General features: G+C 45.9%; 47 protein-coding genes. 12 read left to right on the plus strand and 35 right to left on the minus strand.

What is annotated here, in order from left to right:
• The 7 genes from DW835_RS11435 to DW835_RS11465 form a co-directional block, all read right to left on the minus strand.
• The coding region (locus DW835_RS11435; protein ID WP_207665428.1) for a hypothetical protein at positions 1-7295 on the minus strand (7295 nt) is incomplete at its 3' end.
• A 273-nt stretch (positions 7296-7568) separates the two neighbouring features.
• A complete protein-coding gene (locus DW835_RS11440; RefSeq protein ID WP_118731146.1) occupies positions 7569-9308 on the minus strand; it encodes a DUF2264 domain-containing protein in 1740 nt (579 codons plus the stop codon).
• 288 nt (positions 9309-9596) lie between these two features.
• A complete protein-coding gene (locus DW835_RS11445) occupies positions 9597-10769 on the minus strand; it encodes a glycoside hydrolase family 88 protein (protein WP_118731147.1) in 1173 nt (390 codons plus the stop codon).
• 215 nt (positions 10770-10984) lie between these two features.
• A complete protein-coding gene (locus tag DW835_RS11450; protein WP_118504477.1) occupies positions 10985-11824 on the minus strand; it encodes a carbohydrate ABC transporter permease in 840 nt (279 codons plus the stop codon).
• Between the two features lie 14 nt (positions 11825-11838).
• Positions 11839-12630 carry a hypothetical protein gene (locus DW835_RS11455; RefSeq protein WP_022312009.1) on the minus strand — a complete coding sequence of 264 codons (792 nt, stop codon included), beginning with the start codon at positions 12628-12630 and terminating at the stop codon, positions 11839-11841.
• The gene (locus DW835_RS11460; protein ID WP_243037148.1) at positions 12630-13529 is read right to left on the minus strand and encodes a sugar ABC transporter permease; all 900 of its coding nucleotides are present in this window, start codon (positions 13527-13529) and stop codon (positions 12630-12632) included. Before DW835_RS11460 ends, DW835_RS11455 begins: the two co-directional genes overlap by 1 nt.
• 135 nt (positions 13530-13664) lie before the next feature.
• Positions 13665-15023, minus strand: a complete 1359-nt coding sequence (locus DW835_RS11465; RefSeq protein ID WP_118731149.1) for a sugar ABC transporter substrate-binding protein — start codon at positions 15021-15023, stop codon at positions 13665-13667.
• Positions 15024-15287: 264 nt separating this feature from the next.
• Here DW835_RS11465 and DW835_RS11470 point away from each other — a divergent pair, with 264 nt between their 5' ends.
• From DW835_RS11470 to DW835_RS11480, 3 genes are all read left to right on the plus strand, one after another.
• Positions 15288-17138, plus strand: coding sequence for a sensor histidine kinase (locus DW835_RS11470; RefSeq protein ID WP_118731150.1), 1851 nt, complete (start codon positions 15288-15290; stop codon positions 17136-17138).
• A 33-nt stretch (positions 17139-17171) separates the two neighbouring features.
• Positions 17172-18770: a response regulator gene (locus tag DW835_RS11475; RefSeq protein ID WP_118731151.1), complete on the plus strand. Its 1599-nt coding sequence runs from the start codon at positions 17172-17174 to the stop codon at positions 18768-18770.
• A 249-nt stretch (positions 18771-19019) separates the two neighbouring features.
• Positions 19020-20852 carry a heparinase II/III family protein gene (locus tag DW835_RS11480; RefSeq protein WP_243037150.1) on the plus strand — a complete coding sequence of 611 codons (1833 nt, stop codon included), beginning with the start codon at positions 19020-19022 and terminating at the stop codon, positions 20850-20852.
• Between the two features lie 11 nt (positions 20853-20863).
• On the opposite strand, the gene DW835_RS11485 is transcribed toward DW835_RS11480, so the two are convergent.
• Both DW835_RS11485 and DW835_RS11490 read right to left on the minus strand, forming a co-directional pair.
• Positions 20864-22144: a GGDEF domain-containing protein gene (locus DW835_RS11485; RefSeq protein ID WP_118731153.1), complete on the minus strand. Its 1281-nt coding sequence runs from the start codon at positions 22142-22144 to the stop codon at positions 20864-20866.
• A 16-nt stretch (positions 22145-22160) separates the two neighbouring features.
• Positions 22161-23186: an ABC transporter substrate-binding protein gene (locus DW835_RS11490; RefSeq protein ID WP_118731154.1), complete on the minus strand. Its 1026-nt coding sequence runs from the start codon at positions 23184-23186 to the stop codon at positions 22161-22163.
• A 205-nt stretch (positions 23187-23391) separates the two neighbouring features.
• On the opposite strand from DW835_RS11490, the gene DW835_RS18025 reads away from it, so the two are divergent.
• Positions 23392-23826 (plus strand): hypothetical protein, encoded by a 435-nt coding sequence (locus DW835_RS18025; protein ID WP_182430310.1) that lies wholly within the window; start codon positions 23392-23394, stop codon positions 23824-23826.
• Here DW835_RS18025 and DW835_RS11500 read toward each other — a convergent pair.
• The 10 genes from DW835_RS11500 to DW835_RS11545 form a co-directional block, all read right to left on the minus strand.
• Positions 23800-25152, minus strand: a complete 1353-nt coding sequence (locus tag DW835_RS11500; RefSeq protein WP_117466506.1) for an AAA family ATPase — start codon at positions 25150-25152, stop codon at positions 23800-23802. The two genes, DW835_RS18025 and DW835_RS11500, sit on opposite strands and share 27 nt — an antisense overlap.
• Before the next feature lie 194 nt (positions 25153-25346).
• Positions 25347-25808, minus strand: coding sequence for a YhcH/YjgK/YiaL family protein (locus DW835_RS11505; protein ID WP_118502922.1), 462 nt, complete (start codon positions 25806-25808; stop codon positions 25347-25349).
• A 20-nt stretch (positions 25809-25828) separates the two neighbouring features.
• A complete protein-coding gene (locus tag DW835_RS11510) occupies positions 25829-27625 on the minus strand; it encodes an L-fucose isomerase (protein ID WP_118502924.1) in 1797 nt (598 codons plus the stop codon).
• Between the two features lie 98 nt (positions 27626-27723).
• On the minus strand, positions 27724-28650 hold the full coding sequence (locus DW835_RS11515; RefSeq protein WP_118731164.1) for a dihydrodipicolinate synthase family protein: 927 nt from the start codon (positions 28648-28650) through the stop codon (positions 27724-27726).
• 44 nt (positions 28651-28694) lie between these two features.
• The gene (locus DW835_RS11520) at positions 28695-31832 is read right to left on the minus strand and encodes a glycosyl hydrolase (RefSeq protein ID WP_118731155.1); all 3138 of its coding nucleotides are present in this window, start codon (positions 31830-31832) and stop codon (positions 28695-28697) included.
• A gap of 2 nt (positions 31833-31834) precedes the next feature.
• A complete protein-coding gene (locus tag DW835_RS11525; RefSeq protein WP_207665429.1) occupies positions 31835-32878 on the minus strand; it encodes a sialidase family protein in 1044 nt (347 codons plus the stop codon).
• Positions 32879-32987: 109 nt separating this feature from the next.
• Complete coding sequence (locus tag DW835_RS11530) at positions 32988-34670, minus strand: extracellular solute-binding protein (protein ID WP_118731156.1); 1683 nt, start codon at positions 34668-34670, stop codon at positions 32988-32990.
• Positions 34671-34718: 48 nt separating this feature from the next.
• The gene (locus DW835_RS11535) at positions 34719-35606 is read right to left on the minus strand and encodes a carbohydrate ABC transporter permease (protein ID WP_118502930.1); all 888 of its coding nucleotides are present in this window, start codon (positions 35604-35606) and stop codon (positions 34719-34721) included.
• A 10-nt stretch (positions 35607-35616) separates the two neighbouring features.
• Positions 35617-36522: an ABC transporter permease subunit gene (locus tag DW835_RS11540; protein WP_118502932.1), complete on the minus strand. Its 906-nt coding sequence runs from the start codon at positions 36520-36522 to the stop codon at positions 35617-35619.
• A 117-nt stretch (positions 36523-36639) separates the two neighbouring features.
• Positions 36640-37401: an IclR family transcriptional regulator gene (locus DW835_RS11545; protein ID WP_118502934.1), complete on the minus strand. Its 762-nt coding sequence runs from the start codon at positions 37399-37401 to the stop codon at positions 36640-36642.
• A gap of 253 nt (positions 37402-37654) precedes the next feature.
• Between DW835_RS11545 and DW835_RS11550 the strand changes: the two genes are divergently transcribed.
• Positions 37655-39022 carry a putative ABC transporter permease gene (locus tag DW835_RS11550; RefSeq protein WP_118731157.1) on the plus strand — a complete coding sequence of 456 codons (1368 nt, stop codon included), beginning with the start codon at positions 37655-37657 and terminating at the stop codon, positions 39020-39022.
• Positions 39023-39055: 33 nt separating this feature from the next.
• On the plus strand, positions 39056-39718 hold the full coding sequence (locus tag DW835_RS11555; protein WP_118731158.1) for a PilZ domain-containing protein: 663 nt from the start codon (positions 39056-39058) through the stop codon (positions 39716-39718).
• A 109-nt stretch (positions 39719-39827) separates the two neighbouring features.
• Here DW835_RS11555 and DW835_RS11560 read toward each other — a convergent pair whose 3' ends face one another.
• The 3 genes from DW835_RS11560 to DW835_RS11570 form a co-directional block, all read right to left on the minus strand.
• The gene (locus DW835_RS11560; protein ID WP_022311998.1) at positions 39828-40292 is read right to left on the minus strand and encodes an Hsp20/alpha crystallin family protein; all 465 of its coding nucleotides are present in this window, start codon (positions 40290-40292) and stop codon (positions 39828-39830) included.
• Positions 40293-40597: 305 nt separating this feature from the next.
• Positions 40598-41179, minus strand: a complete 582-nt coding sequence (locus DW835_RS11565) for a DUF4352 domain-containing protein (protein WP_172594826.1) — start codon at positions 41177-41179, stop codon at positions 40598-40600.
• A 118-nt stretch (positions 41180-41297) separates the two neighbouring features.
• Positions 41298-41762 (minus strand): cupin domain-containing protein, encoded by a 465-nt coding sequence (locus DW835_RS11570; RefSeq protein WP_117466495.1) that lies wholly within the window; start codon positions 41760-41762, stop codon positions 41298-41300.
• 104 nt (positions 41763-41866) lie between these two features.
• Between DW835_RS11570 and DW835_RS11575 the strand changes: the two genes are divergently transcribed.
• From DW835_RS11575 to DW835_RS11585, 3 genes are all read left to right on the plus strand, one after another.
• Positions 41867-42346 (plus strand): S-ribosylhomocysteine lyase, encoded by a 480-nt coding sequence (locus DW835_RS11575; RefSeq protein WP_022311995.1) that lies wholly within the window; start codon positions 41867-41869, stop codon positions 42344-42346.
• Between the two features lie 33 nt (positions 42347-42379).
• The gene (locus DW835_RS11580) at positions 42380-43078 is read left to right on the plus strand and encodes a 5'-methylthioadenosine/adenosylhomocysteine nucleosidase (RefSeq protein ID WP_117466494.1); all 699 of its coding nucleotides are present in this window, start codon (positions 42380-42382) and stop codon (positions 43076-43078) included.
• A 79-nt stretch (positions 43079-43157) separates the two neighbouring features.
• The gene (locus tag DW835_RS11585; RefSeq protein ID WP_118503080.1) at positions 43158-44192 is read left to right on the plus strand and encodes a M42 family metallopeptidase; all 1035 of its coding nucleotides are present in this window, start codon (positions 43158-43160) and stop codon (positions 44190-44192) included.
• A gap of 104 nt (positions 44193-44296) precedes the next feature.
• Here DW835_RS11585 and DW835_RS11590 read toward each other — a convergent pair whose 3' ends face one another.
• The 4 genes from DW835_RS11590 to DW835_RS11605 form a co-directional block, all read right to left on the minus strand.
• A complete protein-coding gene (locus DW835_RS11590) occupies positions 44297-44749 on the minus strand; it encodes a GtrA family protein (protein ID WP_118502939.1) in 453 nt (150 codons plus the stop codon).
• 223 nt (positions 44750-44972) lie between these two features.
• Complete coding sequence (locus DW835_RS11595; protein ID WP_118731159.1) at positions 44973-45935, minus strand: NAD(P)-dependent oxidoreductase; 963 nt, start codon at positions 45933-45935, stop codon at positions 44973-44975.
• A gap of 194 nt (positions 45936-46129) precedes the next feature.
• Complete coding sequence (locus tag DW835_RS11600; protein ID WP_022153088.1) at positions 46130-47479, minus strand: glucose-6-phosphate isomerase; 1350 nt, start codon at positions 47477-47479, stop codon at positions 46130-46132.
• Between the two features lie 158 nt (positions 47480-47637).
• The gene (locus tag DW835_RS11605) at positions 47638-48459 is read right to left on the minus strand and encodes a hypothetical protein (protein WP_118731160.1); all 822 of its coding nucleotides are present in this window, start codon (positions 48457-48459) and stop codon (positions 47638-47640) included.
• A 216-nt stretch (positions 48460-48675) separates the two neighbouring features.
• Here DW835_RS11605 and DW835_RS11610 point away from each other — a divergent pair, with 216 nt between their 5' ends.
• The 3 genes from DW835_RS11610 to DW835_RS11620 are packed head-to-tail and all read left to right on the plus strand — an operon-like array spanning position 48676 to position 50797.
• Complete coding sequence (locus DW835_RS11610; RefSeq protein ID WP_022311989.1) at positions 48676-48918, plus strand: TIGR03905 family TSCPD domain-containing protein; 243 nt, start codon at positions 48676-48678, stop codon at positions 48916-48918.
• Positions 48919-48943: 25 nt separating this feature from the next.
• Positions 48944-50023, plus strand: a complete 1080-nt coding sequence (locus DW835_RS11615; protein WP_022311988.1) for an undecaprenyldiphospho-muramoylpentapeptide beta-N-acetylglucosaminyltransferase — start codon at positions 48944-48946, stop codon at positions 50021-50023.
• Between the two features lie 27 nt (positions 50024-50050).
• Positions 50051-50797 carry a copper homeostasis protein CutC gene (locus DW835_RS11620; protein WP_243037151.1) on the plus strand — a complete coding sequence of 249 codons (747 nt, stop codon included), beginning with the start codon at positions 50051-50053 and terminating at the stop codon, positions 50795-50797.
• Here the strand turns inward: DW835_RS11620 and DW835_RS11625 are convergent.
• The 9 genes from DW835_RS11625 to DW835_RS11660 form a co-directional block, all read right to left on the minus strand.
• Positions 50787-51563: an HAD family hydrolase gene (locus tag DW835_RS11625; protein ID WP_118731161.1), complete on the minus strand. Its 777-nt coding sequence runs from the start codon at positions 51561-51563 to the stop codon at positions 50787-50789. The two genes, DW835_RS11620 and DW835_RS11625, sit on opposite strands and share 11 nt — an antisense overlap.
• A 20-nt stretch (positions 51564-51583) precedes the next feature.
• Positions 51584-52054 carry a GNAT family N-acetyltransferase gene (locus tag DW835_RS11630; protein WP_118502947.1) on the minus strand — a complete coding sequence of 157 codons (471 nt, stop codon included), beginning with the start codon at positions 52052-52054 and terminating at the stop codon, positions 51584-51586.
• Between the two features lie 52 nt (positions 52055-52106).
• Positions 52107-53453 carry an AAA family ATPase gene (locus DW835_RS11635; protein WP_117466490.1) on the minus strand — a complete coding sequence of 449 codons (1347 nt, stop codon included), beginning with the start codon at positions 53451-53453 and terminating at the stop codon, positions 52107-52109.
• A gap of 173 nt (positions 53454-53626) precedes the next feature.
• Entirely contained in the window at positions 53627-53791 is a 165-nt protein-coding gene (locus tag DW835_RS18030) for a hypothetical protein (protein ID WP_006857209.1), read from the minus strand.
• 141 nt (positions 53792-53932) lie between these two features.
• On the minus strand, positions 53933-54535 hold the full coding sequence (locus DW835_RS11640; RefSeq protein WP_117466489.1) for an alpha/beta hydrolase: 603 nt from the start codon (positions 54533-54535) through the stop codon (positions 53933-53935).
• A 229-nt stretch (positions 54536-54764) separates the two neighbouring features.
• A complete protein-coding gene (locus DW835_RS18445) occupies positions 54765-55154 on the minus strand; it encodes a hypothetical protein (protein WP_118502949.1) in 390 nt (129 codons plus the stop codon).
• Positions 55155-55205: 51 nt separating this feature from the next.
• Positions 55206-55553, minus strand: coding sequence for a hypothetical protein (locus tag DW835_RS11650; RefSeq protein WP_118540118.1), 348 nt, complete (start codon positions 55551-55553; stop codon positions 55206-55208).
• A 64-nt stretch (positions 55554-55617) separates the two neighbouring features.
• Positions 55618-56145 (minus strand): hypothetical protein, encoded by a 528-nt coding sequence (locus tag DW835_RS11655; protein ID WP_118731162.1) that lies wholly within the window; start codon positions 56143-56145, stop codon positions 55618-55620.
• A 110-nt stretch (positions 56146-56255) separates the two neighbouring features.
• Entirely contained in the window at positions 56256-56633 is a 378-nt protein-coding gene (locus tag DW835_RS11660) for an SdpI family protein (RefSeq protein WP_003864540.1), read from the minus strand.
• Positions 56634-56679: the final 46 nt, after the last annotated feature.

Genomic DNA, 56679 nt, shown 5'->3' on the forward strand with positions numbered 1-56679 from the left:
GGACTTGCCGTAGGTGCTGCCGTAGGCTTTGGACTTGCCGTAGGTGCTGCCGTAGGCTTTGGACTTGCCGTAGGCTCCGGAGTCGGGGTAACTTCTGCATCCTTCTGCGCTTTTGCCACTACAATAAAGCTGACTTGAACGGCACTGGATGTAGCTGCATTCGGCGAAATAGTTATCGTCAGAGTTCCTTCTTCGCCTACCTCTACATTTTCATACGTAAGAGTATCGTTTACATTATTCTGGTAATTGTATTTCTCTGTTACTACCTTATCATTCAGACTGATATCCGCATAGCGTTTTCCATCCCACCAGCTGGAGGGGTCAAACATACCCACATAAACATTATATTTTCCGGCTTCCAGATCAAACCGATAACTGATGCTCTGGGTCTTGTCTGTTGCATAACGCATACTTTGATAAATGTCATCTGTGCTGTTACGCAACTTTCCTTCTGCTCCTACATATCCAAATCCTGTTTCTGTACTGTAGGCGCCATCATATACATCCACTGTATGTAACAATGTATTGCCGAGCTGTTTCATGATGGAAGTATAATCTGCACTTACCGGTGCTTTCGATGCATTTGCAAAATAAACTGCATTTTTCGGACATACCAGCATTTCTGTTGAGATCTCCGCGTTCCGGCAATCGATGAGTTTACCGGTGACAGTGGTTCTGCCGATGACCTGATAAGAACTCTTGTCCCAGGCAACCTTACTCTCCACAGTCTGTCCCTTATAGCTTACCGTGACTTTCTCCGGCAAATTACTGCCGTCCGTCCATGTGATCTTGGGAAGTGCAGTCTGTATGCCAACCGGGATCAGATCTTCCAGTTCTTCTGTCTTCCAGTTGGTGCGATTCAGAATCGCAATAGTATGGGAAGTGGCATCTACCTGTAAGGGCAGCCAGACAGTACGGCTGTCGGACAATTTGTTGCCATTCCAACGGTCTCCCATATAAATGAACTTTCCTGCAGCTGCATCAATCGGAATAATATATGTCACCTGTGTATCAAAACATTTTCCGGTATCATTCTTTGCCGGGTTTCCTACTTTTTCCCAGCCGCTTAGAATGTTCTGACTGCGATAGTAGGTATGTGCGGTGCTGTTCCAGCCATCCGTTCCGCTCGTAATCATGTAATACCAACCATCGTATTTCATGACAGCGGGTGCTTCTCTGCTATTGTCAGATACCAGACGGGCTGCCATCTGTTGATTGTCCGCTGTATTACCCTTGGCAGCGAGCCCGGTATAATCACTGTTCAATAGAGATGCATACAGCTTTGCATTCATCTCACTGGAGTAGATTACATAAGCATCCTTTGCTCCGTCTGCATTTGCATCCACATCATCGACAAACACAGTCATGTCTCTGGCTTCGCCCAACCGCTGTGCATTCAGGCTCTCATCATAATTCATACGGGTCATATTTACCACTTTGAAAGGTCCGAATGGTGTATCACTTGTTGCAAAACCAACCATAGCGCGGCTGTATCTGCTGGCTTCACAGTTGCCCTGCATACCGTTCTTCACCCAGTTGTACAGCTTTTCATTATTGTACAAAGGTCCATCTGCATGGAAAATAATGACAAATTTCTTTGTCTTTTCATTATAGACCATCTTAGGTCGCTCAGTAATGCAATAATTACCATACATTCCCTCGAAAGCAAGCTGTAATCTGGATACGGTCTGGGTTCCATTGGTCTTGCTGTCAGGGTACAGGAAGCTACCTGCCTCTACCTTTGTCTCATCATAACTCTTTGCAATCCAGGATATATCCTCAGCGCTCGTTGGCTCTTTCTCAAACTCTGTGACATAGGCTCTTAAGAACAGCTTGACATCACGGAATTCCGCTTCGGTGACACCCTCTGGTGCTGCGGACAGCTTTCCCCATGCCTTCAGAGTCTCGAAATTGGTATTACTGAGCTGCATTGCAGGATAACTCTGGGTCGTTCCTGTTCCATTTGCTCCTGCGGAGGAAGTGATTGCTTTCTCTGCGGATTCTTCAATCGGCAGGATGCTGCTCTGAAGATACAGTACTGTTCCCTTGTCGGTCCAGTTGTAAAGATCGGTAGAAACATAACATTTTACACCATCTACCGGTCTGGTGTTGTTGGTCTTATCTTCTCCATACCACAGATATACGGTCTTACCCTCTGTGATCTGTCCGTCACCATCGAGGTCAATATTGACGCATCCCTCTCCGGTTCCTTCTTTCATGGCTGCTGCGGAACCGCCGTGTGCCTGCATCGCCTTTCCGTTCGTATCACGGATGACACTGCCTGATGTACCGGGAATACTGTCATTCGGCTGAATTTCCTCGGCATCTCCGGTCCGGCTGACAACGAGCCAGCTGATGACAGGAGCCTGTGTTCCGGTTGCAGTGATCGTATAGGTTACGGTCTGTTTGGTTCTTACGTCAAAAGAATAAGTATTTACAGCATTCGGATTGCTGCCGTCTACCTGAATCGTTCCGGCATCCAGTGTAATATTATCCACTGTTACTGTCAGGTTCATCGGTCTGGTCATTCCCCACCACTCTCTGTGTGCAGAGGTAATGGTGTATTTACCGGGATCTAAAGTCAGCGCGTAGGTCAGAGTTTCGCCTGATTTGTTATTGTTCCCGTAAATACCGGTTGCTGTCTTATCTGTAGTATCGGTGTAACTCTTGGTTCCCGCGTCAGTATCTACCAGCCCCCAGCTATTGCCGGAGGTCTTTAACTGATCCGCAGTCTGGTTCAACAGCGCACTTCCTCTGAGTTCCTTCACTGCTGCAAAGGCTTCCGTTTTTGCATCTGCATCCGGAGTTCCCTTTACCATATCAATAAAATATACCGTATTCTCCGGCACCACTTCTACCGGAATCGTCACTCCGAGACTTGCTCCGAAGCTGTTGACACCGTCCTGCACCACACCGGTGACACTGGTCGTCGCATAAGCTTCCGAGAAATGTTCCGCCGTATTATTGCTCCATACGATAGGCTTTGTCACTACAGTTCCATTTCCTGTTTTTACTTCTACCGTAGCCGGCAAATTCTTGAGGGTCTGATTCTGCTCAACTGCATAAGCTGCAGGAAATTTTGTTTCTACGCTGACAAGCACATCATCACCGATCTGGGTTGTCTCACCCAACGCATACAGTGCATCTATTTTCAGGGTACCACTCTTTACTACTACTTTGATATTATGATCTGCAAGGCCCAGACCACTATAGCTGTAAGACTCATAACGACTTGCAGCTGCTGTGGTCGAAACATTCTCCGCTACAAGGTTGTTATCTACATAGACATCCAGCTTCGTCCCGGCGTTGTTAGGTCCAATAATTGCAAATCCCGCACCATGGATAGGGAAACTCACTGTTGCACCGCTTCCGCCTGATACAGACAAGGTACGATACCAGTTGTCCGCACTGCCGCTTCCGGGATTGTCGATTGTCCAACTTCCCTCATAGCTTACGCTATCATCCTGTCCATCCACCATAGACAACGCATAAGCACATCCTCCTGCAATCTTCTCAATGAGAAGGTTATCATAATATACCTGATGCCAGTTGTTGCTGATCTTGACGCGACCGGACAGCATCGGAGATGCGTCCTGATAGCTTGTGACCTGTTCTCCGTTGATAAACGCGGTAATCATGTCGCCAAGGGCTGCCAGCTTTAATTCATATTTGCCATCTGTTGTGGCTGTTACCGTTCCATTTGCTACAGCACTGCCTACGCGGTACAGTTTCCAGGATCCGGCACCGTTAATCTCCAACGTATAGCCGCTCTGGTTCCAGTTCATGCCTGTCTGGGTACGGATACCCAGTCTCGCATAGGTCGATGCAGATGTCTCCGGAATCTGGACATCAATTTTTGTCACATAATCCATCCAGCGGAAATCGCCGACGATCGTTGAAGGTTCTCCACCGTTCCACTGTCCCACACTGGTCGTCAGTTCCGATTTTAATCTGCCGTTCTCTACAATGTAAGCGCCATGCGTATCCAACATGTAACGTGGCTCATTGCCTCTTGCTGTCAGATAATCTACACTGGTGGTTTTCCCGGTTTTGGCATTATACTGTTCCATTTCCGGTTCTTCTGTATACTCGAAATCATCCGCATAAAGTACATTATCCGTTGTATTCTGATTGCGTCCGGTACTGTCAGTATCCAAAACCGTTCTGTCCTCGTTATGGATTTCTTGTTCCGGTGTTCTTGCAGGTGTCGTATTCAGTGTAGTTGCTGTTACCATCCCATAAGCCGGAACTGTTACATACCAGCAACCGTTCTGCTGTTCTGCATCTGTATCACTCTTTTGTAAATAGCTATCTGTTGTGGTTGTCCATATTTTTAAGGTTGCATCGGAGGCTACTGCCATATCCTTTGCAGTAATCTTAAAGGTTTTTTGATTTCTTGTGTTATTTACAAAAATTACAGAAAAGTCTTTTTTATCCGGAGATACCAGTGTCATATAGCTGGCTTTCCCATCCATCCCTGCTGTCTGATGCTCATTGTCACTGGAGCCGAAGGATCCGGAGGTTGCACCGGTGATAACACGCCAGATTTCATTCTGGGAAGGGTCGGTATCCTCCCATCCGGTGACTGCAAACTGAGAGAAATGTGCAATCATGTACAGTGCCGGATCATAATGGATATAACCGCTCCAGGGATCTCTGGCACTTAACAGCTCTTTATGGCCATACTGGATGCCTTCATAGAAGGAACCGATAGCCGGCTGGAAAATGTAGTGGGTTCTGCGAGATCCGGTAAACGCATTGATAAAGCTGTCTGCCAGAGCCAACGGACTCTGATATCCTCCGATCGTTCCACCACCGTATTCACTCGTCTTGTTTTCCTGTAACTCTGTATAACCAAAGGTTGCACAACCCTCGCTGTACCATACCTCCTTGTCGTCCACATCCGCCATTTTGATGTAATCCTCCGTGGCACTGGTACGATAATGGAAACCAATGATATCTACTGCATTGTAGAGATCATTGTCGCTTCTCATGGAAGGTACGATTTGCAGGGTCTTATTCTCGTCAGAAGCAATAATTCTGATATTGTGATAAGCGCCAATCGCTGCCTGATCCATATAGTCCGGGAAATCTGTTTCTTTTTTTACCCGGTTGGAAAACCATTTGATAAAGTCCTCATTAGGGTCTGTTGTCTCGTTCTTATCAGGATCTACGAAATCTACGACATAACCATATTTTTCATAGGCATCAAAAATGGTCTCCTTGTACCATTTATAAACTGCTTCATATCCTGCACCGGTACGGTCACTGCTCCATTTGGAAGCAACCCATGCCGGCATCTCCCAACGCAAAATACTGATCTTGACATTCGGGTTGATCTTCTTCGCATCAGCTGCCATGACAAATCCCGGAGAGCGGGAAGCATCCGCTTCTTCGTTCTCATAACGCATGGTACAGGCTTCTGCTCCGGTAGAATTATTTCCGTCATTTCCCATTTCCATCTTGATATGGGTAAACAAAGGATATTCTCCACCGAAAAGATACTGCATCATGTCCCAGTATTGATCAGGATGCTCTGCCTTGTAATCCAGCAGCAGGTTACTGGTACTGTTACCATTTAACATACCAAAGCCCTTATAAGTCAGACCATTGATATTAGCTGTTGCCTTGTCAACATCTGCACCTGATATCACTATGTTTCCGTCTGTCTGGACAGCGCCTTTGATGGCATCCAGTCTTGCCTGTGTTTCCGTAATGGCTTCTTCCTCTGTTGCAGCTGCTGCCTTGACAACAATATTGTCATAAGTACCGTTGCACAAATAGCTGGTTCCATAAGCTGCACCGATTCCGGCAGCCAGATTGGTAGTATTACTTAATCTAAACCCTATTCCAGTGGCATTCAGTACCTTTGCTCCGTCACAGTATAATGCCACATAGCCTTGCTGTTCATCCTCGGTATACACAATAGAAAGCGCATGCCAGTCCCCTGCAGTAAGAGCCGTTGTCAGAGGATAATCCTTTGCTCCTGCATTGGTACCCACTCTCAGCACAGACTGATTCTGGGACCTTGCCGGAATTACACGGAAAGCAGTGGGATCGGAATTACCAAGGAAAACAGCAGCACGGCTCCCCGTTCCTTCTTGTATGTAATTGTATTTTAAGTTGAGATTATATGTAAACTGCTTTCTCTGGAAAAAATCAGGTGCATTTTTTATGGTTGCGCCTGCCGTAGAGATACCACCGCTAGTCCAGCCACCTGTCACAGAAAGCTGCTTTCCTGTGCCGCTGTCTGCTTCTAAGGAAGCATCAGAAAGAACAGTGAGCTGATTATTGTCTTCCAGAGCCTGTCCAAAATATTCCGATTCCTTTGTGATATATTTTGATACTCCAAGCCAGCTTAAAACAGGAGCTTGCTTTGCCGTACTCTTTAAGGTATAAGTAACCGTCTGGGCAGTATCCAGCGTAAAAGTATAAGAAAATTGTGCTGTTTTTACACTGTTGCTAACAGATACACTTCCAATGGTTGTTTCTCCTGCGTCTGTTTTTAACAGCACATCCATAGGACGGGTCTTGCTCCACCATTCTCTATGTCCTGAAGTAATAGTATAGGTGCCTGCCTCCAGATACAGATCATAAGACAACGTTTCTCCAATGGCATTATTTCCATAAATACCGGTGGCTGTTTTATCTGTAGTCGTATTGTTATATCCTTTGGTTTTCGCATCCGTATCTACCAGACCCCATGCAGTATCCGCCGTCTTTTGCTGGTCATAGACTTTATTTATCAGCTGGTCACCTGCCAATGTCTTTACTGCTTCATAAGGCTCTGTTGTAGTTTCCGAAAAGTCTTTTGTTACATTATCGATAAAATATACAATTCCTTCCGGTACAACCTCAACCGTATAGCTGGTTCCATCCGCCGCCTTTGCCGTAACCGCGCTGTACGACTCGCTGAAAGTATCTACCGTCACATCTGCAGCCCATGTGATTCCTTCCGGAATTTTTCCTGTATAAGTTGCAATATGTGTATTGGAAGCTTCCAGGCTTATTAATGCGATTCCGTCTCCTTCTGATACGGAATCCGCCTGTGGGGCACCACACTCCGTTCCTGTTTCTTCTCTCTCCTTTATAACTACGTTTCCATCAGATACAGAACCTGTGGATTGCGTATTGCCTTCTGTTCCGGCTTCTGTATCAGTCTCTGTGCCCCCAACAGGCTGTTCTGACTGTACATCCGCTGCCAATGCATCTATCGGCACCGAACCTGCCGTCAGACCTGCACAAAGCAACAGAGTCAATACTGTTTTCGCTACTTTACATGTTTTTTGCTTCATACAATCCTCCCATAATTATTTACAACAATACATCTTTATTATAAAAAATAAGACAGATTGTACAAAATGCAATAAATTACTTTTTACTTCCTTTTTTCTCTATGATTTTTATGATTATTTTTGTAAGTGTTTACATATAATGTAAAAAATTATGCAACTATATACTTTTTTAATATTTATGTTTCAACAATTTACAGTATACATAATACTTTTATTTCATATAAAAACAATGGAGCCTGCAAATAGCAAAACTCCACTGCAATTTCTATATATTCAGATTACTTCTGCATCCACTCTGGTCACGATTTCCTGTTCCCCTTTGCAGATATGGTATTTCACTGCCGGGATCTTGGTCTTGGTGTACAACAGGTTGGTATTGGGATCTGCGGTGATCATGTAGCCCACGGGCGGCTTTTCCGCCACTTCGTTGGTCCGGGTATTATCGTCAAGTATCGCGCTGACGGTACAGCTGCAGAATTCATTACTTGCCTGGGCGGATACGCCATCCACCTTTTCCACAAAGCCGACTTCTTCAAAATCCCCTCTGCTGACGGCGAATCCACAGTCATATGCTACGCACTCGATCTCACTGGTGATTTTGTGCACTCTGGTATGTCCGCCTGCATCCGGGGTGATCGTGGTCTCTACCGTAATGCCGGGATAGGGACTCCACTTCGACCATACTCCGTTCTCCGTGATCTTTGACTCCTCGCAGATCCGGCGCACATAGACATAACCATCGATCCAGAACGCCAGCATATTGTCCGGGGCATTCTCATGCAGCTCGTAGCAGGACTTTGCCACGCTGATACTGAACCGGGTATCATAAGCAAACTTTCCATATTTTGCCACGATCTGGCCGTGTCCGTTAGGGCTGTAGACGCCTGGTGCAAATGCTGTGGTGTGATTGCCGTAATGGTAGACAAACAGATCGGCATACTTCTGGGGACAGGCCGGTGCCAGCTTCGGCAATGGTGCCTCTTCCACACTCCAGAAGGGATGATCATCGGGAAGCAACAAAAAGGCAAACACCTTCATGCCCCAGTAAGGAGATCCGGGGGCATTGTACCGCTCCGCCATGGTCAGATTCGGATATCCATAGCCGATGGTCAGCACATGATCTCTGTCGAAGATCGGACGCTTCAGCCAGGTGCGCAGATGCCTTGCGATCAGACCTTTCATCACGGGAAGCGGGAACGGCTCCAGTCCTGCCAGCAGGCAGACACTGAAAAAGCTTACCTGAGAGAAACGATAGGTCAGGGATCTGCCGAAAGGAATGGCCTCGCCCTCTTCATCGAACCAGTAAATGAACTGCTTTGCGAATTTCATGGCTCTCGCCTTGTATTTTTTTGCCCGCTCCGGGTCATCTTTCTCCATAATCACGGCGTAGATCAGGCTGTAAAAATGAATGGCAAAGGAAATATAGTAATCCTTCTGACCGGAATCTCCGTCCTGATACCAGCCTTCACCCAGATAGAAGGTCTCCAGCCCTTCCAGATATTCTTCCAGCATCTCGGGGCTATACCGGTGTCCCACCTTTTTCATTGCAATGTTCACCAGTACGGCGAACAGGATCCAGTTGCACACCGGCAGAGGATGCTCATTGATCTTGTTTAAGTAGTTGCAGAGATTCTCTTTCTGCTCTTCTGTGAGAGGATCCCATACCACCTGAGGTGCGAACATGATGCCGTAGGAAATGGCCGCCATTTCCACGAATCTCTGGTCAAAAGAGGTGCACTCTCCCCAGTATTCCGGGTTCTTCTCATCGGTTCCGGCCGTCAGGCCCTTGCGATAGATCTCTTCGAATTCCGGCTCTTTTCCGCCGCCTGCCCAGAAAGGCACCAGTCCCCATAAGGGGCGGGAAAATGCCTCCATCCATGTGGCACCGATGTCATAATGTGCCATGGTAACGCCCAGGGTCAGTCTCGCCTTTTCTTCACTGTAATAAGGTTTTAACGGATTTAATATCGATAACATACAGTCCTGAAAATCTTTTTTGCTATGTAAGTTCATGCAGTTAGTCCCTCCAAATTCTCCATTCTACAAAAGCTCAGTCAAAATACACATGCCTTGATGTAAGGTCTCCGAGTGTGGATTTTCTAAAGAAAAGTGGCTCACTTTTTCTCATCATGACGGGCCCGCCTACAGTCGACATCCATGTCGACGATCGGCTGACGCGAACATCGTGTTCGCTTTCGCCCTGTTGCCAGACCACTTTTCAAGGAAATCTCACACTCTACGACAAACATCTTCGGCATGGCATTTTTGTCTGAGCTTTCACCGATATTCCAATTTAAAATACTACCAATATTCTCTCCAGTCTTTCAGCAACCGGGTCAGTGCCTCCATGTAGAAGTAGTCTCCCCAGGAATTGCACTCATCCACGCCGTAATGATTACAGGTATTGTAAGGAGAATGATTTGAGTAAGTGCTGTGCAGCACCAGTCCATTGGATTCCTTCGGATCCTTTACGGCATAGCCCACATAGACAGACCGCATGATCTGTTTTGCCAGTGTAATGTAATGCTCTGCTTCTTCCGGCTCCAGATATTTCGCCATTTCCAGCATACCACAAGCCGCGATGGAAGCGGAAGAAGAATCTCTCGGTTGGTCATCTCCATCAGTGAATTCCAAATCCCAGTACGGTACCAGATCCTTGGGCAGATGTGCCAGAAAATACTCTGTTACATGCCGAAACAGATCAATATATTCTTTTCTTCCGGTATAACGGTAAGCCAATGCCATACCGTAGACGCCCCATGCCTGGCCTCTCGCCCAGGCGGAACCGTCACGGTATCCCTGACAGGTGGCACCATGATCCGGTGCTCCCGTCTTCATATCAAAAAAGAAGGTATGCCAGGTAGAATAATCCTCACGGATCACATTGGCAACAGCGGTATGAATATGTTTCTCCGCAATGTCACGGTATTTCGGATCTCCGGTCTCATCGGATGCCCAGTACAACAGAGGCAGATTCAGTAAACAGTCAATGATCAGGCGGTAATTCTCCGGTGCATCCATGGGTCCCCATGCCTGAATAAACTCCCCTACCGGATGATATCTGGTGATGAGCTGGTCTGCTGCCTTGATGGCTGCTTCTCTGCCCTCTTTGCTGCCGGTCAGCTTATAAGCTGCCACGCAGGAAGGGGAATACAGAAATCCCATATCGTGATGATCCACTTCGATTTTCTTGTCTATACGATCCAAAAAGCTCTTTACCTGAACTTCCCCGGCTTTTTTCAGCCTTTCATCCTGAGAATATTCATAAGCCAGCCAGATCTCTCCGGTCCAGAACCCACAGGTCCAGTAGTTGTTCGGAATCGGCTGATAAAAACCGTTCTCACTGTAAGCTTTCTGGAACTGCTCTGTAAACTCCGGCAGACCCCGGATCACCTGCTCCGTGGAAAACTGCAGCGCATCTTTGATCTCTTTTTCTGTTATCTGAGAATATTTTTTCTCGTCAAACGTAATCATTTTCTATTGTCCTCCTGATTTTTTATCGTTCTGACATTTATTTTCAGTAACTATTCAGAACTCCATTTGCAAAACCGCATCTTCGATGCTTGCTTTTTACTCTGAACAGTTACTATTTTCATATAAAAACAGCCCAGGTGCAGGTCTCTTCCATGTCAAAAGCCAGTGCGCAAAAGCGTGTCTGGATGGAATATTGCCTGCGCCTGAGCGTAACACTAACCCTTCAGTCCCGTAGAGGCAACACCCTCTACAAAGTATTTCTGCAATACCAGGAATACGATCAGTACCGGGATCAGTGACAATACCGATCCTGCCATGATCAGACCGTAATCGGAAGAGTACTGGCTGATGAACATTTTTAATCCCAGCTGAATGGTCTTCTTCTCCTGACTCTTTAAGTAGATCAGAGGTCCCAGATAGTCGTTCCATGTCGCCACGAAGGTGAAAATCGTCAGTGTGGACAGTGCCGGCTTCGACAGCGGCAGCATAATGCTGGCATAGATTCTATACTCGCTCATGCCATCGATTCTGGCGGCTTCACACAGATCATCGGGAATGCCTTCATAGAACTGCTTCATCATGAATACACCGAAAGCGGAGAATGCCTGCAGGCAGATCATAGCCAGCAGCTTATCGTTCAATCCCATTCTTCTCATCATGATAAACTGAGGTACCATATATACCTGCCAGGGCATTGCGATGGTTGCGATGTATGCCAGGAACAGTCCGTTCTTATGACGGAAGTCCAGTTTTGCAAAAGAGTATGCTGCAAAACTACTGGTCAGTAACTGTAAGAAAGTAACGATCAATGTCAAGTATACCGTATTTCCCACGAATCTGCCAAAGGGAATCTTCGTCCAGATCTTCACGTAATTGTCCCACCTGGGGTTCGCAGGGATCCATACAAAAGGATTCATCTGAAATACTTCTCTGTCACTCTTGATGGATGCGGAAAGCATCCACAGGAAAGGAATGATCATGACCACTGCGATCAGAATTAGAATCGCATATACGATCACTTTGCCAAAAACGGCTTTTTTATGTGCTGATTTCATAATCTGTGCGCCTCCTAACGTTTTACCCTGCCGTACACTTCAATCTGACTCAGTGCCGGGAAGGGGGATGGATCTTCTGCTTTGATCAGGTTGCAAAGCTCCAGCCAGGTGATCTCCTTCTCGGGGATTGGCAGTACATGTGCCCTGCTGCTCTTCTCTAAGGGAAATTCCTGTTCACTGCCATCGGAAAACCGGATTGTTACCTGCTGCCACCAGTTGTCATGCGGGAAATCGGATCTGGTGTACAACACGATCCTGTCTGCCAGTACCGGTCTGCCGAAGTCCAGCTTCATAGCTGCATCATCCTGCATGTTGATTCCCCAGGATTCGTAGGGCCATTCTCCGTGGGAGCGGTTCGCCCGGACACCGTCAATGGCGTTTTTCGCTGCGAATACACTCTCGCCTCTGGTCTCCACATTGGCTGTCGCATGAGGATAACAGGGAACATCCATATGCTGATCCGCAGGATTCAGTGCCAGGTTTCTATAGACTGTGATCTCATCTTCTCTTGCGACTTCCGCATAGAGATAATGTTTATTTCCGGAAAATACCTTAGGGGACATGCTGATCCTTTTCTCCCCGAAGGGAACATAATAGGATACATTGTCGGTTATGTATACGAAAGCATCCCCAAGAGCATCATCCACCTGTAAATGTACATGTATATTTTTCTCATCGGTCTCCAGCACGATCCGGTCACCCTCTTCATAGGTATGGGTGCAGACCAGATCCACAAAATCCTCACCGCTGCTGACGCAGATGGTGTTGCTGTCCTTATCGAGAACCTTCAAAGCTAAGATTGCCATTATGCTTTCTCCCTCTTTGCCTGACCGCGGAACTGGATGATCGTTACGAACAGTACCATTAGGAACAGTACCATTGCTACAGAGCTGGAGTAGCCCAGATCCCAGTCAATAAATGCTTTCTGATAGATGTAGTATACAAGAACGGTTGCGGATGTGGTCAGCTCGCCGCTTCCGCCACCTGCCAGCATGATAGCAATGTCGTATACCTTAAAGCAGTTGATGGTCAGCATGACGACTACGAAGAAAGTCGTGGAGGACAACTGCGGCCAGGTCACATAACGGAATTTCTGCCAGGTATTTGCACCGTCCAGGCTGGCTGCCTCATACAGTTCAGAGGAGATTCCCTGTAAGCCTGCCAGGTAGATTACCATATAATAACCCATATATTTCCATACACTGAACAGAATCATGGAGAACAGTACCAGTCCGCCGGTGAACCACTGGGGAAGCTGGCCCTGCGGTACATTGAAAACATTCAGCAGAATGTTGTTCACAGGTCCTTTCGAGGGGTGGAACAGCATTTTCCATACTGCGGTGATTGCTACCAGAGAAGCTACATATGGGAAAAAGGAAAGGGTTCTGAAAATACCTCTTCCTATTACTTTCTGATTTAACACGATGGCCAGTGCCAGAGATGCGATCATGGTCAGAGGCACGGTACCGATACAATAAATAATGGTGTTTTTAAATGCTGCGATAAAGAAAGTATCTTTCCACAGTCTTGTAAAATTACTGATGCCTGCCCACTGGATCGGGTTACTCCCGTCCCACTTCATGAAAGCAAGGGCAAAGGCAAAAATAATGGGGATCAAGGTAAATACGCAGAAACCGATAAAGTTAGGTGCAATAAAGGAGTAGGCCACCAGATCTCTTTTGGTTTGACGGCTTAATTTCCGCATAACAATTCTCCTTTCAAACGCTTTTTGTGTCATCTTTTGCGTCTTTTTCTGATAAGAAAGGGGCCGTAGGTACGACCCCTTAAGTCTTATTCAACATTCAACAAACATTCAATACTTTTATAGAGAAGATCTTCATTACTGAGCCTGAAGGTCAGCTACCGCTTTATTCATTGCTGCAATACCATCATCAATGCTCATCTCACCGGTCATGATACTTCCATGATAGGAATCCAGAGCGGAGTTGATCTCAGATACATTGGGAGCGTAGGGAACTTCCAGGTACAGGTTGGATACGGTCAGAGCCTCCTTGCTGGCTTCATCGGTGGGGAATCCTTCCAGACCGGAGATCATGTCTACTACTTCGTCAGTCATCATTGCAGGGAAGTTACCGCTGGAAGCCATAACTGCTGCGCCTTCTTCACCGCTGACCCATTTAACGAAATCCCAGGACGCATCGGGAGTATCACTTGCAGTGGTTACAGCCAGACCGGTGATGGTACCCAGAGTAGAACCGGGCTCTACGCCTTCTGCATGGGGATACTTAACGATACCCCAGTTACCGCACAGGCTGGAATCATATTCGCCGGACTTCAAGTTGGACATCATGGTTGCGATGAACCAGGAACCCATGTTCATCATTGCTACGTCTCCACCGGAGAATGCTGCGGAATAATGTAAGCCTTCGGTCTTCAGATCTGTGTACTTTCTGCATACGCCGTCAGCTTCCTGATTCAGAACCATCTCATAGTAAGGTTTGAAGAAATCATAGTTACCGTCTAAGATGGTATGTTTTCCATCCAGTACACCGAAGAGCTGTACCGCACTTCTCCAGGTGTGGTAATGAGCACCGTATACCTGAGAACCAAAGGTAGTATCGGTCATTTCTCTTGCCAGAGCATCGTACTCATCAAAAGTCATATCGTTGGTAGGATAAGCAACACCCTTGGCATCAAACAGATCCTTGTTATAGAACAATACCCAGAAGTCATTTCTGAAGGGCAGCTCATACAGGCTTCCGTCTACAGTTACCTGATCGGTAACACCTGCGTATTTGCTTAAATCCACGCCATCTTTGGAGATGTAATCATCCAGGGAAAGGATAGATCCCTTCTGTACCAGAGTTGCATATCCGGGTACATCCTTGACGGTTACTACATCGAAATCGGATCCGCTACCGGAAAGCTCCGTTGCCAGAACGGTCATGTAATCGGTAGAACCAAGGTCTACCATCTCAATGGTTACACCGGGATGAGATGCTTCATACGCGTCCTTAATGTCACCCCAGTACTGTGTGGTCTCCTGATCCCAGATAGCCCACTTTAAGGTAACTTCTTCTGCAGGTGCTGCTTCGGTGGAAGCTGCTGCCTCTGTGCTCGCTGCGGGCGCTTCCCCTGTGGAAGCTGTCTGGCTGCCGTTGTCGGAGCTGCCGCAGCCTGCAAGCATGGTAGTCATCATTGCTGCTGTCAGTACTAAACTTAATACTTTCTTTTTCATGTAAACCCTCCTGTTAATTTGATACTATGTTACGTCTGTTACGGATCCGTTGTTACCGGTTCCTTGACTGTAACTAAAGTATAACGAAAAAGATCTTTCCGTAACATGGAAAAATTTATAATATAATTCACATTCTTTTATAATTTTTTTATCTTTTTTCTAAAAGTGCTTTCGGAAGATGTAATATTTTATTTTAATATGCACTTTTTTTAGCATCTTGTTTTTTCAACTACCGTTTTTCTTTCGTTATGTTATACTGAAAGCATGAAAAAGACTGTTTATCACTCAAAAAGCATACGAAATCGCATATTGCTCTTCACTCTGAGCGCCATTTTGGGAATGTGTCTGTTGATCAGCCTGTTCAGTTATTACATATTCCGGCACTATCTGCAGAACACCCTGATCCAGTCCACGGAGACCAGCCTGCGCCTGTTGTCGGAGTCTATGGACAACAGTATTGATGAAGTCTACCGGTTGGTCAGATATTGCCAGACAGATTCCAATATTGCCAATTATATTGAACATAACCCCAATCCCGGCTCTGTCCTGTCCGTATCTACTTATGATTCCTTTTATGAGGAATGCAGCCGGAATTCTTCCTATAATTATATGCCCAGAATTGCTATTGTCTCGCAGGAGCATTATCTGCAGGTAGTCACTGCAACGTATTCCTCTACCGCAGATCTGGCATCACTGATTTCGGAGCTTCCTTATTATGAAAAATTACTGACTGCCGATGATTATGATTTTTCTCCCGGAATTGTATCCGATCCATTTCACCGTGCGGGACGTAAAGTATTGCCTGTGATCCGTCCCATTACCTACCAATACAATAACAGACAGGCCGGATACCTTTTTATCGAAATATCCTCTGATCTTTTCACCATGCCTTTGAAGGATTACAGCTGCCCGGAAGACAGCTTCCTCTATCTGACGATTGCCGGTCATACCTATCTGTTTGAAAACGGAGGATTACAGGAATTTATACCGGAATATAGTATTTTGGATGACCTGAGCACATATTCTCTCACGGGCACTACACAGATTTCCAAAATCCACAGTGCTACCATGGGAGAACAGATTCTGGTCACCACTCCGTTAAATATGCCGGACTGCTACTTAAGTCAGAGTATTTCATATGCGGAGCGGACCAATCAGGCGGTTTTGTTCATGGGAATCCTTGCCTGTATCCTGATTGGTATTCTGTCCATCGGCATTCTTCTGATGATATTGATGAATCGTATGATCACGGTTCCTGTCTCTAAGCTGCAGACACGGATGGTACGCATCGCCGGCGGAGACTTCTCCAGAGACCCTTCTGTGGAATGGGATCACGAACTGGGGGATATCGGACGGGGAATCAATGATCTGTCGGAAAATGTATCGGAACTTATGGAGAAACGACTGGAAGATGAGAAACAGAAACAGGATCTGGAATACAAGATGCTGCAAAGCCAGATCAATCCTCATTTCCTGTATAATACACTGAACTCTATCAAATGGATGGCGACCATACAGGGAGCAACCGGTATCTCCGAGATGACCACCTCTCTGTCCCGACTGTTGAAAAGTATTTCCAAAGGCACGAGCCTGTTGATCGATATCAGAGAGGAATTGTCTCTGCTGGAGAATTATTTCACGATCCAGAGCTACCGCTACGGCGGCACCATCACTATGAATATTCAGGTGGACGATGAGTCTCTGTACAATAGCGAGATCATTAAATTCACGTTACAGCCACTGGTGGAAAACGCGATTTTCCACGGTATCGAGCCGAAAGGCTGTGCCGGGCATATTCAGATCCATGTAGGATATGAGACACCGGACAGCACGGAAAATATCCGGATTGATGTCACGGATGACGGTGTGGGAATGACAGCACAAAAGGCTGCGCAGGTGCTCCTCTCCAACGACGACAGTTCCGCGGACTTTTTCCGGGAGATTGGTGTCAGCAATGTACATAAACGCTTACAATATCAATTCGGTACAGAATACGGCATTACCATAGAAAGCAAAGAAGGGGAATATACGACGATGTCCATACACATACCGAATATTCCTCTGCATAACAATGAAACTGTTTCATCCGAAACTATTTCATCTGAAAACACTTAATCCGGACAGACATCTGTCCAGAACGGAGTTACTATGTATCAGCTTTTAATCGTAGATGATGAGCCTTTGGTTCAGGCGGGTATCCGCTCCATGCTGAACTGGAATGAATTAAATATCGAGATCTGCGGCACTGCCATGAACGGTCAGGCAGCTCTCAAGATCATCGAGGAAAAATCTCCTGAGATTGTGATCACGGATATCAAAATGCCCGTAATGAGCGGTCTGGATCTCGCAAAAGTATGTAGGGAACGCTATGGTGAAAACTGTCCGTACTTTATCATCCTTACCAGCTATGAGGATTTCCAGATGGCAAGAGATGCTCTGTCCTATCAGGTATCCAATTACCTGGTGAAGCTGGAGCTGACGCCGGAAGTATTGAAAGGTGCCATAGACCGGGTACTCACACAGATCTCCCGTTCCCGGAAAAAGCAGATGTCCGCCGTAAATATTCATCCTTTTTATGACAAATTCCTGATCAGTCTCCTTCATGACCTGTTCGAATCCGAAGAACAGTTCCGGCTGCAGAGCCTGGATCTGAACCTGAACTTTGACTATGGTGCTTATGTCTGCTGTTACGGAGAGATTCTCAGTCCCCAGGCCGATCAGATGTCCGCCGAAAAACAGATGCCTCTGTTTACCAGTTCGTTACAGATGATCCGGGAACTGGGCGGTAAATATCTGCCGCTGTATGCATTATCCCTGGATCTGCGCCATTTTGCACTGATTTTCTGCTTTGCGGATGCCGTAGGTACCGATGATTATGTAGAAAATCTGACGGAGATTCTGCACAATATCAGTGGAACTCTGCAAAACTACTATAATGTGTCGCTACGCTGCGGCATCGGCATCCCGGTTCAGACGCCTGGTACCATCTGTGATTCCTACCAGTACGCGAGACAGATTTTTCAAAATACGGAATCCCATGACGCGATAGTAGCATTTGATACCGGTCATTCACAGGAAAAGGCTAAGAATTCCTTCAATATCAGCCTGTTTAAGAATGATCTCACCAGAGCTTTTGAAGAATATGATCCTGATATTTTACATAACACGATTCAGTCGATCTGCGATCTGTTCCGGGATCACCCGGGGCACTATGTGCAGGCTCTGGACGCTGCCAGCAATATTCTCTATCTGTCGATTTCGCTTTTACAGGACGGGGAATCTATTGTGTCCGGCTTTTTTGCGGAAGATCCGGATGGCTACCGTTCCCTCTATAAGCAGTCCAATGTGGATCACGTGATCCAGTGGCTGCAATTCTTCTGCGGACAACTGTGCGAATTGTTCCAATCCCGTCGAAAGGATTATAAAAACCACATCGTAACTAATGTTCGGAAATATATTAATGAACACGTTAGCGAGCGGTTGTCCCTGAATGAGGTGGCCGCGGTCTTTGGCATCAGCCCGAATTACTTAAGCCAGCTGTTCAGCAAATACAACGATACCGGCTTCAGTGAATATATCAACATCTGCAAGATCACGGAAGCCAAACGGCTGCTGGAAGAAGAAAATATGAAGGTCTACGAGGCCGCAGAGGCTCTGGGCTTCGAGAGTGCCTTCTATTTCAGCAAGGTATTTAAACGGGTGGAGGGTGTCTCCCCCACGGAATATGTGAATGGGAAATTTAATTAACATATTAACAATAAGAGGTAATTCACATGTCCGACACTTTATCAAATCATAATGTGTCCGAAAATAGACTATTATTAACTATAACCTATCTTTCTGTAACACAGACAACATTCATAACGGAGCATAACGATGAACAATCAGAACAATAAAACAGCTTATGCCAATCATAATATAGAAAAACGCTTTTTGGAAACAGCCGAAACTTTTCATGGTACTTTTCAGTCTTTCCGGCCTTTTCCGAAAGCTTCTATGCAGACATCCTATGAGACTCTCCCTGAGTCATTAAAAGAAAAACTCATTCAGGCAGGTGAGGAAAAACTGAATTACTCTTTTCCGGTGATCCGTGCCACGGATTACATGCGTTTTAAAAGAGACGGTGACCGGGCTGCTTTTGAAGCCCTCTATTTTGCCAAACGCAATGCCCTGAATGATCTGATCCAGGCCGAATGTGTGGAACATCAGGGACGTTTTCTGGACGATATTCTCAATGGTATCTATTCCATCTGTGAAGAGACTGCCTGGCAGCTTCCCGCACACAACTCCTATATCCGCGATACCCCGCAGTTGATCCTGCCGGATGTGACCAGGCCCGTCATGGATCTGTTCGCCTGCGAGACCGGAGCACTGCTGGCCTGTGCGGCTTATCTGCTGGAAGAAGAATTCAACGCTGTCAGCCCCTATATCCTGACCTGCATAGAGGACAATCTGAAGCGCCGGATCCTGCTGCCCTACCTGACCGCACATTTCTGGTGGATGGGACATGACGATGAGCCTATGTGCAACTGGACCGTATGGTGTACACAGAATGTACTGCTGACCACGTTCCTGATGCCCTGGAGTGTGGAAATGTCCTCTCGGTTGTCCTCTCCGGTGCGCACATTCTGCGGAAATGCTCCGTTGTTCCTGCCGGAGAATACGTCTGACACAGTTGTCACATTGCAGGCGATTCTGCATAAGGCCGCTGAAAGCTGTGATTATTTTCTCAAGGATTACGGCAATGACGGCTGTTGCGAGGAGGGTGCCCAATATTATCGCCATGCGGGACTATGTCTATACGGTGCCATGACTGTGCTGAACACGGTTACCGACGGTCATTTCGACACTCTGTTCCGGTGGGATAAGGTGAAAAATATTGCATCCTATATTCTGAACGTGCATGTGAATGATAAATACTATTTTAATTTTGCTGACTGCTCTCCTATAGCCGGCCGTGCCGGAGTACGGGAATATCTCTTTGGCAAGGCCACCGGGCAGGAGGATCTCTGCCTGTTCGCCGCAAAAGATTTCCAGGCGGGACAGGGTCAGCTTGTCACAGATGAAGTGAACGGTGGGAATCTGTTCTATCGTATGCAGACCGTATTTCATTATGAGGAATTGATGAAACAGGACACTTCCGGAACGCTTTCCCACCGGGATGTCTATTATCCCAGCGTGGGGCTGTTCCTCGTGCATTCCGATACTCTGGATCTGGCAGTCAAAGCCGGAGACAATGCTGACAGTCACAACCATAATGATACCGGCAGCATCACCTTATACAAAAATGGACTGCCCGTTCTGGCGGATATCGGTGTGGAGACCTACACCCGGAAGACCTTCTCTCCAAGACGTTACGAGATCTGGACCATGCAGTCCGGCTATCATAATCTGCCTACGATCTGCGGCACGGATCAGAAGGACGGTGTGGAATACCGTGCGGAAAATGTGATGACAGTTCTGACCGGAGCCGAACCTTCTATTTCCATGGAACTGGCTGCCGCCTATCCTGCCGCACAGGCTATTGTGCCGGATCTGACTTATGTCCGCAGGGTGACATTAAAAAAGTCTTCCAACACTGTCGTATTGGAAGACCACACAAATGCGCAAGATGTTATTCTTAATTTTATTACTTATGAAAAACCGGTTATTCTTTCTGACGGTAAACTCTCCATCGGAGAAGCATCTGCCTCCTTCGAAGGGGCTGATCTGCTTGCCATAGAAACTTTACCGATCACGGACGCACGCCTGAAAACGGCATGGGATCATGATCTGTACCGGATCCGGCTGAAGGGCAGCGATGCCGGCTTCCGGCTGACTATTCAATAAAGCCTGAAATTTCAGGCTTTTCTCACGGAATGTTTATTCTTGTACATTTCATCATCTGCCCGTTTTATGGTTTCTTCCAGAGTTTCCCCCGTCTTGCGAAAAGCTCCGCCGATTGCAAGACGGCAGTAAAACTCTGCTGTTACATCCGATAAATTTCCCTTTTCATCTCCACGCATGGTACTTACCAGTTCCTGTACTTTTTCTTCCGTACAATCTCTGATCAGCATTACAAATTCATCTCCACCGATACGGAATCCGCTTGCCTGCTCCGTGAGATATCTCCGGATAAATTCCGCTGCTTTCAGGATCACAGCATCGCCTTTTTCATGTCCGAAGGTATCATTCATGCGTTTCAAATTGTCAATGTCGAAATAAATTACACCGATGGTACTGTCATTCTGCAGTTCTTTTAACTGTTCTTTATAGTGTCTCTTGTTGTAGAGCTGCGTCATGCTGTCATGATTGCTGTTCCAATCAGCAATAGCCAGCTGGGAACTGGACGCAATGATATCATGCTCCATTTTCTTCATGGATTCACACAGTCGTTCCAGTTCATCTCCGGTTCTGATGTTCATCCGGCCGATGGGAGATTCCTTACCATCCCTCAAAATGTCAATAGAATAGCTGGAAGCCGCCTTGGACATGGCATTTAACGGTCGCAGTACATTGTGCTGCATAAACCAGATCATAAAGACTCCGAAAAGTACCGTAATCGATGTAACAATGATGGTAATATACCCTAAATAAGTCAATTGCTCCCATCTGACATTTTCTGTGGAAATTCCTACGATAATATAAGCCACCGGAATATTGTATGAGGAATTCAGCGGAATGTAGTAATCGCTTCTTCCGTTATACTCCAACGGTTCTATTTTCTCACATGCGATCAACTCGTCTTTTATAGCATTCTGTACCTCATCATAGGGGAGGATATCTCCTAAAAAGGCTCCGTTTTCTGTCAGATCTGTGTCATACACATAACATCCTCCGCCATCCCTGAAATTGACCACGCTGATCTGCAATACATTTTCACTGGTGTTGCGATAGTCAATGAGTTTATTCCATACCTCGTAATAAGCCGTATTTCTCCGTCTGTTGTCCAGATAGTCCGTTACGCTGTCTCCGTCTACCACCAGCCTGCAGGTATTCGCCACAGTCTGCGCCAGAGAATCTGTGTAATTCCGATTGACATTCATATAATTGACGTAGTTTACAAATATGAAGCTCACGTCCATAATGCATACGATGATAACAATAGCCAGAACGATTTTATATTTTAATGATTTTTTCATTCGTAATCCTCGGAAATCAATACTTTCTCTGATCTATATAGTCGGCTGCATTTTCATAGGTATAGATGTTTTCCTCAGTGTTATAGATCTTATCCACCTCTCTGCCGGCTTCCAGTTCTTCTATGACCGTCTCCACCGTGGATGCCAACAGCGGATTACACTCCACGGTGGCATGTAATTTTCCCGCCATCATATTTTCAAAGCTTTCGTGCAAAGCGTCAAAGGAGATCATAATGATGTCTCCCTCAGGCCCATAGCTCTTGCCGTTCCGGTCCAGTGCTTTCATGGCACCAAAGATCATGTTATCATTTTCCGATATGATAACATCAATATCCTTTACTGTTCCTTCGCTGAGCAGATTTTCCATATAGGTCTGGCCTTCTCCCTGAGTGAAATTGGCACATCCCCTGTCTACGATAGTCCAGTTCGGATGTTCCTCCACTCCATGTAAAATACCGTTCGTTCTTCCGATGGCAGCGGTAGCTCCTTCAGTTCCTTCCAGCAGGACAATGTGGATTGTCTCGTTTTCCCGTCCCTGCTCTGTTAAATACTGATCCAGCCACGTTACAGCTTTCCGGCCTTCCTCTTCAAAATCCGAACCGATCCAGGACACGTATTCCGTTTCATCCACAGCGATTTTACGATCCGCTACGATGACCGGTATCCCAGCTTCCTTTGCGGCATGTATGGCATCCTCCCATCCGGTCTCCACGATGGGCTGCAGGATAATATAATCTACTTTCTGCTGGATCAGATCGTACATGGCTTTTACCTGGCGCTCCGAACTGGAATTGCCGTCGATATAGATCAGATCGTAGCCTCTTTCTTTGGTGAACGTATTCAGATAATCATTGGTATTGGCATCTCTCCAGTCAGACTCTTTTCCCGTCTGGATCATTCCCACCCGGATGAGACCGTCATTATACCCCGGTGCCGCACCCCGGATCAGTTGCTGCGTTTTGTTGGCTCGTTCAGTCCCACATCCGATCAACCCCAGACAAAACATCAGCACACAAGTCACGGCAACTATTCTTTTTTTCATGTAACCACCCCTGGTTCTTTATTTATCTTTATTTATCGTTATTTTTACCGTTATCTTCTCTTTTCCGAATCATGCCTCTTACGTTTTATAGTACCATCTTCCTGTATAGGGTGCAAGCAATCACCGGTGGTTCTCAAAATAATTTTACGCTTTTTTTATATTTTTAACAAGGTCTACCTATCGGATACTGATCATCAGTATCGTCATGATGATCCTGTTCGTGGGATCCAATCTATATCTGAGCCGGATCAATTCTCAACAGCTGGAAGCTACCATGTATATGAACCTATATCGTCTGGGTTCCAAAACGCCGACCGCTGCCGTACAGCCTTATGCCGTCACCGGAGATAAGACCTATTACAACAATATGAAGGAATTACACGAGGACAAGAATTGTGACATTGCCTGGGAAAGTCTGCAGCAGGACGGTCTAACAAGCAATGAATGGGATGAGTTAAATCATATCGCCGAGATTTCCGATATCTTAAGAGCCTACCGAAGAATATGTCGATGGCTTGTACAGATCAAAGATTCCATGGTGAAGATCATTACGGATAGTGAAAGCCTGAATGATTCTGAAAAAGAAGCCTCAGGCTTTTGTTGTTTTCCTATTCTATTGAAGTGCACTCAGATCAATTGAGTAAATATATTCTTCTATTTTCTCTTTTTCCAGAAATCCAAGCATGTAAATCGGCAGATATGTGATCTTATCCCTGCAGGTAATATTCTCGTTACAGAATACAAAAGCCTGTGGAATTGCATATCTTTCATCTTTCAGGACATTGTCCAAAGCATTATGCCTTGTGTACGCTTTTCCCGACTTTATCTCCAGCGGTAGTACATTCCCCTGATATTCTATAACAAAATCTAATTCTCCCTGTTTCTTGCTGTTAAAATAATACAGTTCAAATCCATGCGCCTTTAACTCCTGTGCCGCAGCATTTTCATAAATGGCGCCAAAATTAATGTCTTTTTCCCTGTTTAATATCTTAAGCTGTAACCCATCCACATACATGGATGCCAGTAAGCCGACATCTGATAAAAACAGTTTAAACAGGTTCGTAGATTTCGATAAAAGCAACGGTATCTCCGGCTCCTGCACACAATATACGGGAAGCGCAACGCCAGCTTCTTTCAGCCAGATAAAGCTGTTTTCATAACGTGAGAATCGGAAGCTCTCATTGAGATCCTTCATAATGAACCGTTTATTCTTATTATTCAGCTCACTGGGAATCAAAGTAAATATTTCATCCAGATACAGCTTATTGTCTTTATCATATTTGGCAATATCCTTGTAATACAGCTGTACAATTCCCTGCTGGATCCGCAACACTTCCTTTAAATTATTCGTGTGTATATAAGCATCCACCACAGCCGGCATTCCGCCTACGATCAGATACAGCCGAAACAATTCCATCATTTTTTCATGGATCAGTTCATCCACCGGCTGCTTTTTTTCAAAGCATTCTTTCAGCTTATCCATGACTGTCTGTGACACTCTGTTCGCTCTACAAAATTCCCGGAAATCCAAGGGATACATTTCCAAAATTGACAAATAGCCCACCGGCATCGAACGAATGTCCTTTAATTCCACGCCAAGCAATGAACCGCTTAATATATAACGATATTGTCCGTCTTCTACCAGAAATTTTATCGCCGTTACGATCTCCGGGCATTCCTGTACTTCATCGAAAAAAATCAATGTCTCTCCCGGAATCATCGGTACATCCGTCAATGCAGAAAGCCGCAGCAGAATATCCTTACTTCCCGTGATATTTTCAAACAGCTTTACTGCCTGCTGATTCTCCACAAAATTGATCTCTACAATATTCTTATAAATCTCTTTGGCACATTCCCGGATAATATAGGTCTTCCCTACCTGTCTTGCTCCGGTTACCATCAGGGCTTCCTTTCGATCACTTTTCAAAAAATCCCTGATTTCCTGCTCTATACGCCTCTCCAGCATCAGCCTTCACCTCTTTACCCTTACTCTTTGAAGCTTTGATAATATCAGTATGCCACGTTTTTCGCTTTTCCACAATATTTTAATCAGTTTTTATACACTTTTCCAACATAATTTCATCAATTTCTGTACACTTTTCTATCACAATTTAAAACAGAACAGGCAAATGCCTGTCCTGTTTCTGTTTTCCGTCCTTGTTATAATGCAATCTTGAATACCGCTTTCTTCACTTTACCGACACCGCCCGACCGGACACAGGGCTTGTGTGCCTCTCCCGGAAGGAGTATGACCAGTTCTCCTGCGTGCAGATCCAACAGAGATGCTTTGCCATCCTTCCAGAACCGGATATCTGCCTTAGGATCGTACTTGGTGTCCGGTGTGGGAAGTGGCTGCTCTGTTACCCAGATCTGTTCCTTTCCCTGCAGAATACACTGGATATCCGCATATCTTTTATGTGTTTCAAAGCGGCAGTCCATGTAGGACTTTGTCTCGTACTCCTGGATGCTGACATAGATCTGTTCCCCGTCGATCTCATATTTTCCGCAGGGCTGCGCCGCCAGATCCCGGGAGTTTACATATTCGCTTACCTTCTCTATGCACTCTGCCGGTATTCCGACCTGGGAATACTGCGGCAGAGCGTCCATATATCCTTTGACCATTGTGTATCCTTCCGGCGGTATTATTTGTACATGGGACCGTATGCGGCACAGGCACGATAATCCTGTCCCTCTTTGTCCATTCCGAAGGCATTCCAGGATGCCGGGCGGAAAATTTTCTCCTCCGGTACATTGTGCATGCTGACCGGAATACGCAGCATGGAACACAAGGTAATCAGATCGGCACCCACATGTCCATAGCTGATGGCTCCATGGTTGGCTCCCCAGTTGTTCATAACATCATAGGCACTCTTGAAGGGTCCCTCTTTTCCGTTGCATCTGGGTGCAAACCAGGTGCAGGGCCAGGTGTAATCGGTACGCTTCCATAAGATATCTGTCACTTCTTCCGGCAGCTTCACCGTCCAGCCTTCTGCGATCTGTAAGGTGGGGCCGATGCCTTTGACCAGATTCAGACGGATCATGGTCACAGGCATCTGTGCCTCTGTCACGAAGCGGGAGGAATAACCGCCTCCGCGGAAATAGCCGAAGTCTGCCTCACTCCAAGTCGTTGCCTCCAGCATTGCCTTCTGATCTTCTTCCGTCACCTCGTACCAGGGCTTCATGACAGAGTTACCCTCTGCATCCCTGGCTTGTCCGCTGGCATCCAGACATGCCGCACCGGAATTGATCAGATGGATAAAGCCGCCTGCTTCCTTCGCCACTCCTTCGACTTCGTAGCCGGCTGCCTTCTTCACAGCCTCCGGGCTCCAGTAAGTACGGACATCCGCAAAGATCTGTGCACGGTTGGTCAGAAGCTTCAAAAACAGCATTCCCAATCCGTTTAATACATCGTTTTCCGTTGCGAGAATATAAGACTCTCTTGCGCCGTTCCAGTCAAAAGTAGTATTCAGCATTGCCTCGGCAAAATCCGTATTGGGATAGTAATCCGTCCACTGTCTCTGTCCCTGGAAGCCTGCAGCAATGGCATTGTGTCCCACCATTTCCTCTTCTCTTCCGGCGGGTAATCTGTCATTACCGTTCATCAGATCCTTGATGATGCACATGGTCTTTACAACGAATTTCCAGTCCTCTTCCTTCTCTTCGGGAGACTTCCGGATCTCCACAGGATTCTTGTCCAGTCCGTCCGGACAATGCTCCCTCGTCCACTTATAAGCCTTCTCAAATTCATCCTTGTCATAAATATCCTGCTGGATACGGCGCAGAATCTCCACTTCATCCACGGATTCCACACGCATTCCCAGATATTCCTCAATGAATGCAGGATCAATAATGGATCCACCGATACCCATACAGATAGAACCGATCTGCAGATAGGATTTGCCTCTCATGGTAGCTACGGCCACGGCTGCCCGGCCGAAGCGCAGCAGCTTCTCCTGCACATCTTCCGGAATCTCTGTAGCATCCGCTTCCTGCACATCATGTCCATAGATGCCGAACGCAGGCAGTCCCTTCTGGGCATGGGTTGCCAATACGGATGCAAGGTATACGGCACCGGGTCTCTCCGTACCGTTAAATCCCCAGACACCCTTAATCGTATTGGGAGACATATCCATGGTCTCCGCTCCGTAACACCAGCAGGGGGTCACGGTCAGGGTAATGGCAACGCCTTCCGATTCAAAAAAGTCCGCACATTCTGCCGCTTCTGCCACGCGTCCGATGGTGGTAGGTGAGATCACTACCTTTACCGGCTCTCCGTTGCTGTAACGAAGATTTTCTTCGAACAGCTTTTTGGCAGAAGAAGCCATATTCATGGTCTGTTCTTCCAGTGAGCCTCTTACATTCAGATAACCACGTCTCGCATCGATCACGGGACGGATTCCGATCACCGGGTATTTTCCTATGTATCTGTTTTCAGCCATATTGTCCTCTTTTCTGCGCTGCCTCTTTCTTTTTCATTTCGTTGTTCTGCCTCTGCCATGGGACTGCGGTAGCAGCGCCGGTGCAGTCCTGAGATCTCCTAGCGGGCAATTCCCAGTTCAATCTCTACCTCTGCGGACAGACGAATGAGCTGCTCTGCTTCCATCCGCTGTGCGACCGTCAGTTTCTTCCAGTCTAATCTTCTGCTGTGCAGCGTCATGGGAACTCCCATCTTCTGTAATGCATATTTGGCGTTCACGGGATAGCTGCTGTTCTCGATCAGGGAGCACATGGTCAGCAGATCTGTCACTTTCCGGGCTTTCTCAGGCTGTGCGGCATAGTTTTTGCATAACCAGCTGTACAGTCTCGGATGGAAATTTGCCATGACTCCACTGTAGCCGGCGGCTCCCTCCTGCAATGATTCCAGTAAGGTCGCAGTATTGGCATTGTAAAGCTTCAGATTGCTTCCCTGGATCAGCTGCAATTTTTCGCTCATGCTTGCCATATCACAGCTGGTATCCTTCAGAAAATAGAATCTCTCACTGTCTACCAGAAACTTCACCACTTCTCTGCTCAGTACTCTCTTGTAGGGATAAGGACATTCATAAAATCCAAGCGGCAGATCCTTCGGAAGCTGTTCCATCAATGTCTGCAGCCTTTCGATCATCACCTGATCGGATTCCTGCTGTGCAGCAGGCCTGTTAGAGATCAGGATCAGCGCGTCGATTCCGGTATCTGCCATGCGTTTCAGTTCTTCCGCCTGATCCTCCATGGAATCAGAAATATGCCCGGATGCAATCACCGGTTTCCCGTTGGCATACTTCTTTACTGCTGCTGCGATTTTACAGCGTTCTTCCAGTGTCAGCTGGAACATTTCACTGGATTGGCATACCGCAAACAGTCCGTCACAGTCATTTTCAAAATACCATTCGGTCAGTTTCTCCAACGCCGGATAGTCAATTTTATTATCCTCCGTATAAGGAGTCAGCATCACCGGCCATACTCCATTAGGAAATTCGTTTTTCATTATTGCTCCCATCTGCCCGCCCTGCGGACTTTTTTATTTGTATCTTACCTTTCCATCAGTACTGGTGCCTTAAGGATTCCGTAGGGTTCCACCTTATATTCCGGTGTATATTTTTCACCGCTGGTACGAAATACAGAATCGTTCGTCACTTCCGGTCTGCCTCCCGCGAGATGAAAAGGACCGAATACATTCCGCAAAGAACTGTAAATTTCTATCTCAAGGTGATTGTCACCTTCTTCTAATGCCTCTGTAATGTCGATCATTCCCGCTGCTCTCCAGGGAACTTCATAGGAAGCCATTCCCAGTCTGACCGTAGCGCAAGTACCCTTGAAATCTTTCAATTTCAAATAGATCCGGCTGTCCGCTCTCCTTTTACAGCGTGGATTCCATCGAAAATCATACAGATATTTGACGCTGCCTGCATAATGGTACAATCCCTGAGCCGTCCAGTCTCCGATCAGCAGTGCTGTCGGCTGTTCTGTAATCTTCCGTTCCGTATTTACGCCGAACTCTCCGCAGAGATAACAGTTTTCCAGTTCCATGGAATTACGATAACGGCAGATCAGCCGCAGCCTGTTCTCTCCTTCTGCCCAGCCCGGAAGCGGAATCCTCTTGATCCCTCTGTCATACAGGCATCCCGTGATCCGCTGTTCCACCGGCTGTCCGTTCAGATAGATCTGAAAATTTTCCGGATGTTCGATTGCAAGTTCCGTGTAGCCTGTAATTTTTTTCACCGTCTCAAATGTAAATTCCAGTGAGACTTCCGTTCCGTCCGCAGGATGAGGTTCTCTTACCCAACGGTAACGCTGTTCTTTTCCAAGGGCTGCTATGGAGCACATTTCCAATCCGGTGCGGATCTGTTCCTGTGCTTCCCAGACCTGCATAGGTTCTGACCAGTGCCCCTCCTGTATGCGGTATCTGCAGCTATCCAGAGTATACAGGTTGGGATCGGTCAGACGGATCACTGTCCGTTCCGGCAGCACCTGAAGTTCTGTTTCGTCAGCCTCTGCAGGCACTACGCTTGCGCCAGCTGATTTTTCGGCGTTTTTCTCCATTTTCTCCAGGAAAAACAGGCGCGAAGTCTGTGCTTCCAACCGTGTCGGAAAAACAGTCTGCCCCTGTCCGGTGACAGCTTCCACCGTATTATGAGTTCCGGTGAGTGCGTCCCACTCTTCTACAGAAGCTTCCAAGGGTACGTGAATCTCTACCTCACAGTCTTCCGTCCGGTGATAGTTTGTCACGAACAGAAGCTGTCCCTTTTCCAGAAATTTCTGCAAGGCGATACAGTGGGTTTCTTCCCTGTCTCCGTTCCGGATGCTTACTGTCCGCACTCCTGCGTCTTCCAGTGCTTTTATAAGTTCTTCATCACTGTGTACCGCCACACAATTTTTAGCGGTAAACAGTTCTGTCGGAAGGTCGCTTTCCATGGCATCCAGCAGGACCGATTCCGGATCGGTCACGATCAACTGACCGCCCTGTTCCACAAATTCTTTCAGAAGCCGGCAGGTACTGCCCAGCATAGTACGGATTTTCGGCAGAACCACTGTCCGGTACTGCATTTTCCCCAGGATCAGTCTGCCCTGTTCTACAGATCCGTGCCTAGCCAACAGAATCTCATCCCCCAGATCGGGATCCAGATGATGATTGCAAAGCTTTTCCAGCAGCGTATTATATTCCCATCCGTATTCGTTGACCTTCTGCAGATCCCGTTCCTTGCGGCGCACAGGATTGCCATAGGGACTGGCCCCCATCATGCTCCATGCCGTAGTCGCCGGATGCAGCAACAGATACTGCTGGCTGGGAGAACCTTCTTCCAGCACGGCACTCAGCCGCCCGAAATAATCCTCCACCACATGATCTTTACTCCACCAGGGGATATTGTAGCCGAAGCCCGGAGGACAGTCTCTCTTCCTGCCGCCCGTCAGGGAATATAACGCCAGATGCTGGCATCGCTTATTCACGCCCAATGCGTATTGCCAGTCTCCGATATGCCGCTGTCCTTCGAAGGTAAAATCCCATCCGGTCACGCCATAGGTCTCGGAGATGACATTCTTTTTCCCCATCTGGTGTGCCACGCTGACACATTGCTTCACGGTAAGAAATTCGTCCGTCTTATCCTGAAGGATATCCACTCCCGGAATATCCTCATATTCATACAGTGGCATGGTCGCTCCGCTGACTCTGGTAGATAGCCCAAGTTTATCTTCCTGAAGGAAATGACCTGTCATAATCAAATGATGCTCTCTGCACCATACAGCAATCTGTTTGGAATAGTTTTCACTAAAACGTAATGTAATCGCATGCCAATAATCATGCCGTATTTTCGCACTGCCTTCTCCTTCAAAAAAGAATAAAGGAATTTTGTCAACAGGATCATAGCCGTTCTTCTCCCGGAAATACTCTGCGAATCCGTAAGTCCAGGGAATCCAGCTCCGGTCTGCCCCAAAGGCGGAATGTGTGTCCGCCAGACTGGGTTCATCTGTAAAAATTCCGGGAATTGTTTTGCCGAATTCCTCTCCAAACCGTTCCAGATATTTATCATGGGTCAGATGCAGAAATCTCTGTACCGTATCCGGATTCAGATTGTCCACCGGTGTTTCCCCGTTGAACCATTCACTTTTTGCCGATATTTCCAGGCGCAGAACGAGAAACACCTGTCTGCATCCGGGATGCTGTTTTTTCTCTTCCGGCTCCGGAACTTCTGTCATGGCATTTTCCAGCCGCTTCAGAAAATAAATGGCATCTCCCTGTACCAATGCGGTAAATACGGCAATAAGATGTTCTTCCTTCCATACCGCAGAGTCACAGGTGTCGCATACCTGCAGGGTCAGTCCTTTCAGACGATAGGCATCTCCTCCGGCTGCCACCATTCCTCCGGCATTGCCGGAGGGCCAGCGGTCATCATCGTACAGCCAGGCCGTTATGCCCAGTTGTTTTGCTTCATCCACCGCCGCCTCCACGCAGTCCATCCATTCTCTGTCCAGATAGGGAGTCTCCAGACCATCCCGGGAGTGAATAAAGAATCCTCCGACTCCCTGCCCATAAAGCTCTCTTACCTGACGTCTGACTTCTTCCGGGGTAATTTCCGCATTCCAGGACCAGAAAGGAGTTCCCCAGTATTCTTTTGCCGGATTCTGAAATTTTCTGTAGATGTCTTCCTTTGTCCTGTTGCTGTCTTTCATAATCAGTCCTCTAATGTAAAGCTCACATACACAATCTTTTCCCGTTTCCAGGTATAAGTGATCATAATCTTATTGTTGTCGTTGCAGATTACGGAAGGATAACAATAATCGCCTCTCTGATCCTCTAACGTACAGAGGATCTCAAAGGTCTCTCCGTTGTCTCTGGACAATGCAACGCTAAGCGGTGTTCTCGGTCCCTTGTAATAGCCGGGCAGATTCTCTCTGGGATTGTAGACCAGCACCAGATCGCCGTTCTTTAATTTGACCAGATCGATACCGCTGTTATTGTTGGGAAGCCCGGTATCATATGCCAGACACCATGTTCTTCCGCCGTCCTCGGAATCGCTGCGGATGATACGGGAGCTGCTGCTGCGGCAGAGCATATGTACTTTTCCGTCCCGATCCTCCCAGAGGGTAGGCTGAATAATCCCTTTTCCGTAGATATAGTGTCTGTCATAAGGTCTGTCGATCACCTGCACATTATGAACGCCCTTATCTGTGATCGCCAGTCTGTGCAGCGGCACCAGATCGCTTCTCTCCCAGGTGCGGCAGTCATCTTTGGAGATATCCACGAATCCGTCCCACAATTCCCCTTCCAGAGATCCGGGAGCCAGTACGGTGCCGTCACTTAACCGGATAGGTTTATTCTTGACAGGGCCTCTTCCTCCGATATCTCCGGGTACCAGTTCCTGCGGCTCTGAAAAGGTGTGTCCTTCATCTTCGCTTTCCATATACCAGGTCACCCATTCCGAGATCAGCTTGCCGACCTTATAGAAAAGGATAATTTTTCCATCCTCCTTACGGAAAAGTACGGGATTCCACATGGCAACTCCTCTTACATCCGCTGCCTTTACCGGTTGTCCCCAGCCGTCCTTATCACGTATTGCTGTCCAGATCGCTACGTCCGGGTTCTTTTCCCATGCACCGCCAAACCATGCCGCCAGAATGCCGCCGTCCTTTAATTCCAGCAGTGTTGAGGCATGGGCACTGTCAAAGGGTTTGTTATCATCCGTGATAAATTCCTGTGTATAATTTGTAATCTTCATACTGTCAGTCACACCTTCCATTGCCTGATTCTCTCTTTTTAGCAGAATGAACGGGTAACCTGCCCGTTCACTCTGTGTTATGTTCTGTTACTTTCCTTTGTCCGATGACCTATTTGGTTTCTGCTACGGCACGGGCTTCTGCGTCATTCCACAGCTGCTCCAGTTCTCTTACGCCCATATCCTCAGCTTTCTTGATCAGTGCATCCCAGTTGTCGATGGATTCCTTGCCGGTAATGTACTTATCGTATTCCTGTGTGAAGAAGGTATCCAGATCAGTGGTCAGTTCTTTCACACGGTCTGCCTCTTCGGTAGTAAAGGAAGGTGCAATGTGAGGCTGTACATAAGCGTCATCCTCATTGATGATCTTCCAGTAATCTTCTGTCAGATCGGACCAGCTTCCGGTGATCATCTGGATCTCACGCTGGGTCTTAATGTTGCATGCATACATGGAGAAGTCCAGCTTGCCTGCACCAATATCTGTCCAGCATGCATAGTAGTCAGAAGGAGATGCATCCTTGAACTGCATTACATAATCGGAAATATATTCTGCCTCGCCGTCTGCGTTGTACTGGAAGGTCTCACCCTCGATACCGTAGTTGGTAATGTCGGAAGCCTCCATGGAGTACATCCAATCGATGAATTTAATGATCTGATCTTTATTCTTGGCATTTGCATTGATTGCATACAGCTTACCGAATCTTGTATCGTAGGACACGGCACGTCTCTCACCCAGACTGTTCTCGGGAATCGGCAGTACCTGAAAGGTAGCATTCTCGTTACCGTCGATCTTACGCAGTTCGTTGGTGTAGTTCTGACCGAATCCACTGTTATCTACGAAGAAGAAGGACTGACCGCTGCTGCACTTGGTTGTCATGGAATCAGAATCGGTTGTTGCATATTCCTGATCCAGAACGCCGGTGGTATATGCCTTGTTCAGGAACTTCAGAACTTCTTTGAAATTGGTATCTGCGGGACCGTATACATACTTGCCCAGATCCTCATCCCAGTACATACCGGAGCTTGCGGATACAGAACCGAAGCCGGAACCTAACATGTAGGAAGTGGTCTTTAACAGGTTTGCAGTTCCCTTTCTGATTGCCCAGGGAGTACTGTCAGGATAAATCTCTTTTAACTGTGCCAGTGCATCCAGTACTTCATCCCATGTGGAAGGAGTTGCGATGCCGTTCTCTTCCAAAAGGTCGGTACGGATTACAGGGCCGAAGCCGTTGGCCCACTCATCACGAAGTACTACAGGGAATACATACATTTCGCCGTCTACCATGTATCTCTGCATTTCGGGATACTGCTGCCAGAACTTGTAGAAGTTCGGCATGGTCTCTTCGTTGATATACTGGCTCAGAGGCTCAAAAATACCCTCGGATGCGAAATCGGAAATATCACTTGCGCTTCTCAGATAAATGATATCCGGGAAATTCTGTGTAGACAGCGCAATGTTTTTCTTCTCATCATAGCTGCTAGAAGGTACGATCTGGAAATCCAGCTTTACATTGGTTGCTTCAAAAATTGCCTCGTGGGACTTGCTGTCCTGTGCCATGGGCTGCTGGCTAGAGTCCATGACCATAATGCTGATCTCCAGAGGATCCTCGCTGATCCAAGAAGGATGCTCGCTGTTTGCTTCCTGTGTCCCCGCACTTGTAGCGCTCTCCTGTGCATTGTTTGTTGCGGCATCATTGCTGCCGGAAGCATCGGAACCACATCCTGTCAACAGCGATGCGCTCATTGCTGTTACTGCCAATAAGGCTGTCAGTTTTTGGAATGCTTTCTTTTTCATTTAACCTCTCCTTTTCTTAAATACATTCTTACTTTATAGTTTGTTTCTTTATCCCTTAACTGCTCCGACCATAACACCCTTTGTGAAGTACTTCTGTAACAGAGGGTATACAAGCAGAATAGGTACGATGGAAATAATGATCACCGCATATTTATAGTTGGTTGCGATGATGTTGACACTTCCCGTGATCTCGGAGGTGTCACCCTGTATTACGATGTCACGCATGACAACCTGTACAGGATATTTTTTCTGATCATTCAGGTACAGCATGGAAGGGAAGTAGCTGTTCCAATGGTACACGGCATAGTATAAAGTCATGGTTGCGATGATCGGTTTGGACAGCGGCAGGACGATCTTACTGAAGATCGTAATGTCATTTGCACCGTCCAGATATGCGGATTCTACCAGGGAATCCGGGATCGCCTGGAAGGAAGTCCTCATGACGATCATATTATAGGTACTGATGGCGGGCGGCAGAACGATGGCCCACATAGTGTTGATCATATGAAGCTTATTGATCACCAGATAGGTAGGGATCATACCGCCGTTTACGAACATTGTGATCATGATCAGCACGGTAAATACCTTACGTCCGTAAAAATCCTTTCTGGAAAGAGGATATGCACACATTGCGGTGAGCACCAGACAGATCAGGGTTCCCAGACCTGTGTATAAAAAAGTGTTCTTATATCCGCTCCAGATTCTCTGGTTCTCGAATACCGCCTTGTAGGCATCGAAATTAATTCCTCTGGGGAACAGTGTTACCAGTCCCTGGTTGATATACTGCGAAGAACTGATAGACACAATAAATACATAAAACATCGGGTAGAACATAATGAATCCGAGGATCGCCAGCAGAAGGTAATTCACAACATCAAATATTTTGCTGCCGATTCCCTGCGGTTTTTTGCTTTTTATTTTTACTTTCTTAGCCATTTCTGTCCTCCTACCACAAGCTGCTGTCACTGAGTTTTTTCGATATCTGGTTGGATGCTACCAACAGGATCACACCGATTACTGACTGGAACAGACCCACCGCTGTAGAATAACTGAAGTCTGCACTCAGAATACCTCGTCTGTATACATAAGTGGAAATAACATCCGCAGTCTCATAAGTAGATCCGTTATACAACAGGATTATTTTCTCATATCCCAGGGACATCAATCGTCCGATCTGCATGATCAGCATAATGGAGATGGTCGGTGCAATAGAGGGAAGCGTTACCGACTTAATTCTCTGGAAACGGTTTGCTCCGTCAATCATTGCCGCCTCCAGAATCTCCTGGTCCACAGAGGTCAGTGCCGACAGATAAATAATGGAAGTCCATCCACAGGTCTGCCAGATACCGGATGCCGTAAATATGGTACGGAACCATTCGGGCAATACCATGAACTGGATCTTATCAAAACCGAATGCCGCGATAAGCTGATTGATGATTCCGTCCAGAGACAGGAAGTTCATTACCATACCACAGACAACCACAGTGGAAATGAAATGGGGCAGATAGCTGACGGTCTGGATCACTCTCTTGAACTTGGCATTTGTTACTTCGTTCAACATCAGTGCCAGGAGAATCGGTACCGGGAAGCCCCACAGCAGTCCATAGATATTTAACAGTAATGTATTTTTCACCAGTTTCCAGAAATAAGGATCCATCAGGAACTTCTGGAACCATTTAAAGCCCACCCAGGAGCTTCCCCATACACCCTTCGCAATCTTGTAATCCTTGAATGCGATCAGTACCCCGTACAAAGGCAGATAATGGAACAGGATGTAATAGATGATCGGAAGTAACATCATAATGTACAGATATTTGCATTTCTTGATCTTCTTCCACGGCGATGTTTTCATGTTATCTCTCCTTCTGTGCAATCATTGTTTCTTGTGTTCTGTATTAGAGAACTCTGTTCTCTAAAATATCTTTTTGAAAAGGATTGATTTCTCAATCCCCTTTTTCACATTTTTAACTTAATAAAGAATGTTTTGTAATTCCCGTATTTTATTTTGTAATTCCTTTGCCAGTGACTGGATCCGTTCGTCATAGAATCTCAGGGAAGGTCCTGTGATACTCACTCCTGCCACCACCTGGCCGTTTCTGCCAAGTACCGGAACCGCCACACATTTTACACCAAATTCATGTTCCATATTGTCTATTGCGTAACCACGCTGCCGGATCTCCCGGAGTTCCTTCAACAGTACATCTCCATCCGTGATCGTATAATCGGTATAGGCTTCCAGCTTCCTGGCTGCGTAGGCCCGCTGTTTCTCCTCCGGAAGATACGCCAACATTGCCTTGCCCAGCCCGGTACAATGCATCTGTGCATGTTCACCCATGATCGGCCGCATAAGGTCAATGGAGGTCTTCGGATACGCAGAAGTCACGTAGATAATCTCCTGTTCATGTGGGATTGCAAGATAGACTCGCTCGCCTGCCATATCTGCAAGCTCCTGTAAATACGGAGCTGCCACACTACCGATGCTTAAGTTCTGTCCCAGAGAATAACACAAGGAGTACACACTGAGTCCTAGCTTGTATCTGCCACTCTCATCATCCTGATCCAGATACCCCATTGCCTTGAACGTAGACAAAATATTATGTACGTTACTTTTATTCAGATCCAGCTGTTCGCTGATCTCTGTCACACCCCAACTGCTTTTTTTCGTAAAGCAGTTCAAAATTTCAAGAGCTTTTTGCAGACTCTTTACTTTTATTTCTGCCTCATTTACCATCTTGCGTTCTCCATTTGGTAATTGTGTTCTTCATTTCGTAACCACATTATATAATTTTTAAAGTTAAAAAAGCAATAGCACATTTTGATAAATTCGTCTTACATCTTTTGTCTATAATTAACTTCTTGTTCTGTAATAGAGAACTTTCTCATTACAAAATCTCTTATTTACATTAATGATAGCACAACCTCTTTCGTTGTGATATGATGGAACAAAACAGTGTTCGACAATCTTCGACGAAAGAGGTGCCCCTATGACAATAACCTGGTTATGCCTGTTCTGGTTGTTTTTCTTCTATTCCTTTATTGGATGGTGTATTGAGGTATGTGCTGCTGCGGTGCAGCATCGGAAATTCGTTAACCGCGGATTCGTAGCGGGTCCCCTATGCCCGATCTACGGTTTTGGTGCCATATTGTTCGAGATTTTCCTGCCGGAACTAACGGAAGACCCGTTTTTCCTGTTCCTGGGTGGCTTTGTACTGGCTTCCCTGTTGGAATATTCCACCGGCATGTTCTTCGAAAAGGTCTATAAGAAAAAGCTGTGGGATTACTCCCGTTTCCGCTACAACGTAGGTGGCTACATCTGCCTGCCTTTTTCCCTGCTGTGGGGTGCTTTAAGTGTTGTGACGGTAATGTTTGCAGATCCGTTATTATGCGGACTTTTTGACCGCATTCCGCACTTGCTTTCCGTTGTACTTCTGTTGGTGCTGGGCGGGCTGCTCCTGTTGGACACCGTTGGTTCCGCTTTATCTACTTTAAGCCTACAGGTACAGGCAAAGCACCGGGTGGAGGCCTCTCTGGAAAAGCAGACCGCCCGCCTGGATCAGATTACAGAAGGGCTGGGCCAGACTTCCCGTTTTCTGGAAAATGCCCTGACAAGACATATACAGAAGCGACTGCAGAAATCATATCCTTCTATCAGCCTGGATGCTCTGGTAAAAGCCAGAGAAGAACATAAAAAATCCACCGTCTTTGCCGAGGGCTGCTGCTTTTACAAACTGTTTTCCCTCTTCTTCATCGGTGCATTGTTAGGTGACATTACGGAAACGATCTTCTGCCGTATCACCGCAGGTGTCTGGATGAGCCGCAGCAGTGTCATCTACGGGCCTTTCAGTATTGTCTGGGGTTTGGGCTGTGCCTTCCTTACCCTGCTGCTCTACCGTTACCGCAACAAGAGCGACAGTACTATTTTTCTGGCAGGTACCCTGCTGGGCGGTGCTTACGAATATATCTGCAGTGTCTTCACGGAAATGGTCTTCGGCACAATCTTCTGGGACTACAGTGGATTTGCCTTTAATCTGGGCGGCCGTATCAATCTGCTGTACTGTTTCTTCTGGGGAATTGCCGCTGTGGTATGGATGCGGCTGATCTATCCGAAACTTTCCGGCTGTATTGAAAAGATTCCGAAAAGAACCGGCACAATTGTCTGCAATATTTTGATAGTATTTATGATTGTCAATATGCTGATCTCCGCACTGGCGCTGGCCAGATATACGGAGCGCAACGGCGCTTCCTATTCCGTGGAAACTACAGAGCTTAACGGACTGGAACAATTTTTAGACACCCATTACCCGGATGCACGGATGGAACGCATCTATCCCAATGCAAAAATGGTGAATTAAATAATTTTGTAAAGATGGGAGACCACCAGACTTATGCAGATCGATGACTTGACAGCAGGGTTATCCCTTAGCTTTTTGATCAATCTTAATACCGAGCAGCTTCAATTTGAATCCAAAATTCTGGAGGTATATCCTCACAGGCACACTTTGCTGGCGCAGGGTGTGTTTACTGATGATAAAATTATCTCTTTCCGTGGAAAAGGCCTGATTGTAGATCTCATTGTCACACTTCCGGAGGATAAACCGCAGCTGTTCAAAAACGTTACTACCAATGTAGTAAAGCTTTCCGATGGAACACTGTGCTATACTGTCTCCTCCATTGCCGGAAGCAAGACCTATAACCGACGACAAAGCTACCGATGCTATATTGGCATTGAGACTGCCGTACAATGTGGTCTGAACCGTGCCGCCCACGATGCCATTATTAAGGATATCAGCTATAACGGTTTTTCCGTGGTCAGCAGGGAAGACTTGAAATTAGAGGTCAACCAGACGGTTCATGCGGTTCTGAATGACCACATGGACGAGACCGCTGAGAATTTCAACTTTCATCTCTATGGTCTCGTGGCACGGATACAGGAACTGGAAAACGGACTGTTCCTCTACGGTTGCCGCCTGAACAATCCGGTGCCGGGACTGGAACAGTATATTATAAAAAAGGAACGGGCTGTCCTGCGGAAACGCCAGCTGTCCTGAATATCCGCCACATACAGATTCTTGTGCAGGCACAAATCTGTACTTGGCTCATCGTACACGAAAAAAAACCGCTGTCCCTCACGGGGCAACGGTTTTTTTATTTAAAGGATTATCCTTCGATTGCGATGTATTTATTGGTCTCTACCGCAGGCTTTGCTTCCTTCTTAGGAACATTCAAAGTCAAGATACCATGTTTGAACTCGCCCTTGATATCCTCCTGAGTCAGGTTGTCACCAACATAGAAGCTACGCTGGCAAGCTCCGGCATAACGCTCCTTGCGGATGTATTTACCGGTCTTCTTCTCCTGCTCATCCTCATCCAGACCTTTGGCAGCCTCAATGGTCAGATAACCATCCTCCAGAGAAACCTTGATCTCATCTTTCTTGAAGCCGGGCAGATCAACGATCAACTCATAGTTGTCATCGGTCTCCTTGATATCGGTCTTCATTACATTATGTGCATGTCTGCCATACAGTTTCTTCTCTATCTGATTCTCTGCTCTGTTGTCAAAGAAAGGTACATCATCAAAAAAGTCATCAAATAAGTTCTCTCCAAAAATGCTAGGTAATAACATAAGTCATCTCTCCTTTTCTATTAAACATATGTCGGTGTCTTTCGATACCTCTTACCTTTTGTCCTCCGGCAACCACCGGAGAATTTCGGAACCTGTCAGAGGATCTTCGATCAATCTCTTGATCTTTCTTCCTCTCCCTTGTTCTATTTGTACTATAACACGCATATATAAGTATGTCAATTAAGGAAAAATTATATAATTATAAATTAAAAATAAACTGCAAAAAAGAACCAGAACACTGTGATCCACAGTACTCCGGTTCTTTTTTACAGGAAAAACCGCCAGTCTTACTTATTTGTTTTCTCTTACTTATCCTTTGCAGTAAAGAATACGAAGAATACATCTCCCTCAGTGTCATTGGAGAACTGCTCCAGATAAGAAATGGAATAATCCTTGGAATCTTCCGGTACTTCATATACCAGCAGACCGGTTTTCTCTTCGTTAACACCCAGATCATACTCTTCCGGCAGCTGTTCGTCACTTACAGTGTTACCATAGTAGGTGATAGGTGCAGCGTATGCGTCATCGTTATCATCATCGCCCCACTGGATCTGGAAATCGGTGTCATACATGGTAACGGTAGAACGATCGGTGTTCTTAACGGTTACTTCTGCTACTAACAGCTTATTTCCCTCGGAAGGGGTATATCCTTCATAGTCATTGCAGGTATATGCGCTGTTTACAGTGTAATCGAAGAAGTAAGTTCTCATTACATCTCCCATACGTCCTTCTGCATAGCCGTCATCATCTGCGGTTACCACACCACTCTTGCTGCTGGTATTGGATCCGGAACTTGCAATATTCTGAATTGCGCTGTCTACAGGACCACATCCTACCAGACTAAATGCCAGTACAGTTGCTACAATAATTCCAACAAATTTTTTCATTTTCTTTCTCCCTCTCATAACCCTTATTGTGCATGCAGTCATCTGCACGCGAAGCTAGTATAACACACAAAATGGCAGAATGCAACGCTTTATTGCGCTACTTTGCGAATGTAAGTGCTTACTCACGGGTCAGACGCAGGATCACATCGCTGTGTTCCGGATATTTTTCCAATAGTTTTTTCCGTTCAAACAGTTCAAATTCTTCATATTTAAAACAGGGTGAAACCATACAGCCCACCAGACTGAAACCCTCTTCCTCCATGGCAGACCCGAAGATCATTCCCTTCGGAACCAGTACCTGCGGGACTTCTCCCTTTTCCAGGTCCAGCCCAAGTTTCGCCGCTGTGAGTTTTCCGGCCTCATCGATCATATAAATCGTCAACGCATTGCCGTCATGATAATACCATACCTCATCCGACTTCAGGCGATGAAAATGGGACACTTCCCCCTTTGCCAGCATAAAATAAATGCTGCTCCACAGGTTCCTCTCTTCTTTTTCCAGCAGGCATTCCTTGAAATAACCGCCCTCCACATGGGGCTCCATTTCCAGATGCTCTATATAATATTCCGCTGAATGCTTCATACTCTTATCCCTCCGGCTATTTTCTTTTCTACTGAATTAGTGTATACTATGCAGAGAAAAAGCGCAATTATTAACCTGAAAGATTGTGCGGAATGGAGAATATCATGGAAAAAATAGCAAGCTTCACCATTGACCATATCAAGCTTCAGCCCGGTGTCTATGTATCCCGCAAGGATCACATCGGTGCAGAGGTCATCACCACCTTCGATCTGCGTATGACCAGTCCCAACGAAGAGCCTGTGATGAATACCGCAGAAGTACACACCATCGAGCATCTGGGTGCAACTTTCCTGCGCAATCATCCGGAATACAAGGACAAGACCGTCTACTTCGGCCCCATGGGATGCCGTACCGGCTTCTATCTGCTGCTGGCCGGAGATCTCTCTTCTAAGGATATTGTTCCTCTGATGGTGGAAATGTTTGAATTCATCCGCGATTACAAGGGTGAGGTACCCGGTGCTTCTCCCAAAGACTGCGGCAACTATCTGGATATGAATCTGGGTATGGCCAACTATCTGGCAAAACGCTATCTGGATAATGTGCTGTACGGCATTGACGACAGCCGTCTGGTATATCCGGAGTGATTACAATTATTTAAGAAAGAACAGGAAACACACATGAAAAAAATCGGAATCATCGGTGCCATGGAGCTGGAAGTGGAAACTCTCAAGGCTCACATGACCACCACTAATATCACGACCAAAGCAAATATGGAATTTCACGAGGGTACCCTGAACGGTACTCCCGTAGTCATCGTCCGCAGTGGTGTCGGCAAAGTCAATGCCGCTCTCTGCGTACAGATTCTGGCAGACCTTTTTCAGGTCACTGCCATCATCAACACCGGTGTGGCAGGATCCCTGAATGCCGCTCTGGACATCGGAGATATTCTGATCTCCAAGGATGCCCTGCACCATGATGTAGATGCCACCATTTTCGGTTACAAGCCTGGGGAAGTTCCCCAGCTGGGATGTCGGGAATTCCTTGCAGATGAGCATCTTATCGAGGTTGCTGCCAGCACCTGTCAGGAGGTCAATCCGGACATTCACGTTCATACCGGGCGTGTAGTCAGCGGAGATCAGTTCATTTCCAGCAAAGAAGTCAAGGACCGACTGATCAAAGAATTTCAGGGGGACTGTGCCGAGATGGAGGGGGCTTCCATTGCCCACGGTGCTTACCTGAACGGTATTCCCTTTGTCATCATCCGTGCCATTTCCGACAAGGCGGATGACAGTGCCGAGATGGATTATCCTACCTTTGAAAAGGCCGCAGCGCTCCACTCCGCCAAGCTGGTAGAGGCTATGATGCCCCGGATCTGATCCGGGCGGCTGTCCTGTGGATCGAAAACAATGCCTGCTGCACAGACTTTGCAGGCAATAGAAAGGCATGCATATTAACATGAAAAAAGAAAAGAAATACATTGAATATATCTTAAAACAGGCCGAAGCCCTGCTGGCTATCGACAGCCCTTCCGGCTTCACGGAAAAAGTAACGGATTACCTCTGTGAAGAGTACAAGCGCCTCGGCTACAAACCGGTCAAGACCAAAAAGGGCGGCGTTCTCGTAGAGATCGGCGGTAAAGACAACGCAGTTCTGACCATGGCCCATGTAGACACGCTGGGCGGCATGGTGGCAGAGATCAAGAGCAACGGCCGTCTCCGTCTGACTAAGGTCGGCGGCTTAAACGCCAACAATATCGAGACCGAGAACTGCCGTATCTATACGCTGGACGGCAAAGTATACGAAGGCACCGTACAGCTGACGGATGCTTCCATCCATGTCAACGGCGATTACCAGAGGTCCGAGCGTACCTTCGATTCCGTGGAAGTCCTGCTGGATGAAAAGGTATCTTCCAGGGAAGATGTCAAGGCACTGGGTATTGAGAACGGTTCCTTCGTCTGCATGGATCCCCGGACCCGCATCACGGAGTCCGGTTACATCAAGAGCCGTTTTCTGGATGACAAGCTCAGCACCGCTATTCTGCTTGGCTTCGCAAAATATGTAAAAGACGAGGATCTGAAGCTGTCCCGTAAGGTCTACCAACATATCACGGTCTTCGAGGAAGTGGGTCACGGTGCCTGCGCTTCCGCTCCGGAAGATGTGGAGGAACTGCTGTCCGTAGATATGGGTTGCGTCGGAGAGGGTCTGGAATGCACGGATCGTCAGGTATCCATCTGCGTCAAGGACGGCCACGGACCTTATCATTATGATGTGGTCAAAGGGCTGATCCAGGCTGCAAAAGACAATCATATCGACTACGCCGCAGATGTTTACCCCTACTACGGCTCCGATGCTGATGCCGCATTAAGCGCCGGTATTGATGCCAGACACGGACTCATCGGCCCAGGTGTCTACGCTTCCCACGGCTACGAGCGTTCCCACAAGGATGCAGTTGCCGCAACGCTGGAATTGTTGAAGGCTTATCTGGCATAACTCCAAATATAAATTGCACATAAAAAGCAGTCCGGAGACCAGCAGATTTTCTATCTTCTGCCAGTTCCGGACTGCTTTTATAATACTCTTGCAAGTTAATATATTTATTTTGCCTCTTCTGCTCCGCCGTCTTTTTTCTTGTTGAATACGAACAGCTTGCTGAATACATAGTTGCCGATGATGACCAGAACTGCGGAGATCAGGGTTGCCACCAGCAGATTTACACCGATTGCGGTCAGTACCTGCATCACTACCATATCCAGGATCAGCGTGGATACTCTGGAAAGTACGAATTTCGGTGCTTCGGACAGCATCGGAGCATTGCTCTTGAATACAAACTTACGGTTGGTAAAATATGCGAAAATGACACCCGCCGTCCAGTTGATAACACTTAATACAACATTCTGAAAGGGTGTTGGATACATTGTGTTGTCAAATAACAGGAAGTTTGCCAGGAATTTTGCTGCCCAGGATACGACCGTGGTCAGTCCGCCTACGATCAGGTATGCAATGATCTCTTCATACTTGATCCAAAGTGCCTTTATTTTTTCTACCATATTGTTCCTCATTTCTCTGTGCTAAGGTTAACAAAACTATTCAGAACCCCATTCGCAAAATCGCCTCTACGAGGCTTTCTTTTTGCTCATGTGGTTACTTCGCCCTATAAATAGTTAACTACAAATAACAAATATACACAAATATCCCCTTAAATGCAAGCATTCCAAAGACATTTGTGTATATCTTAATCACTGTTTATGAAATTCTATACCACCGTATGGCTTATAAATTTACCACGTTACGATTCTCACCACGCATAAATGCCTTAATGTTCTCGTAGACGCCCTGTACGCAACGGGTACGTGCCTCCACGCTGGCCCATGCCAGGTGCGGTGTGATGATCAGCTTGTTACTGTCTTTTAACTGGCTTAAAGGATTAGATAACTCCAAAGGCTCCTTTTCCAGGACATCCAGACCTGCTGCCTGAATCTCTCTGGCCACCAGTGCTTCATAGAGATCAGCGTTATTTACCACGGAGCCTCTTGCCACATTGATGAGGATTGCTGTCTTTTTCATCTTACGAAGGGCTTCCTTATCAATGAAATTACGGGATAAGTCACTTAACGGACAATGCAGGGACAGGAAATCGCTCTCTTTTAACAGGGTATCCTTGTCCACCTGCGGATAATCCGTACAGGTGCTCTTGCCCGTGATGGAATAAAAGATTACCTTACAGCCGAAAGCGGCAGCGATCGCTGCGGCTCTCCTGCCGATATTCCCCATTCCTACAATGCCCCATGTCTTACCTTCTAATTCATAAAAAGGTCTGTCAAAATTAGAAAAACGATCCTGTGCACTGTAAGCGCCGGATTTTACATATTCATCATAGTAGGGCAGCTTCTGGCTCAATGCCAGCGCCAGAGTAAAAGTATGCTGTGCCACCATGGCTGTGGAATAGTCCACCACATTTGCCACCTTGATGCCTCTGGACTTGCAATATGCCAGATCACAGTTGTCGTATCCGGTGGCAAGCTCACAGATCAGCTTCACATTGGGGCAATCCTTCAGGGATTCCTCTTTCATGGGAGCCTTGTTGCAGACAATGACATCCGCATCGCCCACACGCTCTGCCACTTCCTGTGCAGTAACGGTATTCGGGTAACTGGTCACTTCTCCCAATTCATTAAAGCAGTCCACCGGCACATCCGTGCCGGCGCTGTTTCTCTCCAGTAAAACAATCTTCATCTCTTGCAATTTCTCCTGTCTTTTGTTTTCTTTTCGTAATAGCATAATAACATAGTAGAATAAACGATTTCTCCGGGCTATCGCCCTACTTACTTATTCCATCATACAGCAACAGCGTAATGAAATCAATTCATTACGCTGTCCTTTTCTTCTTTTGAAACATATTACTGCCGGAGTGATCCCGCCTCTGTGGCTTACAATCTCTTCAGCAGTTCTTCTCTCTGTGCCTCATAACCGGGCTTGCCAAGCAGAGCGAACATGTTCTTCTTGTAGCTCTCTACACCGGGCTGGTTGAAAGGATTTACGCCCAGCAGGTATCCGCTGACACCACATGCGAACTCGAAGAAGTAGAACAGCTCGCCAAGATAGAACTCATTTACCTCGGGAACGGTTACCATGAAGTTGGGAACCTGACCGTCGGTATGTGCCAGAATGGTTCCGTTCATAGCGCTCTTATTGACGAAATCAACGGTCTTGCCTGCCAGATAATTCAGACCATCCAGATCTACAGGCTCCTCGCCGATGGTAAGCTCCTCTCTCGGAGTGTCGATATTGATCACGGTCTCGAACATTACACGGGAACCGTCCTGAATGAACTGACCCATGGAATGCAGATCGGTGGTCAGATCCACGCTTGCGGGGAACAGACCCTTGTTGTCCTTACCTTCGCTCTCACCGAACAGCTGCTTCCACCACTCACTTACATAGTGAACAGCGGGCTCATAGTTCGCCAGGATCTCGACACTCTTGCCCTTGCGCAGTAAGATGTTACGCAGAGCCGCATACTGTAAAGCATCGTTCTCTTCGAAATCATTCTCCAGGGCACGCTTTCTTCCGCTGGCTGCACCTTCCATCAGCTTGTCGATATCAGCACCGCTGACAGCGATCGGTAACAGACCTACAGCGGTCAGTACGGAGAAACGTCCTCCTACATCATCGGGTACTACGAAGGTCTCGTAACCTTCCTCATCGGACAGATGCTTTAAGCTTCCCTTCGCCTTATCGGTGGTAGCATAAATTCTCTCTGCCGCGCCCTTCTTGCCGTATTTAGCTTCCAGCTTCTCCTTGAATACACGGAAAGCAATAGCGGGCTCTGTGGTGGTACCGGACTTGGAGATCATGTTGATGGAGAAATCTCTGTCGCCTACTACATCCATCAGGTGCTTCAGATAGGTGGAGCTGATGGAGTTACCACAGAAGTAGATCTCCGGAGTCTTACGTACACTCTTATCCAGTACATTGTAGAAGCTGTGGCTTAAGAACTCGATAGCCGCTCTGGCTCCCAGATAAGAACCACCGATACCGATAACCAACAGAACGTCGGAATCACTCTGGATCTTCTTCGCTGCTGCCTTGATGCGGGCGAACTCTTCCTTATCGTAATCTACGGGAAGATCGATCCATCCCAGGAAATCATTGCCTGCGCCGGTCTTGGATACCAGGGTCTCCTTCGCATCCAGGGTAAGCTTCTTCATGTAACCGATCTCTTCTTCAGAAATAAAAGAGCCGGCCTTGGAATAATCAAATGTAACTTGTCTGCTCATAATGCTCCTCCTTATATCTTGCAGATATATCACGCATTCTTGCGTTACTTACTTAAAAAATCCGTTTTTATTTTAACAAAGTTACATCTCATTTTCAAGACATATCTATAGATCCGGGGAATGTTTTCTGAATTCTTTCGGACGTCTGACATTTTCCGCTATACTGTAAGTAATTCCTGAAGCAATGCCTGTAATTCTTCCTCCGTGACTCTGGCGGGATCCTCCGGTCTCTGCGGCAGCACCTTTTCTCCAGGCTTTTCATGTGCGGCATTTTCTACGGAAAATACTTCTCTGTCCAGACGATCTCCCGTTTCTTCCGGCTGCGCCATTCTGCTGCTGATCGGCATCAGTTCCACCGTCCGCCTGCCGGAAGCTCTCTGCTGTCGTCCTCTCGTTCTTCCGGCCGCACTGATCTCCTCCCCCAGGCTTCCCGGTCCGTAGAGTCTTTCATAATCCTGTTCCGTGACAGAGATCCGGCCCGACAGATGATTTTCCAGATAATCTATGAGATTCGTCTTCAGAACCCTGCGTTTCCCCTTGATATCCATCATGGCCGACAGAGAAAAATACAGATACATCCCTAAAAAACTTACTATGTAAAAAGGCAGGATTTCCCCCAGCATCCTTCCGCCCATGATCCCCTTGCAGATCCCGATACCGGCAAACACAATGGAAAACAGCATGCACTGGCCGGACAGATGATACCAGGCATCAAAGGATAGGTGTCCAAACGCCAGCCGGTTGAGGAACTTGTCCACAAACACCGGAATGTTTGATACTCCACCATTTAACTGGTAACAATTTGCAAATTTTACTTTACACTGTTTCAACAGGCGGTTATTTGTCGTTGCCATATTATCTGTCTCTTTTATCATCGTATGGTAAAATCCTGCCAGAAGCAGACGCACCAGAATACTAAGTCCCAGAAATACCAGAATTCCGGTTGTGATCACTTTTTCTTCTTTGAAAATCGTAAACATAACCTGCGCTCCTTTCTATCGCTTCCTTAGAGTATAACGTATTAGAGGCTTGTTTTGTACGTTTTTTCATCGTCATTCTTCTACGTTGCCGAACAGAAAAAGTATTTCTTTTACATTTTTCGTGAAAAGAAAACCTTGTACATATTGTTGTATAAATGCCGAAAATCTGCTATAATCACTCCTTAGAAATTCAGTTTGAAAAGGATGGTTTTACATATGATATACAAGACAAAAGGTACCTGTTCCACTTCGATCGATGTAGAATTAAAGGATGGTGTTATTGATTCCGTAAAATTCACCGGTGGATGCAACGGTAATCTGCAGGGAATCAGTGCTCTGGTAAAAGGAATGAAGCCGGAAGAAGCAATCAGCCGTCTCAAGGGGATCCGCTGCGGTTTCAAGCCTACCTCCTGTCCTGACCAGCTGGCTCATGCCCTGGAAGAAATGATCGCACAGTAATCTCACCGACAAGAAGGATTTTATTATGAAAAAAATCGTATTGACCGGCGGCGGAACTGCCGGACATGTAACCCCCAATATTGCTTTATTACCGGCGTTGCAGGCGGCCGGCTATGAAATTGCCTATGTGGGATCTTATGAAGGCATTGAGAAAAAGCTGATTGCGGATTTCAACATTCCTTACACAGGCATTTCTACGGGCAAATTCCGCAGATACCTGGATCCGAAGAACTTCTCCGATCCGTTCCGTGTCATGAAGGGATTTGTGGAAGCGAGAAATTACCTGAAAAATTACCAGCCGGATGTAGTCTTCTCCAAGGGTGGCTTCGTAAGCGTCCCGGTCGTCCGCGCTGCAGCTTCCTTACATATTCCCTGTATCATCCACGAATCGGATATGACACCGGGACTGGCCAATAAGCTGTGCATTCCCGTGGCAGAAAAGGTATGCTGCAATTTCCCGGAGACTATGAAAAATATCCCTGCCGACAAAGCTGTCCTGACCGGTTCTCCCATTCGTGCGGAGCTGGCACAGGGCAGCCGGCTGGCCGGACTGAACATGTGCGGCTTTACTGCCAATAAACCTGTCATCATGGTCATTGGCGGAAGTCTGGGTGCAGCTAACGTGAACAAGGCTGTCCGCGATGCATTGCCGAAGCTTCTGGAGGATTTCCAGGTAGTACATCTCTGCGGTAAGGACAAAATCGACAACCTGTTGTTAAATACACCCGGATATAAACAGTTTGAATATATCAAGGCGGAACTAAAGGATATTTTCGCCATGGCAGACGTGGTGATTTCCCGTGCCGGAGCCAATGCCATCTGTGAACTTCTGGCGCTGAAAAAGCCCAACATTCTGATCCCCCTGCCTGCCGCCAGCAGCCGCGGAGACCAGCTGTTGAATGCCGCTTCCTTCGAAGCGCAGGGTTATTCCATTGTGCTGAATGAGGATGATATTACGACGAATCTGCTGGTGGATAAGGTGCATGAGCTGTACTTCAACCGCCAGAATTATGTAGAAGCCATGAGCCGCAGCCACCAGATGGATGCGATCAACACAATCATGTTGCTGATCAATGAAGCCGCAAACAAGAGTCATACGCAATAATGTCATGTATTGATTGAGGGGATTATTTTGAAAGGATTATTGGAAATCTGCTGCGGCAGCTTCGAAGATGTGAAAACCGCCTGGCAAAATGGTGCCGACAGGGTGGAGCTTAACAGTGCACTGTATCTGGGTGGTCTCACACCTTCTACCGCCAATCTGATCTGTGCAAAAGAGCTGTGCAGCATCCCTATTGTAACAATGGTCCGCCCAAGAGGAGGCGGCTTCTGCTATTCCCAGGATGAATACGAGACCATGCTCTTAGATGCCCGCATACTTTTAGAGCACGGAGCTGACGGTATTGCTTTCGGCTTCCTGACAGAGGACCATGCCATCCATAGGAACCGGACACAGGAAATGATCGACCTCATCCATAGCGCCGGAAAAGAAGCTGTATTTCACCGGGCGTTTGATTGTGTTGCGCAGCAGGAACGTGCGGTGGAAGCATTGATCTTACTTGGTGCGGACCGGATCCTCACCAGTGGTGGTGCACCCGATGTATGGTCGGGCAGAACGCAATTGCAAAAGCTTCAAAGCCAGTATGGTAAGGATATCACATTTTTAGCCGGAAGCGGCGTGAATGCACAAAACGTAAACGCTCTGATGGAATATACGAGCATAGAGCAGGTTCATACATCCTGCAGAAGCTGGCAGCCGGATGCGACCGCCTCCCTGCAGGACGTGGACTTCTCTTATGATAGAAACCGAAAGAATGCATATGAAGCAGTGGATGCCGGAAAAGTGAAGGAAATGCGGGCAGCAATGCCTATATTGTAATCAGCCCATGCTCTAAGCAAAAATCGTAGACTCCGTCTTCTTCCACCGATCTGCACGTGCAGGTGGCGTGGGCTTTGATCTCATCCTTCGCATTCCCCATGGCCACACCGGTGCCGACTGCTTCCAGCATCTCGATATCATTGACGCCATCTCCAAAAGCGATGGCTTCCTCCTTTGTAAAGCCAAAATGCTGAAGTACCGCGCGCACAGCGTTTCCCTTCCCACATTCCAGAGGAATGATATCAGCCGCTCTATCCCACCACGCTGTAATCTGTGTATGGTGCGTACCATAGAGAATCCTCTCATACTCTTCTTCCCGGCAGGCACACATCATCTGATAGATATCCTCACGAACCCGTTCATCGAATTGTTTATCGATTTTCAGCATCTCATTACCGAATCTGAAATACTGCTCCAGATCCGGATCTGTACCGTTGGTGATGATAAAATGTTCGTTACTTATCGCTACCGCCCTATGCATGCCTTTCAGATTCTGAAGGATCTGAAGCTTGTCCATCCGATCAAGCGGGCACTTAAAAATAATCTCGTCTCCTACTGTTACATAAGAACCGTTAAAGGTCAGAAGAGCATCGAAATCAATCCCCGGAAAACGCGGCGCCGACAGATATCCTCTTCCGGTCGCCATACACAGCTTCACCCCATTCCGATGAAGAGAAATTAATGCATGCAGCGTCCGCTCACTTAATTCTTTATGACCCATCTTCAAAAGTGTCCCATCGACATCAAAAAATGCAATTTTAATCATGCTTGCCACCTCCGTCCGGCTCACAGGATATATTCCATCTGCCGTTCTTTTGTCTTCATTCCCATCTTTTCATAAAAGTGCTCTGCCGAAGTGTTGCCTGCCCAGACGTTCAGGGTTACTTCATAGCAGCCCAGTTCTTTTGCCTGCTGTTTCACATATTCAAACAGGCTTTCCCCGATATGCTGCCCCCGTGTCTGCTTGTCAACGCAAAGGTCATCGATAAACAATGATTTAAAGGGCACCATATTAGTGGAAAAGGGCTGCTCCCTGAGTTGGCAGAATGCGTAGCCCATGCACAGATCGTCCTCGTCTACGGCAACATAGATAGGGTGATCCTCCTGTTCCAATAGCTCTGCCAGCTCGCAGGGGGTGTATTTCGTAGTACCCGGTATAAAAATATCCGGACGGATCTCTGCATGTATCTGTAATACCTGCCCCAACAGTGCAAGAATTCTTGGAATGTCCTTTTTTTCTGCCTTGCGAATCTTCATTTCTATTTCGCTCCTTTATTCGACAAATCCCGTTTTATTACTTCTCCCAGTGTTATAACCCTTCCATGTCTAGATCCACGATTAACTTTCCAATTTTCCGTTCTTTTAAAAGATAGCACATATAGATAGGAAGATATACCACGGCTCCCTCCTGTTCCATATTTGCTACCGATAAAACATATGCTTTCTCAATATGATAATCAGAAATTTTCATAAAGTTATCCAAGGATTTGTGTGCCTTGTAAGCTTTCCCGGATTTCACCTCAATGGGAACCACTTTCCCATCCATTTCGACCAAAACATCCAGTTCCCCTATATTTTTCTTTTTACAGAAATAAGGTTCCAAACCATTGGCCGTTAATTGCTGTGCCACAGCATTTTCAAAGTGAGCACCGTTATTTACTTCGCTGTTTTTATTGATCAGTTCCAGTTTGGTTTCCGCCGGATATGCACTGGTAAGCAAACCGGTGTCATTGGAAAAAAGTCGGAACACATTACTGCTCTTGCTCGCTTTGAGAGGAATAACAGGAGCTTCCACGTTATACACCGGTAACGCAACTCCGGCATCTTTCAGCCATAAAAAGCTGTTTTCATATCTGTCAAACTTTAACTCTTTATTCAGCATTGTAAATACAAATTTTTTATTCTGTTTATTCAATTCTGCCGGAATGATATCATAAATAGATATCAATTTCAGTTTTTTATCTTCACTCTCATATTGAGAGAAATCCTCTTTATATAGCGCAACGATATCCCGTTGTACCTTATCCACTTCCCGGATATCTTTTGTAGCAATATAGATTTTTACCGCATCCGGCATGCCTCCGACAATTAGATAGATAAAAAACAGCGACAATAGCTTCTGATGTATGAATTCATCCACGGGCTGACATGTTTCAAATTTCGCTTTCAACATTTCCAAAGTTGTTTTTGACACATTATTTGCTATCATGAATTCTTCAAAATCCATCGGATACATTGTCAAAACAGTTAAATATCCAACCGGAACCGACGTTATTCCCTTAAGCTCTACTCCTAATAAGGATCCGCTCATTACATATTTGAAGCTGCCTTCTTCTACAAGGAATTTTATTTTTGTCACTATTTCCGGACATTTCTGTATCTCATCAAAAAAGACGACCGTTTCCTGCGGCTTACAATCCTCCGGCATAATCATTTTTAATTTCACCAGAAACTCATTCGCACTCATTTTTACATTGAGATAATCCACCAAATCCGGCTGATCTATAAAATTAACTTCAAACTTACGATATCCGCTTTTGGCAATTTCCTCTCTTATCAGCCAGGTCTTTCCAATCTGTCTGGCGCCTGTTACCAATAATGCTTTATCCGATCTTTTCAACCATTCTTCTATGATAATAGAGTCTTTTCTATACATAAATTCCCTCCTCCCTTTTTAACAGTATCTCTTTTGCCCCGTTTTTTCAATATGATTTGTAATATTTTGCCCCGTTTTATTCAATTTACCATTCCAAAGGTATTTTTTTCTTTCTCGTCGAATTCTTTTTTCCATGCAAAAATAATTGTTGTATCATCCCTATAAACTGGAATTTACTTGCTTTTCTTCTCTTTGCTGCGTCTCACTAATGCGATAAATAGTTCAATAACTCCGCCACATAGCCATATGATACCTAACGCAATATTTTCTGCCCAGAACCAAAACGGTGACATAACAATCCATGTAATCGCTAAAATAAAAATTCCCCTACTGCTCATGATTTTCCTCCTGAAACTTCGATTGTTGCTTACATTATACTTCGTCCATCTCTCTAAGGACAGTGGGATGTTGTGATGAAAGTGAGAGAGATCGCTTACCTGTCAGACAATTTATCTTACTATATTTTTTGCACGATAAATTTACTGATTTAATATCTCTGCAATCGTGTTTGGTGCATATTTATTGAGTTCATGTCCTGCATTTGGAACGATGTGCAAAGTAGCTTGGGGTAGCAATTCTTTTAGCCTTTTAGAAGCCTTTAGATTGGCAGTATCCTTTTTGCCACACAAAATTGTTACTGGACAACGAATATTATTTAATTGCAAAGTAAAATCCAATGACCGCATAGAGTGAGCCAATTTTATGGTGCTGCTTTTTGATAGTCCCATACTTTCAAAAACCTTGTTTGGCATACAACGGAAGATAAGATTTTGAAAATCTATCAGTAAACTTGGAACTTTATATTGTGCGCCAATCAAAACCAGCGAATCCACTTTTTCCTCATGTCGAATAGCAAAATCAATCGCAAGAAGCGCACCTAACGAAAGACCGCAGATACGAAGCGGCTCTTTTACTTCTGAATACCGCTGTTCTAAATCACCCAAAATCTGCGAATAGGATATTTCATCTTCTGTTGAAGAAAAAAGTTCTGGGCAATCGACATCAGAAATTGATAGTTGTTGGGCTACTTCTTTCCAGTCCTGTGCAGTTTGTCCCAACCCATGTAAAAAAACAGTTTTCATTAAACGCCTCCTAAGCTCAAGATAACCATCAATGCACAAACAAACTTGAAGTTGCGCGTTTCTACAAGCGGTGCATAAATGCAATGAATTGGCTGATGGGAGCTTGCTCACATTCGGACACATTCATTTGCATTTATATAGCGCGCCAGCGCGACATGAGCATGAAGCGTAGCGAAATGCGAATGACACTGCTTGGATAAGCAAAAATTTTATTGCTTACAAACAGACATTATCTTGCATATAAAATATGTAAATCTCCGTCAACAAATCCAATGCCTATTGCTTGATATTCTTTTAATTTTCCAGCATATTTTCCAGAAGAAAGGTATTCATTCACTAAACCAATAAAAAAGGTTTCCACTAATTTCCAATCACTTTCACACTCTATTACGAAAGGATGATCTCTTGTAGTAAAGACTTCATCACAAGCCCAATCATCATTATCCTTATCGAATGAAAATGTGCCGACCAATTCAACAGACCATTTATTATCTGTATCTTCATATAAATTAAAGTTAATTGCTTTTATTTCACTATTCAATTCATTCTTCAAAATTAAATCTAACCATTCAAAGAAATCTTTGGTTTTATTCAGTTTTAACCTTTCAAGTAATCCCATAACTTCACCCTCCACAAACTTCGATTTCTCAGTTTCAAAAACTGGAAGTTGTTAGTTGTTTGGAATCACTTCTCCATTTTCATCTAAAAGATAGATTGCATAAACCGTTCCTATCTGCAATGGATCACTTTCCATTACATCACCATTAAATACAACACGGATATTATCATCTACATTCAATTCTGGTGCTCCTCCTGCTGATACTACATCTTTTGTAACAGAAAATTCCTCATCAACAGAAATCCCACTATTAAATGCTTCTATACACCTAACATCAACATATTCTTTATTTACTTCCAAAACTTTTGCATTAAAATATGCTTGTTCTGCTTCATTTTTACATCCAGACAACGCTACTATACAGCCCAATACTGCTAAAATAGATAACCACCTTTTCATACTCAACACCTCTTTAAATCCCGATTTTTCGTTCTCTGCGCCTTCCCAATAAACGGGAAGTTGGTTACTTCTTGTAATTCATTTTCTTACTTAATACCCCAAACAAAGCCAATAAAAATATTCCTATTCCAAGCAATACGCCAGCCACTTTCATTAATTCATTGTTTGTATACTCTGTATCCGGAAGAATCCCATACTTGTAATAAGAATAACTAACATGGTCTGTGGTATATGCAGCTATGGAATCTCCTACATTATATTCCGAATATACAAATCCCGGTACTTGCATTCGCTTGTGATAATCATTCACTTTTCCATTGTTGTAGTAGAAGAAATAATTCTGAGATATCGTATCAGCCGAGGCATCTTCAGCCCTTTTACCTGTAATCACAATATCCTCCATATAGTAATCTTCTCCCAGTACCATCTCTTCCATTTGTGTATTAAATGCTTTAGATGTCAAAAGTATATTTATCCAGACTGTAATGAAAACTATACTTAAAATAATGAAACAAATCCAAAACAAAATTTTCTTTTGATTTCCAGTTAATATTTCTTTTGATTCTTTGTGCTCAACCAATTTATTACTCATTCCATAATACCTCTAAAGTACTTTTTTCTTCTTCCTTCCCTTCGTCCAAGAAGTGTATCTCACTCAAAGAACTCGGTCAATCCCGATTTCTCAGTTTCAAAAATTGGCATTTATCGTCTTGTTCCATTCTTATCAAAATTCTTTTTTAATGCTATTTCTGTTGGGAGAATAGACCCAATTAAAGGAATAAGTTGAACACCACAGATAATTCCTCCTATACTCCCAACACAATCTTCATTTTTTCCAATCACTAAAAGCATGAATATTACTGTTATCGGCAACATAACCATTCCACAGACATACCAGACTTTACCACAATATTTATGAGCAAATTCCCATGTGTCTTTGTTCTTCATAGACATCGAAGTCCGATATCCAAATACTGAATTTATTTCCTTTGGAGCCTTTTTCATAAAATATCTTCCAAAACCAATCATCGTAAATGGAAGAAGCAAATCCATAATCAACATAAAAATCCAAAACCCCATTGTAAACCTCCCATAATAATCTTTGTTTTTCTCTTGTTAACTCGCT

The organism is Clostridium sp. AM34-9AC (genome assembly GCF_003480225.1).
In the GTDB taxonomy this organism is placed as follows: Bacteria; Bacillota; Clostridia; order Lachnospirales; family Lachnospiraceae; genus Acetatifactor; species Acetatifactor acetigignens.

Coding starts and splice junctions, on each gene's coding strand:
- DW835_RS11630 (WP_118502947.1), bottom strand. CDS start 52,054: ATGAAGATTCGCAAGGCAGAAAAAAAGGACATTCCAAGAATTCTTGCA.
- DW835_RS11465 (WP_118731149.1), bottom strand. CDS start 15,023: ATGAAAAAGAAAGTATTAAGTTTAGTACTGACAGCAGCAATGATGACT.
- DW835_RS11625 (WP_118731161.1), bottom strand. CDS start 51,563: ATGATTAAAATTGCATTTTTTGATGTCGATGGGACACTTTTGAAGATG.
- DW835_RS11475 (WP_118731151.1), top strand. CDS start 17,172: ATGTATCAGCTTTTAATCGTAGATGATGAGCCTTTGGTTCAGGCGGGT.
- DW835_RS11605 (WP_118731160.1), bottom strand. CDS start 48,459: ATGTTTACGATTTTCAAAGAAGAAAAAGTGATCACAACCGGAATTCTG.
- DW835_RS11580 (WP_117466494.1), top strand. CDS start 42,380: ATGAAAAAAATCGGAATCATCGGTGCCATGGAGCTGGAAGTGGAAACT.
- DW835_RS11640 (WP_117466489.1), bottom strand. CDS start 54,535: ATGAAAACTGTTTTTTTACATGGGTTGGGACAAACTGCACAGGACTGG.
- DW835_RS11565 (WP_172594826.1), bottom strand. CDS start 41,179: ATGAAAAAATTTGTTGGAATTATTGTAGCAACTGTACTGGCATTTAGT.
- DW835_RS11655 (WP_118731162.1), bottom strand. CDS start 56,145: ATGAGTAATAAATTGGTTGAGCACAAAGAATCAAAAGAAATATTAACT.
- DW835_RS11520 (WP_118731155.1), bottom strand. CDS start 31,832: ATGAAAGACAGCAACAGGACAAAGGAAGACATCTACAGAAAATTTCAG.
- DW835_RS11560 (WP_022311998.1), bottom strand. CDS start 40,292: ATGTTATTACCTAGCATTTTTGGAGAGAACTTATTTGATGACTTTTTT.
- DW835_RS11530 (WP_118731156.1), bottom strand. CDS start 34,670: ATGAAAAAGAAAGCATTCCAAAAACTGACAGCCTTATTGGCAGTAACA.
- DW835_RS11515 (WP_118731164.1), bottom strand. CDS start 28,650: ATGAAAAACGAATTTCCTAATGGAGTATGGCCGGTGATGCTGACTCCT.
- DW835_RS18025 (WP_182430310.1), top strand. CDS start 23,392: ATGATGATCCTGTTCGTGGGATCCAATCTATATCTGAGCCGGATCAAT.
- DW835_RS11660 (WP_003864540.1), bottom strand. CDS start 56,633: ATGGGGTTTTGGATTTTTATGTTGATTATGGATTTGCTTCTTCCATTT.
- DW835_RS11540 (WP_118502932.1), bottom strand. CDS start 36,522: ATGAAAACATCGCCGTGGAAGAAGATCAAGAAATGCAAATATCTGTAC.
- DW835_RS11635 (WP_117466490.1), bottom strand. CDS start 53,453: ATGTATAGAAAAGACTCTATTATCATAGAAGAATGGTTGAAAAGATCG.
- DW835_RS11480 (WP_243037150.1), top strand. CDS start 19,020: ATGCAGACATCCTATGAGACTCTCCCTGAGTCATTAAAAGAAAAACTC.
- DW835_RS11650 (WP_118540118.1), bottom strand. CDS start 55,553: ATGAAAAGGTGGTTATCTATTTTAGCAGTATTGGGCTGTATAGTAGCG.
- DW835_RS11550 (WP_118731157.1), top strand. CDS start 37,655: ATGACAATAACCTGGTTATGCCTGTTCTGGTTGTTTTTCTTCTATTCC.
- DW835_RS18445 (WP_118502949.1), bottom strand. CDS start 55,154: ATGGGATTACTTGAAAGGTTAAAACTGAATAAAACCAAAGATTTCTTT.
- DW835_RS11610 (WP_022311989.1), top strand. CDS start 48,676: ATGATATACAAGACAAAAGGTACCTGTTCCACTTCGATCGATGTAGAA.
- DW835_RS11460 (WP_243037148.1), bottom strand. CDS start 13,529: ATGCGGAAATTAAGCCGTCAAACCAAAAGAGATCTGGTGGCCTACTCC.
- DW835_RS11600 (WP_022153088.1), bottom strand. CDS start 47,479: ATGAGCAGACAAGTTACATTTGATTATTCCAAGGCCGGCTCTTTTATT.
- DW835_RS11570 (WP_117466495.1), bottom strand. CDS start 41,762: ATGAAGCATTCAGCGGAATATTATATAGAGCATCTGGAAATGGAGCCC.
- DW835_RS11525 (WP_207665429.1), bottom strand. CDS start 32,878: ATGAAGATTACAAATTATACACAGGAATTTATCACGGATGATAACAAA.
- DW835_RS11455 (WP_022312009.1), bottom strand. CDS start 12,630: ATGGCAATCTTAGCTTTGAAGGTTCTCGATAAGGACAGCAACACCATC.
- DW835_RS11490 (WP_118731154.1), bottom strand. CDS start 23,186: ATGAAAAAAAGAATAGTTGCCGTGACTTGTGTGCTGATGTTTTGTCTG.
- DW835_RS11585 (WP_118503080.1), top strand. CDS start 43,158: ATGAAAAAAGAAAAGAAATACATTGAATATATCTTAAAACAGGCCGAA.
- DW835_RS11595 (WP_118731159.1), bottom strand. CDS start 45,935: ATGAAGATTGTTTTACTGGAGAGAAACAGCGCCGGCACGGATGTGCCG.
- DW835_RS11505 (WP_118502922.1), bottom strand. CDS start 25,808: ATGGTCAAAGGATATATGGACGCTCTGCCGCAGTATTCCCAGGTCGGA.
- DW835_RS11615 (WP_022311988.1), top strand. CDS start 48,944: ATGAAAAAAATCGTATTGACCGGCGGCGGAACTGCCGGACATGTAACC.
- DW835_RS11450 (WP_118504477.1), bottom strand. CDS start 11,824: ATGAAATCAGCACATAAAAAAGCCGTTTTTGGCAAAGTGATCGTATAT.
- DW835_RS11590 (WP_118502939.1), bottom strand. CDS start 44,749: ATGGTAGAAAAAATAAAGGCACTTTGGATCAAGTATGAAGAGATCATT.
- DW835_RS11470 (WP_118731150.1), top strand. CDS start 15,288: ATGAAAAAGACTGTTTATCACTCAAAAAGCATACGAAATCGCATATTG.
- DW835_RS11535 (WP_118502930.1), bottom strand. CDS start 35,606: ATGGCTAAGAAAGTAAAAATAAAAAGCAAAAAACCGCAGGGAATCGGC.
- DW835_RS11485 (WP_118731153.1), bottom strand. CDS start 22,144: ATGAAAAAATCATTAAAATATAAAATCGTTCTGGCTATTGTTATCATC.
- DW835_RS18030 (WP_006857209.1), bottom strand. CDS start 53,791: ATGAGCAGTAGGGGAATTTTTATTTTAGCGATTACATGGATTGTTATG.
- DW835_RS11500 (WP_117466506.1), bottom strand. CDS start 25,152: ATGCTGGAGAGGCGTATAGAGCAGGAAATCAGGGATTTTTTGAAAAGT.
- DW835_RS11510 (WP_118502924.1), bottom strand. CDS start 27,625: ATGGCTGAAAACAGATACATAGGAAAATACCCGGTGATCGGAATCCGT.
- DW835_RS11575 (WP_022311995.1), top strand. CDS start 41,867: ATGGAAAAAATAGCAAGCTTCACCATTGACCATATCAAGCTTCAGCCC.
- DW835_RS11440 (WP_118731146.1), bottom strand. CDS start 9,308: ATGAACTTACATAGCAAAAAAGATTTTCAGGACTGTATGTTATCGATA.
- DW835_RS11445 (WP_118731147.1), bottom strand. CDS start 10,769: ATGATTACGTTTGACGAGAAAAAATATTCTCAGATAACAGAAAAAGAG.
- DW835_RS11545 (WP_118502934.1), bottom strand. CDS start 37,401: ATGGTAAATGAGGCAGAAATAAAAGTAAAGAGTCTGCAAAAAGCTCTT.
- DW835_RS11555 (WP_118731158.1), top strand. CDS start 39,056: ATGCAGATCGATGACTTGACAGCAGGGTTATCCCTTAGCTTTTTGATC.